Origin of the sequence: Microbacterium martis (assembly GCF_047246685.1) — a bacterium.
Taxonomy (GTDB): Bacteria; Actinomycetota; Actinomycetes; order Actinomycetales; family Microbacteriaceae; genus Microbacterium.
On record NZ_JBFOKT010000002.1, the window covers coordinates 11,528 to 67,408 of the forward strand.

The window sequence follows — 55,881 nt, forward strand, 5'->3', positions numbered from 1 at the left end:
TTCGACAGGCTCAGGGACCCAAGGGGTCAGGGCCCTTCGACAGGCTCAGGGACCCAAGGGGTCAGGGCCCTTCGACAGGCTCAGGGACCCAAGGGGTCAGGGCCCTTCGACACGCTCAGGGACCCAAGGGGCGGGGGGCATTGCAGGATATTTCGGCTCGGGCTATCGTTAGAGAAATTCTTTCGAAGGAGCTGCGATGACGCCCGCCCGACTTCCCCTCGACCCCCGGTTCCCCAACCCGCCGGGCTCTGACGACGACGTCGCGCTCTGGTGGCTCGGACAGGCCGGCTTCGCGGTGCGGTTCAGAGACACTCTGCTGTTCATAGACCCGTACCTCAGCGACGTCCTGGCCGACAAGTATCGCGGACGCATCTTCCCGCACCGTCGTCTGCACCCGAGTCCCGTCAACCCGTCGGACGTCACGGGCCTCGACCTCGTGCTCTGCACCCACGGGCACACCGACCACATGGATCTCGGGTCCATCCCCTACCTCCAGACCTCCAGCGACCCGCTCTTCGTCGTGCCTCGAGCCGAGGCGGTCAAGGGCGTCGCACGCGGCATCCCGGCGCCCCGCCTGCTCGGACTGGATGCCGGTGAGTCGTTCGCGCGGCAGGGCGTGACGATCACGGCGGTCCCTGCCGCCCACGAAGAGCTCACCGTCGACGCGCACGGGCAGAACCTCTTCCTCGGGTACGTGATCGAGATCGGCGGCCTGCGCATCTACCACTCCGGCGACTGCGCGCCCTACCCGGGGCAGGCCGGCATCGTCCGCGACCTCTCCGTCGATCTCGCGCTCCTGCCCGTGAACGGACGCGACGCGCATCGCCGCGACCACGGCGTTCCCGGCAACTTCACGCTCGACGAGGCCGTCACCCTGTGCCGCGACGCCGGCATCCCGTCGCTCGTGTGCCACCACTGGGGACTCTTCGAGTTCAACTCGGCCGACCCCGCCGACCTCGCCCAGCGGCTCACCTCGGTCGACGACATCGCTTGGCGCATCCCCGAACTCGGCGTTCCGTTCACCGTCTCGGGAGCCTCGGCATGACCTCGACGTTCTGGTTCTTCGGGGTGTCGACGGCGCAGTCCGCCATGCAGCGCATCTACCCGCTCTGGATGGCCGAACTCGGCATCGACTCGCGCCTCGTCGGCGTCGACTTCCCGATCGATGCCCCGCGCGACGACTATCGCGCCGCGGTCGAGCGCGTCCTCAGCACTCCCGGCTCGATCGGCGGACTGATCACCACGCACAAGCTCAATGTGCTGGCCGCCGCCCGCGACCTCTTCGCCGAGCTCGACGACTCGGCGCGGCTGCTCCACGAGGTCAGCTGCCTGATCGTGCGCGACGGCACCCTGCGCGGCGCCGCGCTCGACGACCGCACCAGCCGTCTCGCGCTCGAGGCGCTCATCCCCGATGGCCACTGGGCGCGCGGCGGCGAGCTGCTGCTGCTCGGCGCGGGCGGCGCGTCGATCGCCACGACCCTGGGACTACACCGCGCGGCCACCGACGGGCGCGAGGTACCGACGCGCATCCACGTGACGGCGCGGTCGCCGCGGCGCCTGGAGGAGATGCGGGCACTGCACGACAGCATCGGATTCGCGATTCCGGTGGTCACGCACGTCACAGCGGATGCCGCGGAGGCTGACGCCGTCGTCGCGGCCCTGCCGCCGGCATCCGTCCTGGTCAACGCGACCGGCATGGGCAAGGATCGGCCGGGCTCTCCGCTCACCGACGACGTCGTGATGCCGCAGGGATCGATCGTGTGGGACATGAACTATCGCGGGCCCCGGCCGTTCCTCGTGCAGGCCGCCGCGCAGCAGGCAGAGCGCGACCTCGTCGTCGAAGACGGCTGGGACTACTTCGTCTACTCCTGGACCTCGGTGGTCGCCGAGGTGCACGGCATCGACATCCCCGCTCGCGGCGCACTCTTCGACCGGCTGTCGGAGATCGCCCGCTCGACGATGGCCTGACGCCCGACGAGGAGGGGCGCAGCGGATTCCCGCTGCGCCCCTCCTCCGTGAGACGCTAGACGCCGCCGTCGTAGCGCGAACTGCTGTCGTAGTAGCCGCTGGGGAAGTAGACGCTCGGGATGCCGAACTCGGCGTACATGTCGACGATCTTGCGGTTGTCGTCGATGCCGACGATCGGCTCGATGCCCCACTCGAGCATGCGGGCGATCTCGATGCGCTTGTAGTCGACCGCGACCGTGGCGTCGTCGTCTTCTCGCGGCGGGCGGCAGACCAGCAGGTCGAAGCGCAGGCCCTGCGCGATCAGCCACTCGCGCGTCACGACGGCCACCTCGTCGACCCGTGCCGTGAGGATGATCACCGTGATGTCGTCGCGCATGCACGACAGCAGGGCACGGCCCGCCTCGATCACGGCATCGGCGTGCACGTCGCGATAGAACGACACCCAGTCGGGCGTCTCCCGGTGCAGGAAGTGCTGCCGATGCATCGCGTCGGCCAGCACCCCGTCGAGGTCGAAGATGGCCGCAGGGCCCGGGCGCACCTCGGTGGCCGCGTGCCAATGGGCGTGCGGGAGCACCGTGGTGCGCGCCGCCTGGTCGGTCGTGGTCATGCGAGCGCCTCCCGCGCCACCGCGGTGATGCCGGGGGCGTCGAGCCGGTAGTGGCGGTAGAGATGGGTCGGCGGTGCGATGAGGCTGTACTCGTCACGGATGCCGTGGCGCACGAGCCGGGAGCCCGACGGCGTCTCGGCCATGACCTCGGCGACCGCGGCGCCCAGGCCCCCGAGGACGTTGTGCTCCTCGACCGTGAGCACCACGGCGCTGCGGGCGGCCGCCGCGCGTACGAGCTCGTCGTCGAGCGGCTTGATCGTCGGCATGTCGATGACGCCGACCGAGAGGCCGTCCGCCCGCAGCGTCTCCGCGGCCTCGAGCGCCGGATGCACCTGCGTGCCGCACGCGATGATGGTCAGATCGGTTCCCGTGGCGTGCTCGACGCCCTTCCCGAACACGAACTCGACGTCGTCGTCATACACCTGCGGGTCGCGCCCGCGGCTGGTGCGGAAGTAGATCGGCTCGGGCCAGTCGACCGACGCGCGGATCGCGGCGCGCAGCTGAGGGCCGTCGGCAGGCGACACCACGGTGAGCCCGGCGATGGCCCGCATGGTCGAGATGTCCTCCGTGGCGTGGTGGCTGGTGCCGTAGAACCCGAGCGCGATGCCGGTGTGATGCCCGATGAGGCGGACCGGCAGCTTCGTGTAGGCGACATCCATCCTGATCTGCTCGCAGCACAGCAGGCCGAGGAACGAGGCGAATGTCGCGACGAACGGCACGGCACCGGTCGTGGCGAGCCCCGCGGCGGCGGAGACCATGTTCTGCTCCGAGATCCCGAACTGCACGAACCGATCCGGATGCCGCTTCGCGAAGGTCACCAGGCCGTTCGAGTACTGCAAGTCGGCCGTGCCGGCGACGACCGGCACGCCGGCCTCGACGAGGTCGAGCAGCCCATCGGACAGGTAGTCGAGGCCGGGGTTCTGCGCGTTCAGACCGCGGTACTGCCACGATCCTTCGCTGAGCGTCTGCGTGGTCATGCGGCTCCTCCCTCGCGGATCTCGGCGACCGCGCGTTCCGCGTCGGCCGGAACGAGGTATCCGAGGTGCCATCCGGGCTCCTCCTCCATGTAGGCGACGCCCTTGCCCTTCCGGGTGTGTGCGATGACGCAGCTGGGCGCGTCGCCGTCGCCGCGCTCGGCGAGCGACAGCAGCAGGTCGCGCACGGCGCCGGCATCGTGCCCGTCGACCTCGTGGACCTGCCACCCGAAGGCGCGCCACTTGTCGGTCAGCGGCTCGATGCCGATGACGTCGTCGACGCTGCCGTCGAGCTGGAACCCGTTGCGGTCGACGATGGCGATGAGCTTGCCGAGGCGGTGGTGAGCGGCGCCGAGGGCCGCCTCCCAGACCTGGCCCTCCTGCATCTCGCCGTCGCCGAGCATCACGAACACGCTGAAGTCGCGTCGCGCCATCCGGCCACCGAGCGCCATTCCGAGGCCGTTCGACAGCGCATGGCCGATCGAACCCGAGCTGAAGTCGATGCCGGGAACCTTCGTCATGTCGGGGTGATCGCCGAGCGGACTGCCGAGCCGCGTGTAGCCGTCGAGCACCTCGGCGGGGAAGTAACCGAGGTCGGCGAGGACCGGGAACAGACCGACGGCGGCGTGGCCCTTGCCCATGAGGAACCGGTCGCGGTCGGGCCAGTCCGGCCGCGCGGCATCCGTTCGCATCACGCCGTAGTACAGGGCGGCGAAGATCTCGGCGGCGGAGAAGACCGAGCTGTAATGGCCGACCTTCGCGAGCTCGATGAGGCGGATCGCCTCGGTGCGCACGAAGGCGGCTCGGTCGGCCAGGAAGGCGGCATCGGAGGTCGGTCGGGCGGGTGTCAGCGTCGTCGGTGAGGGCACGAGAGACATGCTCATTGAAATTTCACCCGCTGTCAAGCTACGGTCGAAGAAATTTCGACACGTCAGGAGTCCGCATGTCCCCCACTTCTCTCTCCGCCCCGCTCGCCGTGATCACCGGCGGAGGCACCGGGATCGGCCGCGCCGTCGCCACGATGCTCGTCGACCGCGGTTGGACCGTCGTCGCCGTGGGACTCGACGCCGACGCCGACCTGCCCGAGGAGATCTCGTTCCGTCGATGCGACGTCAGCGACGCGGCCGCGCTGGAGGCCTCGCTCGCCGACGTCGGCCCGGTCAGCGCACTGGTCACCGGTGCCGCCGTCCTGCGCGACGACGAGTGGCAGCCGGAGCGGTTCGACGCCGTGCTGGGGATCAACGTCACCGGCGTGCTCGCCGTCGCCGAGCTGCTGCGCGACCGACTCGCGGCGGCAGGAGGGTCGATCGTGAACTTCGCCTCGATGTGGAGCTTCTTCGGGTCGGCGAACTCCCCGGCCTACGCCGCATCGAAGGGCGCGATCGTGGCGCTGACGCGGTCGCAGGCGGTCGCGTACGCCGCCGACGGCATCCGCGCGAACGCCGTGGCGCCGGGGTGGATCGCGACGCCGATGTCACGGCGTGCGCGCGACGACGCCGAGCGCTTCGCGCGCATCACCGCGCGCATCCCTCTCGCCCGATGGGGAGAGGCCGACGACGTCGCCAAGGCGATCGGCTTCCTCGTCTCGGCGGATGCCGCCTACATCACCGGCACCGTCCTCACCGTCGACGGCGGCTACTCGATCGGCTGAAAGACCACCAGCGTGCGGGCGCCGACCCCGGCCTCGAGGTCGGCGATCCCGTCGTTGATGTCGTCCAGCGCGATCCGTCGTCCCGCGAGGGCGTCGAGCTCGAGCCGTCCGGCCAGATACTCCTCGACGAGCAGCGGCAGGTCGGCCTGCGGCTCGAGCGACCCCGCGCGCACTCCGTGCACACCCTTGCCGGCGTGCAGGTGACCGGCCGAGAAGTCGATCCGCGCCTCGTCGCCGAACACGCCGACCGCCCACACCGATCCGCCCCGGGCGGTCGCATCGAGCGCCGTCCCCACCAGACCGGGGATGCCGACCGCCTCGAACACGTGGTCGGCTCCCCCGTCGGTGAGCGCGCGCACCTCGGCGGCGGCATCCGTCACCCGCGACGCGTCGATGCCGTGCGTCGCCCCGAATCTCTCCTTCGCCAGCTGCAGGCGCTCGGCGCTGCGGTCGATCGCGATGACGGTCGCCGCGCCGGCGAGCGCGGCACCCTGGCAGACGTTGAGCCCGACCCCGCCGGCGCCGATCACGACGACATGGTCGCCCGGGGCGACCCGGGCGACCTTGCGCGCCGATCCGACTCCGGTCGCGACCGCGCAGCCGAGCATGGCCGCCAGGTCGAGCGGCATCCGGCGATCGATCACGGTGACGGCGTTGCGGTGCAGCACCATTTCCTCGGCGAAACCGGCGATGTTCGTCCACTGGTGGATCTCGGCGCCGTCCCGCGACAGGCGCGGCGGAGCGTCGGCCGCCCGCATCGTGGCCTCCCGGTCCTGACACATCGCCGGACGCCCGGCACGGCACATGCGGCAGTCGCCGCAGAAGACGACGAAGCACGCGATCACGTGATCGCCGACCGCGACGTCGGCGACCGCAGTGCCGACCTGGGTGACGATGCCGGACGCCTCGTGGCCGAGCACGACGGGCATCGGCCGGGCCACGCGGCCGTCGATCACGTGCAGGTCGGAGTGGCACAGACCGACCGCAGCGGTCGCCACGCGGACCTCGTGCGGCTCGAGGGTCGCCGGCGTCTCCACCTCTTCGATCCGCAGCGGTTCGTGCGGGCTGTACAGGACGGCGGCGCGCATCCGGACTCCATTCGGTAAATATTTCTCTGCTGGACTTGCTTTCAGAATAAACTTCGGACACTCTAGTCACGGGCAGGAAGCCCGGTCAACACACGACGAAGTGGAACCGGTTCGAGGATGAACAAGACACACGTGATGGCGCTCGACGCCGGCACCGGAAGCGTCCGCGCCATCCTGTTCGGCGAGGACGGCTCGATCGACGGGATCGCGCAGGAGGAGTTCGAGCAGCACTACCCCGCCCCCGGCTGGGCCGAGCACGATGCCGAGGTCATCTGGGAATCGCAGCTGCGCGTGGCGCACCGGGTGCTCGCCGAATCCGGCGTGTCCGCCGAGGCCATCGCCGCCATCGGCATCACCAACCAGCGGGAGACCTGCGTCATCTGGGATCGCGTGACCGGAGAACCCGTGCACAACGCGCTGGTGTGGCAGGACGGCCGCACCGCGGAGTTCTGCGACACCCTGCGCGCCGACGGTCACACCGACCTCATCCGCCAGGCCACCGGCCTGCCCATCGACACGTACTTCTCGGGGACGAAGATCCGCTGGCTCCTCGAGAACGTGCCCGGCGTCCGCCGACGCGCGGAAGCCGGAGAGCTGCTGTGCGGGACCATCGACTCCTGGCTCATCTGGAAGCTCACCGACGGCGCCGCGCACGTCACCGACTATTCCAACGCCTCCCGCACAATGTGCTTCAACATCCGCGATCTCACCTGGGACGACGAGATCCTCGGCCTCCTCGGCATCCCCCGCAGCATCCTCCCCGACGTCCGCCCCTCGAGCGAGGTGTACGGCACGACCGGCACCGCGGCGGGCTTCTCCGCCGCCATCCCCGTCGCCTCGGCGACCGGCGATCAGCAGGGCGCCCTCTTCGGCCAGGCCTGCTTCGCGCCCGGCTCGGTCAAGGCGACCTACGGCACCGGCGGCTCGGTGATGATGAACACCGGGACGACCCCCGTCCACTCCGAGGCCGGCCTCATCACGACGATCGCCTGGGGGCTCGACGGCCGCGTCGAATACGCGCTGGAAGGGGTGTTCTTCGGCGTGGGCGTGACCATCAAATGGCTGCGCGACGAGATGCGCATCATCGACGGGGTCGAGGAGACCGCGGCGCTCGCGGCATCCGTTCCCGACACCGGCGGGGTCTATCTGGTTCCGGCGTTCACCGGACTGGCCTCGCCGTACTGGGACCAGTACGCCCGCGCGGCGGTGTTCGGCATCACACCCGGCACCGGTCGCGCGCAGCTGGTGCGGGCGGCACTCGAGTCGATGAGCTACTCGTACCGCGACGTGATCGACGCCATGACCGCCGAGTCGGGCACGCCGCTTCCCGAGCTGCGCGTCGACGGCGGCGCGGTCGCCAACGACTTCCACCTGCAGTTCCAGGCCGATCAGCTGGGCGTGCCGGTGCATCGCCCGCTGGTCACCGAGTCGACCGCCCGCGGTGCCGCGTTCCTCGCCGGACTCGCGGTCGGCTTCTGGTCGTCGCAGGACCAGCTGCGCGCCACGATCGACATCGAGCGGACGTTCGAGCCGCAGATGGATGCCGCCACGCGCGACCGCCTCTACGCCGGGTGGACCAAGGCCGTCGCGCGCTCCCTCGACTGGGCCGACCACTGAGACGCGCGCGGGGCCGGCCGCCCGCGCCACCCCTGCGCCGGCTCAGTCCCGGCCGCCGCCGCGGGTCGGCTTGATCGCCGAGAGGTAGCTCTCCTGCAGGTAGTCGGCGGTCTCCTCGAAGAAGCGCGTCGCATAGGTGGCGTACAGCACGTCGATCGCGAGGAGCTGCCCCCACTTCGCCGTCACCGACTCGCCGTACACGTCGGAGCTCGCGACGGTGCCCGCGGTGAGCAGCACGTCGTCGACCACCGAGGCGAGCGCCGAATCGACGTTCGAGGTGACCCCGAGCACGTATGCGCCGTGGAACTTCGCGATCTGAGCCGATGCGACCACCGAGGTCGAGTCGCCCGAGTCGCTGATCGCGATCATCACGTCGCCCTCGCGCAGCGTCGCGCTGCCCATCGACTGCACGCTCTGATCACGGAAGAAGTGGCACCGTTTGCCGGCGCGCACGAAGCGCATCATGGCGCTCTCGGCGGCCGTCGACGACGACCCCATCGCGGCGAAGTACACCGCCGACGCATCGTGGATGCGCTCGACGACGGCGCTCATCACCTCGGGGTCGAGCCGCTCTGCCGTGCGGTTGAGCGACTCGAAGCTGCCGTGCAGCACCTTCTCGACGATCTGCTCGCTCGTGTCGCCCTTGAGCACGCCCTCGTACACCCAGTTGGTCCGCTGCTCGGTCGACACCGGACGCGAGTAGATGGCCTGCGCGATACCGAGGCGCAGCTGGTTGTAGCCGTCGAGCTGCAGCTCGCGAAGGAACCGCGAGACGGTCGAGTCCGCCACACCGGCGCGGCCGGCCAGCTCGGTGATCGACAGGGCCTGCGCCTCCTCCGGATCCGACAGGATCACATCGGCGACCCCGCGCAGCGCCGGGCTGAGCGACCCCGCACGACGCGAGATCTGGTGGAGCAGGTTCGCACCCATGTCCTGGTCAGTCACGTGTGGAGTCTAGACGGATCACCGATTTCATGCCGACCCCGGAGCGCGAGTGCTCCATCGCCTCCTCGATCTGATCGAGCGAGAAGCGGGCGGTGACGATCGGCGTCAGGTCGACGTCGCTCTCGGCCACGATGTCGAGGACGTCGCCGTAGTCGGTGACGCTCGAGCCGGTGGTCCCGGTGAGGGTCTGCTCCTTGTAGTGCAGGGAGTTGACGTCGATCGCCGGCCGCGCCTGGTCGCCGAGGCCGGAGAACACATTGATGCGTCCGAGTCGGCCGACCAGATCGGTCGTCGACGCGATGACCTCGGGCTTCGACACGCACGTGATCACGACGTCGGCGCCCTCGCCGGCGGTGAGCGCCATGACCTCCTCGCGCAGGTCCTGCTCCGAGACGTTGATCAGGTGGTCGGCGCCCAGCCTGCCGGCGATGTCGAGCCGCGGCTGGCGGGTGTTCGCGACGATCACCTGACGGGCGCCCGCGCGCTTGGCGAGCACCGTGTGGAAGCAGCCGATCGGGCCGGCGCCGATGATGAGCACCGAGTCGTCGGGCGTGACACCGACCTTGCGCTGGCCGTGCAGGCAGCACGACATGGGCTCCATGATCGCGGCGATCTCGTCGCTCACGGCATCCGGAACGTGGAAGAGGTTGCCCCGCTCGATCGCGACGGCCGGCACGAGCATGAACTCCTCGAAGCCGCCGTTCATCGTGATGCCGAAGGCCTCGTACGTCGGGCACAGCTGGTTGAGCCCGCGGCGGCACATGGCGCAGACACCGCAGCCCACGTTCGGCGCGACGCTGACCCGGTCGCCCTCTGCGAAGCCCTGCACATCGCGGCCGGCGCGCACGATGCGTCCGGTGAGCTCGTGCCCGAGCACGCGCCGCGTGCCCTCGGGGATGCGGAAGTGGCCGTGCTTCATGATGCGCAGGTCGGTGCCGCAGATGCTGGCCGCCCCCACCTCGACGAGCACATCGCCCGGACCCACCTCGGGGACCGGGATGTCGGTGACCTCGATACGGCCGGGACCGAGGAAGACCGCGGCCTTCATCGCCGGGCCGATCGGGCGGAGAGTGATCCCGCCAGGACGGAATCCGCCTCGGCGAGGGCCTCGTCGGACACCGCGAAGATCGTCTTGTTCGACCAGCCGTCGCGGTCGGCGAGCCGGGTGAAGACCTCGTGCGCGTCGTCGATGCGCTCCACGTGGCTGACGAGTCCGTCGACCACCAGCGAGGTGCCCAGGCAGGCGACGACCATCTCCCAGTCGTTGGTGACGCGCGGGGTGATGACCGCGTTCCAGGTGCCGCGCAGCACGAGCTCTCGGCGCAACACGCGCGACACGAGCTCCTTCGGCAGGGTCAGGTCGTCGGCGAGGTCGCCGAGCAGAACGACCTGCCCCCGGTGCGCGGCGGAACGGATCGCCTGGACCAGAGTCACCGACAGGCCGCTCGCTTCGACGGCGATGTCGACGCCCCGGCCGCCCGTCGCCGCGGCCGCCAGCTCGTCGGACGGTCCCGCCGACGCGTCGAGCGTCTCGAAGCCGAGGCTCTCGGCGACCTCGCGCTTGCGGGCATCGATGTCGGCCACGAGCACCCGGACGACGCCGAGGATGCGCAGCCACTGCGCCGCGAGGATGCCGATGGGGCCGGCGCCGATCACGAGGGCGGTGGCGTTCGGCGGGATCTCGGCCTTGCGAACCGCGTGCAGGGCCACGCCCGCCGGCTCGACCATCGCACCGGCGATCAGGGAGGTGCCCGGGCGCAGGGGGACCAGGTTGCGCTCGGGCACCCGCAGATACTCCTCCAGACCGCCGTCGCGGCGGGATCCGAAGTAGTCGTACCGGTCGGCGAGCGCGTACTGCCCGATCTCGGTCATCGGGTCGGACGGCTCGGGGATGCACGGGAAGATCGCGACCCGGTCTCCCGCCTTCAGCGCACCCGAGGGCGAGTCCTCGGCTAGGGTGCCCGACATCTCGTGGCCGAGCACGAGCGGGAACCCGTAGCCCTTGCCGATCCCGAACCGGAGCACATCCGATCCGCACACGCCGACCGCCCCGATGCGCACGAGCACCGAGTCGACGCCGACGGGTTCGGGCATCGGCACGTCGACGACGTCGATGTCGCGGATGCCGCGCAGCACTGCAGCCTTCACGTCGTCAGACCTCCATGCCGTACCGCAGCACCTTGTGCGTCGGGTACAGCGAGAACGTGGGGATGGTGACGTCAGGCGTGCGGGTGCCGATGTAGAGCGCGGCCTCGGCGACGTTCGAGACGTCGATGCAGCTGGCCGAGAGGCCCTCCTCGATCTCCTTCTCGTCGAGCCACCCGTCGGTGTACGCCGGCAGGTCGCCGTCGTAGAGGCCCTTGTCGATGATCTCGGTCATCGGGGTGCGCACGTGCGACGGGTTGAGCACCGTGACGCCGATGTTCTTGTGCATGCCCTCGATGAGGATGTTCTTCGAGAAGCCCAGCATGCCGTGCTTCGAGGCGCGGTACGGGCTGTGACCGGGACCGGAGGCCACCTTGGTCGACGACGACCCCATGTTGATGATGCGCCCGCCCGACTCCTGCTTCTCCATCTGCAGGAACGCCTCGCGGCAGCAGAGGAAGACCCCGGTGAGGTTCGGGCCGATCGTCTTGTTCCACTCCTCCAGCGTCACCTCGGTCACCGGCGGGGCGAGCGAGTCGCGACCCGCGCTGTTCACGACCAGGTCGAGGCGGCCCCAGCGGGCGACCGTCTCGGCGAAGAACGCCCGAACCGCGTCTTCTTCGACCACGTTCGCGACGATGGGCAGGACCTCTCCCCCGCGCTCGGCGATGTCGGCGGCGACCTCGTCGAGGCGGGCCTCGTCGATGTCGACGAGCGCGACGCGGCATCCGTTGGCGGCATAGATCCGGGCGACGGCTTCGCCGATGCCGGATGCGGCTCCGGTGATGAGCGCCACCTTGCCGTCGAGGGCCGTGCCGGGGGTGGGGAGGTAGTTCGGCACCATGTCGGTGCTCCTTTCGTGAGGGAAGGGCGAGGGCGCGGCCGACGACGTCATGACGGCAGCCCGAGCTGCTCGGGCGTCTTGGCGCCGACCATCAGCGCCACGGCATCCGCCATGTCGATCTGCGAGGTCTCGACCAGCGCGATGCGCTTGCCGAGTCGCTGGATGTGGATGCGGTCGGCGACCTCGAAGATCTGCGGCATGTTGTGGCTGATCAGGATGACCGGGATGCCGCGGGCGTTGATGTCCTTGATGAGCTTGACCACGCGCCCGGACTCCTTGACGCCGAGGGCGGCGGTCGGCTCGTCGAGGATGACGACCTTCGACCCGAACGCGGCGGCGCGGGCCACGGCGACGCCCTGGCGCTGGCCACCCGAGAGCGTCTCCACTGACTGACCGATGTTCTGCAGGGTCTGCAGTCCCAGCTGCGACATCACTTCGAGCGACTCGGCGCGCATGCGCTTCTTGTCGAGCATCCGGAACACCGAACCGGCGATGCCGGGCCGGCGCAGCTCGCGCCCGAGGAAGATGTTGCTGGCGATGTCGAGCGCCGGCGACACCGCCAGGCTCTGGAACACGGTCTCGATGCCGAGCCGGCGGGCGTCGACCGGAGTCTTCAGCTCGGTCGGCTCGCCGCTGACCAGCAGCTCTCCCTCGTCGGGCTGGACCGCGCCGGAGAGCGTCTGGATGAGCGACGACTTGCCCGCACCGTTGTCGCCGATGACGGCGAGCACCTCGCCGGCGCGGATCTCGAAGTCGGTGTGGTCGAGTGCGACGACCCGGCCGTAGCGCTTCACGATGCCGCGCGCTTCGAGCACCAGATCGGTGGAGCGCGGGGTCTGCGTTTCGGTGGTCATGGTCAGCGTCCGATCTTCCGCAGGCGCTGGTCGACGGCGACCGCGCCGATGATGAGCAGGCCGATGGTGAACTCCTGCCAGAGGCTGTCGAAGCCCGCGAGCGAGAGGCCGCTCGAGAAGACTCCGACGATGAGCGAGCCGAGCAGGGTGCCCATGATGCGCCCCCGGCCGCCGAAGAGGCTGGTTCCGCCGATCACCACGGCGGTGATCGAGGCGAGGTTGTAGGCGGCGCCCGCGGTGGGCGAGATCGAGCCGATCCGGCCGATCAGCAGCCAGGCGGTGATGCCGATGATGAGTCCGGCCACCACGTAGACCGACATGAGAACCCGGTTGACGCGGATGCCGCTGAGCCGAGCCGCCTCCATGTTGTCGCCGACCGCGTAGATGTGGGTGCCCCAGGCGGTGTTGCGCAGGATGTAGGCGAACAGGACGAACATGAGGATCGTCAGCACCTGCCCGAAGGTGAAGGTGGTGCCGAAGACCCGGAATCCGGTGCCGAGCCAGTTGAACAGCGCCGGCACCTCGGCGTACGGCACGCTCTCGCCGTCGGAGAGGAAGATGTTCAGCGCGTAGAAGATGCTCAGCGTTCCAAGGGTCGCGATGAACGGCGGGATGTTGAGCTTCGTGACGATGAAGCCGTTGATCGCGCCGCACGCGATGCCGACGATGATGCCCAGCACCAGCGAGAGCTCGACGGGAAGACCCATCGCCACAGCGAAGCGGCCCATCGCGACCTGCGAGAGCAGCATGACGGCGGCGACCGACAGGTCGATCCCGGCGGTGAGGATGATGAGGGTCTGAGCGATGCCGAGCATCGCGATGACCTGCACCTGCTGGAGGATCAGCGAGAAGTTCTGCAGGGTGCCGAAGTTGGGCGACACGATCGAGAAGACGATCAGCGCGATGATGAGGACCGCGACCGGTCCGATGAGCGGTCGCGACAGCATCCGTCGTTCGATCCACTGGAGGGGGCTGAGACGGGTCCGCTGGTCGATTTCGACCAGTCCCATCGAGAATCCGGCGGTGACGGTGCTGGGCCGCTCGTCATCCGGGATGTCTGTGGCACTGCGGTTCATGATCGACTTCCTACGTCGTTGTATGGGGGAAGGTGTGCGGGGTGAGGGCCGGTCGGCAAGAGCCGGCCCTCACCCGGTCGTGGTGCGGCGGGGGCTCAGCCCCAGCACTGCTCCAGTCCGAAGGTCGTGTCCTCCGACTCGACGCCCTCCTGGGGCTGATCGGTCACGAGGGTGACGCCGGTGTTGGTGAAGTCGAGCCCTTCGCTGTTCTTCGGCTTGGTGCCGTCGGCGATGTAGGCGTCGACCGCCTGCAGGGCCTGCTTCGCCATCTCGAGCGGGAACTGCATCGAGGTGGCCGCGATGATGCCCTTCTGCACGTTGGTGACGCCGGGGCAGCCGCCGTCGACCGACACGATGGTGATCTGGTCTTCGAGCCCCGCGGCCACCACGGCCTGATAGGCGCCGGCGGCGGTGGGCTCGTTGATCGTGTAGACGAGGTTGATCGACGGGTCCTTCTGGAGCAGCTTCTCCATGCCGGTGCGTCCACCCGCCTCGTTGGCGTCGGTGACCTCGTGGCCCACGAGCCGCGGGTCGGTCTCGTCCCACATCTTCGCCGGGTCGCCCAGCTCGATGCCGAAGCCCTCGAGGAAGCCCTGGTTGCGGGCGACGTCGACGGGGATCTGGTCGGTGCTCAGGTCGAGGGTCGCGATGCGCGGCTCCTCGTCGGCGAGCGCCGCCTTGGCCCATTCGCCCACGAGCACGCCGGCGAGGTGGTTGTCGGTGGCGAAGGTGCCGTCGATGCCGGAGTCGGCGCCGAGCGGGGAGTCCATCGCGAAGACGACGATTCCCGCCTCCTGCGCCTTCTTGATGGCGGGGATGACGCCGTCGCCGGCGGGGGTCACCAGGATCGCCTTGGCGCCCTGAGCGGTGAAGTTCTCGATCGCCTTGATCTGGGAGTCGACGTCGCTCTGACCGTCGCCGCTGGCGACCTGCAGGTTGAGCCCGAGCTCCTTCGCCTCGTCTTTGGCGCCTTCGGTCATCTTGACGTAGAAGGGGTTGTCCTGGGTCTTGATGACGAGGCCGACGAGCGGCTCGCCTGATCCGGCGGATGCTGCGGCGCAGCCGCTGAGGCCGACGAGCGCCATCGCTCCGGCCGCCACCGCAGCGACGATGCTGCGAGTACGTGCGTGCATGATTTCCTCTCGACAGGGAAGTGAGAAATGATTACCGACAGAGCGATAGTACCGGAAATTTCTACTTTGTCGAGAGACATGTGGGAAAGTTTTCGAGGCGGGCGCGCGGTGCGCGAGGAGTCAAGACACGCCGCATGCCCGCGGGCTCACGCGGCGTGTTGTGACTTCTCAGGCCTGAGCACCGGATGACTCGGGGGAAGGCTGAACCACGGCCACACCGTGCGGCCCCAGCTCGACATGCTCGACGTCCAGGCCGCTCAGCACGTCGTGACCCGCCAGCGCCAGTCGCACCGGCGCCGTGCCGTGGTTGATCGCGAAGACGAGCCCGCCGCGCCGCACCAGCTCGACGGCGGGCGGGGTCGACGCCGCGGCGACGTCGGCGCGCTCGAGGACGATCCGGAGCAGTGCCTCCCGGCCCGGGCGGTCGAGCTCGGCACTGACATACCAGCCGAGGCCCCGCCCGTGCTCGTGGCGGGTGACGGCGGGGTGCCCGGCCAGATCGCCGGGCCCGTATCGGGCGACGACCGTCGCGCCGATCGCGTGAAGCACCTCCGCCCACACACCGACCCGTCCCGTGACCTTGCCGCGGACATCGGTCGAAAGACCGAGACGCTCGCGAAGGGCGTCGCCTTCGGCGCGCGGGGCGATCTCCTCGATGCGGATGCCGAGCGTCGCGGCCAGCGGACCGAGCGGCCCGCCCGGGAGAAGACGCGCCGTGGGATCGACGAGCCCGGTGAGGTAGGTCGCGACGAGGTGGCCGCCCTGCTGCACGTAGCGGTCGAGCGCCTCGGCGGCGGCATCCGACAGCACCGTCGTGGCGGCGGCGACGACGACCCGGTAGCGGGACAGGTCGTCATCCGGACGTGCGAAGTCGACGAGCACGCCGAGCTCGTACAGGCCGGTGTACCACTCGGTGATGGTCGCGAGGTAGTCGGTCCGGGCCGGCATCGCCCCCTGCTCGCACGCCCACCACGACTCCCAGTCGAAGACGATCGCCACGGGCGCCTGCTCGACCGGCGCACCGGCGAGATCGCTCAGCGCCGCGAGCTCCTCCCCCAGCTGCACGACCTCGCGCCAGATGCGGCTGTCGGTGCCGACGGCGGGAAGCATCGCCGAGTGGAACTTCTCGGCCCCGCGTGCCGCCTGACGCCACTGGAAGTACATGATGCCGTCGGCTCCGCGGGCGATCGCCTGGTGCGACAGCGCCCGCATCTGCCCGGGGCGCTTGGCGCCGTTGACCGGACGCCAGTTCACCGCGCTCGTGGCCTGCTCCATGAGCACCCACGGCTTGCCACCGGCGAGCGAGCGCATGAGATCGCGACGCAGCGCGGCATAGACGTGCCCCTCGGGGTCGAGCGGGTCGGGATAGCAGTCGTCGCTGACGAAGTCGACCTCTTCCGCCCACGCCCAGTAGTCGGCCGGCTTGAAAGGTCCCATGAAGTTGGTGGTGAGCGGGATCGCGGGATTCGCCCGGCGCAGGATGGCGACCTCGGCTCGGTACGCCGCGAGGAGCATGTCGGATCCGAACCTCTCGTAGTCGAGGGCCTGCGACGGATTCGGGAAGGTCGGGGTGGCGCGCGCAGGGTGGACCTCGTCGAACGACGCGTACTGCTGCGACCAGAAGGCTGTTCCCCACGCGGCGTTCAGCTGCTCGATCGTGCCGTAGCGCGAGCGCAGCCAGGTGCGGAACGCATCGGCCGACTCGTCGCCGTAGTCGCGCGGCACCTCGTTGCCGAACTCGTTGCCGACGTGCCAGGCGAGGAGGGCCGGATGGTGCGCGTAGCGCTCGGCGAGCTTCGTCACGAGTCGGTCGGCGTAGTGCCGGAAGATCGGCGAGGTGGGGTTGTGGTGGGCTCGGCTGCCGATCGACCATCGATGCCCCGACGCGTCGACCGCCAGCACCTCGGGATGCGCCGCCGTGAGCCACGGCGGCGGCGAGGCCGTCGCGGTCGCGAGGTCGACGCCGATGCCGGCGGCATGCAGCCCGTCGATCACGTCGTCGAGCCACTCGAACCGGAAGTCGCCGTCGGCGGGCTCGAGCTTCGCCCAGGAGAACACGCCGACGGTGGCCACCGTCACCCCGGCCCGCTGCATGAGCTCGACGTCTTCCGCCCACACCTCGCGCGGCCACTGCTCAGGGTTGTAGTCGCCGCCGTACCAGAGCATCCGCATTCTCCCTTGCAAATTCTTTGCATTGTCTGCAGCGCTACCCTACAGTAGAGATATTGTTTTGCAAGCGTTTGAGGAGCGAAGATGCAACACCTGCCGGTGCACGCCGACGTCACCGTGATCGGGGGCGGACTCGCCGGAACGGCGGCGGCGATCGGCGCGGCGCGCGAGGGTGCGACCGTCGCCCTCATCAACAACCGCCCGGTGCTCGGCGGCAATGCCAGCAGCGAGATCCGCGTCTGGGTGTGCGGCGCGACCGCGCACGGCGCCCAGAAGTACGCCCGCGAGACCGGCATCATGGGCGAGCTCTTCCGCGAGAACCAGTACCGCAACCCCGAGGGCAATCCCTACCTGTGGGATCAGGTCGTGCTCGACGCCGTCCGCGCCGAGCCCAACATCCGCCTGTTCCTCAACACCGACGTGCGCGAGGTCGACGCCACCGGCGACGCCGAGGCGCGCAGCATCCGATCGGTGACCGGCTGGCAGATGGACACCGAACGCGTTCTCACGTTCACCTCGCCCTTCTTCATCGACGCCACCGGCGACGGGCTCGTCGGCCACCTCGCCGGCGCGCACTATCGCACCGGACGCGAGTCGCACGCCGAGTTCGGCGAGGCCTGGGCGCCCGAGATCCCCGACGACGACATGCTCGGCAGCACGATGTTCTTCTACACGAAGGATGCCGGTGAGCCGGTGCGGTTCATCCCTCCCTCGATCACGACCGACATCGCCGCGACGAGCATCGTGCGCAACCGACCCATCAGCACGACCGCGAACGGCTGCGACTACTGGTGGATCGAGTACGGCGGCGAACTCGATTCGGTGCAGGATGCCGAGCACATCCGCGACGAGCTGTGGGGCGTCATCTACGGCGTCTGGGACCACATCAAGAACTCCGGCGAGTTCGACGCCGACACCCTCACCCTCGAGTGGGTCGGCTCGGTGCCGGGCAAGCGCGAGTACCGCCGGTTCGAAGGCGACGTCATGCTCACCCAGCACGACATCATGGCGCAGACCCGCTTCCCCGACGCGATCGGCTTCGGCGGGTGGAGCATCGACCTGCACCCGCCCGGCGGCATGTACTCCGACGACCACGGGTCGAAGCACCTGTTCACGGCCGGGCTCTATCACATCCCGTTCCGCAGCCTCTACTCGCGCAATGTGTCGAACCTGCTCGTCGCGGGGCGCGACATCTCGGCGAGCCACGTGGCCTTCGGCACGACGCGCGTCATGGCGACGTGCGCCGTCACGGGCGAGGCCGCGGGGATCGCCGCGGCGATCTGCGAGCGCGAGGGCATCACGCCCCGAACCCTCGCCGAGGAGCGCATCGACGAGCTGCAGCAGACCCTGCTGCGCCACGACGCGTCGCTGCTGGGCGTCGAGTGGCACGACCCCGCCGACCTGGCCCTGCGAGCCACCGCCACCGCGTCGTCGACGCTCACCCGCCTCACGACCGATCGGCCCGGCGACGCGGCCGAGCGTCACCGGTTCCGCTTCGACGACCACGACCTGGCCGTGCTGTTCCCGGTGCAGCCGTCGTTCGACGGCGTCGAGGTGCTGCTGCACCTGACGCAGCCCACCCGGCTCGAAGCCGAGCTCTGGTCGACCGCCGGAGGCGAGAACCACATCCCGGTCGAGCGTCTGGCGTCGACCCGTCTGCCGCTTCGCGCCGGCGAGCAGTGGGTGGAACTGCCCTTCTCGCATGCGGCACCCGCGGGCGAGAACGTCGTCGTGCTGCTGCGTCGGGCCGCGGGCGCGAGCATCCTTTACGAAGACCGTCCCGCGCCCTACGGCATCATCGGCCTCGTCAGTCGCACGCCGCGCACCTCGAGCGAGCAGGCCCAGAGCAACTCGTGGTCGGCGGAGGAGCTGCGCCGACGCTCGCCGATGATCCGCGTGCACGGCGCGACGACGGCGCTCTCGCCCGCTCAGGCGATCGGCGGCCTGCAGCGCCCCTACGACGGACCCCGGCTGTGGTCGTCCGAACGGCTCGCCGACGACCGGTCGCCGTGGCTCGCGCTCGACTGGCCCGAGCCCGTCGAGGTGGCGCAGGTCGACGTCGTCTTCAACGACGACGTCGACATCGACCTCGTCAACCTGCACCACCATCGCACCCCGTGGCCGGTGATCCCGGAGCTCGTCCGGGACTACCGGATCGAGGCCCTCATCGGTGGTGAATGGATGCCGGTGGCCGCGGCCGCGCACAACAGGGAGCGACTGCGCCGTCACCGTCTCGACGCGAGCGTGACGACGACCGGCATCCGTCTCGTGATCCAGGCGACCAACGGGTCGGAGTGGGCCAGCGTCGTCTCCCTGCGCGCCTTCGGGCCCGAGCAGGTCCGCTGAGCGCCGACGGGCCGACGCTCTAGCGGCGCTTCTTCCGCGGCACTGCTCCCGGCGCTCCGGAGCCGGGTGCGGCGGCCGGGTCGTCGGCCTCCAGCCGATCGAAGACGAGGTCGGGCATGCGCTGCACGACGAGCGCCCACAGCGCCGCGCAGATCAGGGTGTCGCTCGATCGTCCGGCGAAGTAGTCGGTCCACGACGTCACACCGATGGTCGCCGTGCCGGTCGCGACGGCGATGTCGACCTTGCGGGAGATCGCCGCCGACGGGTCGCCGGTGATGACGGCGGTCGTGGCACCGTGTGCGCGGGCCACGTCGACGAAGCGCTCCGCGATGGCGCTCTCGCCGGAACGCGACATCACGAGCGCGAGATCGCGTTCGCCGAGCCGGCCCGCGCCGACCTCCGAGAAGTACGCGCCCTCATGGAACCAGATCGGGAGCCCGACGCGGAACAGGCGCAGATAGAGCTCGTAGGCGACGGGTGCGTCGCCCCACTCACCGAACAGGTGCACGCGCCCGGCTCCGACGATGGCTTCGGCCAGCCGCTCCAGAGCGACGAGATCGACCGAGGCCATGGCGTTGCGGGCGGCCTGGAACTGGTTCCCGGCCAGCGTGCTGAGCACCTTGTCGGCGGGGTCGTCGGGCAGGATCGCCGAGCCGATATCGCGTTCCCAGCCTGCCTGCGCGCCGCGCCCGTTCTCGAGGGCGATCGCGGCGCGCAGAGCCGGGAAGCCCGAGAAGCCCAGGCCGGCCGCGAGCCGCGTGATCGTGGCGGGTGACGTCTCGGCCTCGGCCGCGAGCCAGGTGATGGAGTTCTCCCCCGCCACCAGAGGATCGCGGAGGATCAGCTCCGCGACGCGCAGCTTCGCCCCCGAGAGCTTGGGGAGCGCCGCACGCAGCACCTCGAGCGGGCTGATGTTCGTCTCGTCTGGCACCGTTTCCTCCTGATGGCGGCGCTGCCGCCGATCGTTCGAACATACCGTGGGGCGTCGCGGACCGACGTGCGGCGCGACGTCGCGGCCGGCCCCCGGAGGGACCGGCCGCGACGGAGGGCGGGCTACTTCCCGGTGACGGTGAAGCCCTGCTCGTTGCCGTACTCGACCAGGTCGTCCTGCCAGGCGAGCAGGCCCTTCTCGAGGGTGGTCTCGCCGATGAAGGCCGGGCCGACGGTGTCGCCGAACTTCGTGCCCGCGTAGACCTCGTAGGGCAGGAACTGCCATCCCTCGCCGACAGCGTCGAGCGAGTCGACGAAGATCCGGTTGACCTCCTGGCCGCCGAAGTAGTCGTCCTTCGCGCCGAGGAACGCGTCGTCCTCGAGCACGCTGGAACGTGCCGGAAACGATCCGGAGGCGAGGGTCATGTCAGCACCCTCCTCCAGGCTCACGAACCGCTGGAACGCCGCGGCGACGAGCTGGTTCTTGCTCTGCTTCATCATCGCGAGGCTGCCGCCGCCGTTCATCGAGCTGCCCGTCTCCCCCTCGAAGGTGGGAAGCGGGGCGACGCGCCAGCTGCCCGCTCCGTCGGGGGCACCCGACTTGAGGGTGCCCGACATCCACGCGCCGGAGAGCAGCGTCGCGATGCTGCCGTTGGCGAGACCGGCGTACCACTCCGGGCTCCAGCCCGCAGTGGGGGCCAGCAGCTTCTCGTCGATCAGCTTCTGGTAGAACTCGGCGAACGTCACGGTTCCCTCGTCGGCGAGGTCGATCGTGATGTCCTCGCCGTCGACCTGGAACGGCCGCCCGCCCGCGGCCCAGATCAGACTCTCGGCCAGACCGGCGTTTCCGTTGTCCGCCGCGATGTAGGCATTGGGGTCGGCGGCATGGATCTTGCGCGCCGCCTCGAGGTACTCGTCCCACGTCTCGGGAACGGCGACGCCGAACTTGTCGAAGGTGGCCTTGTTGTAGAACATCGCCATGGGCCCGGCGTTCAGCGGCAGCTCGTAGAGCGTGTCGGAGACGTTGACGCTCTCCCAGGTGGCCGGAGTGAACTCGTCTTCGAGACCGTCGAAGCCGAACTTCTTCAGGTCGACGAGAGCCCCCGAGAGCGCGAACTGGGGCAGGGTCGCGTACTCGATCGTCGCGAGGTCCGGGGCGCCCTTGCCCGCCTTCACGGCATTGAGCAGCTTGTTGTAGTGGTCGCCGCCCGTGCCCACGTTCTCGACGTTGACCGTGATCTCGGGGTACTTCTCCTCGAAGGCCTCGGCGATGTCGGGAAGGCTCCCCGACCAGGTCCAGACGGTGATCTCCGTCTTCTCCTGCAGGGCCGCCTCGATGTCGGCGTCGGTGTACTGGTCGGCGCCGGGACCGGCTCCGTTCCCGGTCGCGCATCCTGCGAGGAGGGCGAGGGTGACGGTGGCCGAGGCCACCAGGGAAGCGCGCCGAAGCATTCGGCCGCGATGACGAGACTGCACGGTGTTCCTTTCGATGGGGGGGAGGAGGGAGGCCGACGACGCGCGTCAGCCCTTCACGCTTCCTGCGGCGAGTCCTGACTGCCAGAACCGCTGCAGGGCGAGGAAGACGATGACGATGGGGATGATCGCGAGCAGCGATCCGGTGATGACGAGGTTGAAGATCACGTCGCCGTCTGCCGTGGAGGCTTGCGCGTTCCACTGGTTGAGCCCGACGGTGAGCGGATACCACTGCGGGTCGTTCAGCATGATCAAGGGCAGGAAGTAGTTGTTCCAGCTGCCCACGATCTCGAGGAGGAACACCGCGAGGAGACCCGGCACCATGAGGCGCAGCCCGATCGTGAAGAAGGTGCGCAGCTCGCCGGAGCCGTCGACGCGGGCCGCTTCGAGGAGCTCGTTCGGGATCGAGTCGGCGGCGTACACCCACAGCAGGTAGAGGCCGAACGGGGTCACCAGCGACGGGATGATGATGGCCCACGGAGTGTTGGTCAGCCCCATCTGGCTGAAAAGCAGGAAGGTCGGGACGGCGAGGGCCGAGCCGGGCACCGCGATGGCGCCGAGGATCACCGCGAAGACCGCCCGCCGCCCCGGGAAGCGGAACTTCGCCAGGCCGTATCCGGCCAGCGCGGCGAGCAGGGTCGATCCGCCGGCGCCGATCAGCGTGTACATCACGGTGTTGCGGAACCAGATCAGGAAGGCGCCGTCGTCGTAGGTGAAGACTCCGACGACGTTGTCGATGAAGGCGTTCGAATCGGCGAACCAGAGCCCGAAAGAGGTGAACAGGTCGTCGACCGATTTCGTGGAGTTCACCACCAGCCAGAAGAGGGGGAAGAGGGCGTAGATCAGGACCAGGGTCATCGCCGCGGTCAGCAGCCAGGACCGTCGGGGCGTCCGGCTGGCGGCGGGGGCGAAGCGCACGGGCTTGTACCGCTTGCGCGCGCCGCTGCGCCGGTCTGCGGGAACGGCGGGCGTCGCGGGCGCGGCGGCATCGATCATCGTGGCCATCAGATGTCCCTCCGGAATCCGCGGCGCTGCACCAGGAACGCGACGACGCCGGTGATGACGCCCATGATCAGGGCGACGGCGGCGGCGGCGTTGTACTGGCCGCCCGCGAACGACAGGGTGTAGGCGTACATGTTGGGGGTGAAGTCGGTGCTGATCACGTTGGGCGCGAGCGAGCGGAGGATGTTCGGCTCGTTGAACAGCTGGAACCCGCCGATGACCGAGAAGGTGGCGGCGACGATGACGGCGGGCCAGATCGCGGGCAGCTTGATCGAGAAGATGATCCGCCAGGCGCCGGCGCCGTCGAGGGTCGCCGCCTCGTACAGGTCGGAGGGGATGACGCGCAGGGCGGCGTAGAAGACGAGCATGTTGTAGCCCATGTAGAGCCAGAGCCCGATGTTGCTGATGGCGGGCAGGATCAGAGCGCCGGAGAGAGGATCGGGCAGAGACCAGCCGAGCAGGTCGTTGAGATTGCCCACGAGCCCGAACTTGGGTCCGTAGATGTAGCCCCACAGGAGCGTCGCCACGACACCCGGGACGGCGTACGGGAGGAAGATGCCGAGCCGGAACAGGGCCGGGGCGTGCAGCCGGGCGCTGTCGAGCGCGAGCGCGGCCAGCAGGGCGAGACCCATCATGACGGGCATCTGGATGGCCACGAACAGCGTCACGCGGCCGACGGCCTCCCAGAATGAGGGATCGGCCAGCTGGCGGGCGTAGTTGTCCAGGCCCACGAACGTGACCCCGCCGATCATCCGCTCCTGGAAGAGGCTCAGACCGAGCGAGTAGACCAGGGGCAGGACGGTGGCGAAGAGGAACACCGACAGGAAGGGGGCGATGAAGAACAGGCCGACGAGTGCGCCTCGTCTGCGCGGCCTGCGCTTCTTCGCAACTGACATCGACGTCATGGGGTGCTCCGTGCTGTAAATCGGTTGACACAAGGATGACAAGCGGTGACCACCTTGTCAAATCCTTTTCAGATTGCGCGGAGGGTTCTTCGGGTGCTGTGAATTAGTTTCAGGGGCTGAGAGCGCGCGGACGGTTGGAGCGAGGGTAGGCCACGTCGGCTGGGAGACGGGTGACGACGAGGCGGCGATGCGAGTACCGTGGGCACATGCCGCAGCCTTCGCAGAGCACGTCGACAGGTGCGTCGAGCGCGCGACTCAACCGCGAGCTGATCATCACGACGGCTCTCGCGCAGATCGACCGCGGCGGTCCGCAGGGCCTGTCGATGCGATCGTTGGCGCAGGAGCTGGGCGTCGAGGCCATGTCGCTCTACCGGTACGTCAACGGCAAGGAGGATCTGCTCGAGGGGGTCGTCGACCTGCTCCTGGGTGGCCTTCCCGCGAGACTCGACGCCGAGCTCTCGGAGCACTGGCAGGGCTACCTGCAGTCCGTCGCGCATGAGGTGCGCCGCATCGCGATGGACCACCCGAAAGCGTTCCCGCTGATCGCGACACGCCATCCTGCGGCACCCTGGCTGCGTCCACCGCTGCGGAGCGTGGAGGTGGTCGACGCGTTCCTCGCGGCTCTCATCGGGCACGGCTTCTCCGACGCGCAGGCGGTGGGCGCCTACCGGTCGTTCACGAGCTTCCTGCTCGGCCAGCTGCTCCTCGAGGCGGCGGTGCGCGGAGCCGCGACCGGGCCGGTGTCGGAGCCCCTCGACGAGGGAGACGCCGAGATCCCCGAGGGCGACGGCAGGCGCCCACTGGACGACGCGCCCGAGGTCGTCCGCTTGCGCGATCTGCTCAGCGAGGACCGGAGCGACGAGGAGTTCGAGGTCTCACTCGAAGCACTGCTCGATCGCCTGGAGGATCGGCTCAGCCGGTAGGGTCCTGCCGGATCCGGCGACCCTCGTCGACGTCTTTCTGCTCCTTCTCGGCGGCCTTGTCGCTCTTGCGCGTGTCGCGGGGCGGAAGCTGAATGTCCTCCTCGGCGGCGATGCCGGCCTGCAGCTGGCGTCCGCGTTCGAGCTCGGCGTCGAACTCCGCCCCGAACAGCAGAGCGAGATTGGCGATCCACAGCCAGAGCAGGAAGATGATGATGCCCGCCAGCGACCCGTACGTGCGGTCGTAGTTGGAGAAGTTCGAGACGTAGAAGCCGAAGGCCAGCGTGGCGAGGCCGAGCACCACGATCGCCAGCAGGGCGCCCATGCTGATCCACCGGAACTTCGGCTGCTTCGCGTTCGGGGTGGCGTAGTAGAGGATCGCCACGATCAGCACGACGACGAAGGCGAGCACCGGCCACTTCGCGATCGACCAGATGGTCCGAGGCACGTCGCCGAGCCCGAGCGCGTCGCCGATCGCGGTCGTCACGGGACCCGAGACCACGAGGATGATGGCCGCGATGACGAACAGCACGATGGTGATGACGGTGACGAGCAGCTGGGTCGGCTTGAGCTTCCAGAACGGCCGGCCCTCCTCGATCTCGTAGACGCGGTTCATCGCCCTGCTGAAGGCGCCGACGTAGCCGGACGCCGACCAGATGGCCAGCAGGATGCCGGTCACGAGCGCGAATCCGGCGGCGGGCGAGTCGGCGATCTGCTCGATCGGACCGCGGATCGCGTCGGCAGCCTCGCCCGGAGCGACCTGCTCGACGATCTCGAGCACGGCATCGCTCGCGGCCTTGCCCTGTCCGACGACGCCGAGGAGCGAGAAGATCGCGATGAGACCCGGGAAGATCGACAGCACGGCGAAGTATGTCAGCGCCGCCGCGATGTCGGTGCACTGATCCGACGAGAACTCGCGGATGGTCTTCTGCAGGACGTACTTCCAGGACCGCTTGTGCAGGTCGTCGGGCGAGTCGGGCTTCGCCTGCGCCTCCGGGTCGGGAGCACGGCGATCAGTGGAGGGGGAGCTGCTGGCCATGGGGTGCCCTTCGATGTGGGGGCGGACCCACCGCACGGTGGATCCGCCCGTCGGAACCGATCGGCGATCGATCCGTGATCGGTCAGTGATCCGTGATGTTCTCGCGGGCCTGCTGAGCCTGGTCCTTCACCTCGCCGGCGGCGGTCTGCGCCTCGTCCTTGACGGCGGCCATCGACTCCTGCGTCTGGTCCTTGACCGAGGCGACGGACGCCTGGGCGGGCTCCTTCAGATGCTCGCCGACCTCCTTCGCCACGCCGGTGACCTCGTCGACCAGCGGCTGCGCCTGATCCTTGACCGTCGCCGCGACGTCCTTCTCCTTCGTCGAGGCGGGGATCAAGGACGCGACCAGGAGTCCGGCGCCGAAGGCGATGAGCCCGACGGCCAGGGGGTTCCCCTCCGCCTTCGCCATCGCCCGGTCCTTCACGTCGCCGACATGGGAACCGGCGTCCGACAGCGACGAGCCTGCGTCGTCGGCGGCGCCCATGACGCGATCGCGCACCGATCCGAACGCGCCCCGGACCTTCCCTATCTGCCGGTCGACGATCTTCGATGGAGAGACCTTGTCAGCCAGCGCATCGACGTCCTGACCGAGCCCTCGGCGCGTGCGCTCGATGTCAGCGCGGATCTCATCGGGTGAATCGCTCATCGGTTCTCCTCATTCCTCTTCAGCGTTTCCGGTATCTCCTTGAGGGTCTCCACAGTCTGCGGAGCCCCTTCGACCTGCGTGATCTGGCCACGTCCGACCAGGAACAGGATCAGGGCGATGACCGCCCAGATCACGGCGACGACGACCGCCGACCATCCCCCACCCATGAGGGTGCCGAGCGCCCACCACAGGGCGACGGAGAGGAAGAAGATCGCCATCAGCGCGCCGTAGCCGGCGGCACCCATGAGGCCCGCCCCCTTGGCGGACCTGGTCGCGGATTCCTTCAGCTCGGCCTTGGCGAGTGCGACCTCCTGGCGCATCAGCGTCGAGATGTCGCGCGACACCTCGCTGAGCAGGTCGCCGAGCGAGGTGGAGGCCGCCTTGGCCTCAGACGGTGTGGGGTCGGTCATAGTCGCCCTCCCCGAGGATGTCCGGTCGGGTCGACGCGGTGTGGTCGTAGAGCGGTGTTCCCGCCGCGGCATCCGTCGTGCTTCCGACGGCGACCGGCACGGAGGGGTCCGGATGCACCGGAACGGGCGCAGGCGCCGGTGGCGTCGTCGGCGACGACGCAGCATCCTTCTCGTCCGAGGCGTTCGCGGCGAGCGCGCGCGTCAACCGTCCGACGGCCACGCCGACGACGGCGGCGGCCAGGATGAAGGTGCCGGGCTTGCGCCGCGCGTACCGCTTGACCTCGCCCAGGACGGAACCCGGGTCGCGCTCGCCCAACCAGTTCGCCGCCGACGACAGACGGCCGGAGACCTGCTGGACCAGGTCGCCCGCGATGCCGCCACCGGTCGAGTTCGACGCCATCGAACCGAGTTCGTCGCTGACCGAGCGCAGCCCACCGGCGATGCGCTGCTGCTGCGTGTTGGCCTGCTCCTTCAGCTCGCGCTGAGTCTGCGCGAACAGATCCTTGGCCTGCGACTTCGCCTCGCCGACCACGGTCGCCGCCTCGTCCTTGGCGGTGCCGATGACGTCTTTCGCCTGGGACGCGGCCGTGTCCTTCAGATCCGCCGCCTCGTGCTTGGCGGCGTCGACCTTGCCTGACGAATCGGGGGATTGCACGTCCGGGCCGCTCGGGCCGGTCGTCTCGTAATTGTCCGACATTAGTGCTCCTTTTCGCGGACCGATCGTTCGGATCGGTGACCCCTGTCTAACGGTCGGACGAGTGCGCGCCAGGACCCTTGCACGGATTCGCCTTACGGTGTAAACGTCGGGCGCGGGTTTACGGTGTACCCCGCGCGGACGAGAACGCACCTTAGTCCGTAAGGCTGGGCAGGGTACGCGCAATCCGGCGTCGGGACAACCGCCTTCGGCGACCCGCCGCCCGCGCCTACGGTCAGCGCATGAGCACTCACGATCGCACCCCCGAGCCTCGCGAGGCGCGCGAGTCCGCCCGCCCCGACGACGCCGCCCTCCCGAAGGCACCTCACCCCACGGGATCGACACCGGTCGACGACGCCCGCAGCCTTCGCGACGACGTGCACGCGCGGGAGAAGGCCGAGTTCGGCGGCTTCAAGTTCGGCTCGGCATTCTTCGGCTGGCTCACCGCGATGGGCACGACCGTGCTGCTGACCGCCCTCGTCTCGGCGATCGGCGCCGCCGTCGGAGCCGGCAACGGCACCACCCCCGAGGAGGCCGCGGACTCGGCGATGGGACCGCTGGGCATCCTGGCCGTCGTGGTCATCGGCCTGGTGCTCCTGGTCTCGTACTTCGCCGGTGGCTACGTGGCGGGTCGGATGGCCCGGTTCAGCGGCGCCAAGCAGGGCATCGCGGTCTGGATCTGGGCCATCGTCGTCGCGATCGTCCTCGCGGTGGTCACGGCGATCGCCGGATCCCAGTGGGACATCCTGAGCACCCTCCAGGGTTTCCCGCGCATCCCGGTCACGCCCGAGACGGCGACCGTCACCGGCATCCTCGCCGCGGTGGGAGCAGCGGTCGTCACGCTGGTCGGCGCCGTCCTCGGGGGTCTCGCCGGGATGCGGTACCACCGCAAGGTCGACCGCGTCGGTCTCGGCCGCTGACTCAGGTCTCGGGAACGTCGAGCATCTCGTCGACGAGCATGATGCCGCCGGTCGAGTTGGCGGAGTGCATCAGCTCCTCGATCCACTTGACGTTGAGCTGCGGCACCTCCGGCTCGCCGAACGTGAAACGGAGAGGGATCGACGGATGCAGCCAGATGGTGGAACGGCCGCCCGGCTCGTCGTCCGGGTGCCGCCACGACAGAGTGAAGCTCTCGTTGCGACGCAGCTTCGTGGCGATGACCACCTTGAGATGGGCGAGAGCCCGATCTTCGATGTGCAGCGGCTCGGACGCGCCGCCGTAATGAATCACTCCCATGCCGCAACTTTACCGATTCGTAGCGCGACGAACGAAATACCGACCGGAGCAAAAACGTGCGATGATGAAAGCACCCACTCAGTGATCGATTCGGTCGCGCCGCCTGGCACGCGTTCGGTGGCGACATAAGGACAACGGGTGGGCAAATTCATCTATGAGGGCGGCGTCAAGACCGAGATCGAGGACCGCGCCCTCACGCACCTGCAGCTCGTGATGACGGCGAAGCTCCGGCGCGGCGAGCCGTTCGGGTTCACCTGGCGTGAGGACATGAGCGTCGGCGGCGGGCGCACCACCGTCTGGGTGCATGCCGGCAGCTCACTCGTCTTCAAGTACCACGGCAGCCGTCAGCCCTCGATCAACCGGGAGTGGATCGAAGCCCTCGCGATGACCGCGAGCGCGCCGAGCGGCCTGTACCTCGTGCCCGAGCCGGCCGAGACCTCTCCTCAGGAGCGGGTCGGCGTCCCGACGGCATAGCGGAGCCGTGGTCCGCTCCTCAGCGCAGGTCTACACTGACGCTGGACTGCTGCGACGAGGACGGAGGCCGCCACGTCATGGACATCGCGTGGGAGATCATGGAGATCGCCGCCTCCCCCGACCCCCTGGCCCGCCGCCGGGAGGAGCTCGGGCAGCGTCTCCTCCGCACGTTCGGCGCCGCCTCGTTCATCTCCTATCGGAGCGACCCGTCGGGTCCCTATGCCGATCCGGTGGCGATCAATCTGGGCGACGACCGCCTTCGCGCCTACGACACCCATTATCGGCACATCGACACGCTGACTCCGCGCCTGCAGCGACGGGGTCGCGCCTCGGCCGTGACCCTGAACCCGATCGCGCACGACGAGTTCGCGCACGACTTCCTCTTCCGCGCCGGCATGCACCACGGCATGAACTACTTCGCACCGAACGCCGCCGTGGGCTCCGTGGATCTTCGCGTCTGGCGCCCCCGGGCCGCCGGGGGCTTCTCCGCTGAGGACGTGCGGATGCTGCAGGCGATCGGCGACCTCGTGCACCGGCTGTGGGACACCGAACCCTCGGCAGCCGTGCTCTCGCCGCGTGAGCAGGACGTCGCCAGACTCGTGGCCGAGGGGCTGAGCGACCGAGGGATCTGCGAGACCCTCGGGATCTCGCATCCGACCCTGCGGACGCACCTCGCGCACGCGTTCGCCAAGACCGGCGCGCGGAACCGCGCCGCCCTCGCCACCTACACGGTCACGCATCGTCAGAAATGACGATGGCGCGGTCCGTCCGCTCCGACGAGGCTCGATCCGACAGCGATGTCACGAGCACGAAGGAGTCTCCATGTCACCCGTCGCCACCCGAACCGCCCGCCCGTCGCTGGCGTTGCTGCAGCGCATAGACCGATTCCCGCGCTGGGGCCTCAGCACCCTCTCCGTCCTCACGATCGGATTGGGGATGCTGTTCGTCCAGTACGACATCTTCAACATCAACGTGTCGTTCGTGCAGACGTGCGTCCAGATCATCGGCGGCTGCACGGCCGCGACGTCGGACCAGTTCATCGGGCTGCCCATCTTCCTGAGCCTCCTCGGCTACGGAGTGGGCGCCCTCGTGCTCGGTCCGCTCTCCGACCGGTTCGGCCGCCACCGGCTGCTCATCATCGCGATGGTGGTCACGGGGCTCGGCTCGCTGTACTCCACGTTCGCGGTCGACGAGACGCACTTCGCTCTGTCGCGGCTCATCACGGGCATCGGCATCGGCGCCGATCTCGCCATCATCAACGTGTACGTCAGCGAGGTCGCCCCCCGGCGGATGCGCGGACGCTACACCAGCGTGCTGTTCTTCATGGCTGCTCTCGGATCGGCGCTCGGCATCTGGCTCGGACTGTTCCTCACCACACCGATGACTCCCTGGCCGGAGGGGCTGCCCTTCGCCGTGGCATCCGATTCGTTCACCTCCGGTTGGCGCTGGGTCTATGGGGTCGGGGCGATCCTCGCCGCGGTCTCGCTGGTCCTGCGCATCGCGCTCCCCGAGTCGCCCCGCTGGCTCATCAGCCGCGGCCACCACGACCAGGCCGCGGGCGTCATCGCCCGCATGGAGCAGCTCGCCACCCGGCGATCGCCGCTGCTGCCCGAAGACGAGCAGGCGAAGGTTCCCGTTCCGGCGCAGGAGATGAGCACGCTGCGCGCGATCCGGGAGCTCCTGACGTCTCCGCTGTACCTGCGCCGGCTGGTCGTCCTCGGACTCGCATGGCTGCTCGGCTACATCACCATCTATTCCTTCGCAGGCGCGTTCACGTCGGTGCTCGTGCGCCAGGGCTTCTCGCCGGCCGAGGCCGGCATCGTCTCGGCTGTCGGCCTCGGCGGGTTCCTCATCGCCGCGCTCGTCGCACGCTCGGTGGTCGACCGGCTGGAGCGGAAGTGGTGGATGCTGGTCGGCGCGCTCATCACGGTCGCCGGCGCGCTCGTCGTCGCCGTCGGAGGGGGCTCTCCTGCGATCGTGTTCGCGGGTGCCGTGATCCTGTTCTTCGGTCAGAACCTCTGGGTGCCAGCGCAGTACGCGCTCACCGCCGAGAGCTTCCCGACACGGTTCCGCACCACGGCCTACGCGCTCGCCGACAGCATCGGTCATGTCGGCGGCGGCCTGGGGGTGTTCCTCCTGGTCGGCGTGCTCTCGCAGCTGCCGCTGCTGGGCACGCTGCTCGGCCTCGTGGCCTTCCTCGTCGTCGGCGCGCTGCTCAACCTGCTCGCGCCGCGCACGCGCGACCAGATGCTGGAGGAGATCTCGTCGTGAGCATCTCAGCCCCCGCCATCGGCCTCGACACCGGCATCTGGACCGAGCTCGCCGACGCGGCGGCCCTCGCGCGCGACTCGACGCACTCCCCCGTCGCGTTCCCGCTGGCGGTCAAGGCGAACATCGGTGTTCGAGGATTCGCGCGGTCGGCGGGATGCCGCCTGCTCGACACCGGTCCGGAAGAGGCCGACGCGCCGGTGGTCGCCGCCTTCCGCGCCGCCGGCGCCGTGGTCGTCGGCACGACCAACATGCACGAGCTCGCGCTGGGTGTGACGTCGGACAACGCGTCGTACGGTCCGGTGCTGCTGCCGCTCGACGGCGCGTTCGCGGCGGGCGGCTCTTCGGGTGGGAGCGCGGCCGCCGTCGCCGCCGGGGCCGTGCCCTTCGCGCTGGGGACCGACACGGGCGGGTCGGTGTCGATCCCGGCGAGCCACTGCGGCGTCGTGGGCTTCCGTCCGAGCACCGGGCGATGGCCCACCGCGGGCCTGGTCGGTCTGTCGTGGACGCGTGACACCCCGGGGGTGTTCACGCGAGACGTGGGCGACGCCATCCGCGCGGATTCATGGGTGACGGGCTCGGTCGCCGGTGTCGTCCGCGCGCGACCACGCCTCGGGGTGCCGCGCGAACTCGTCGCCGACCTCGACCCGCGAACCGCGCACGCCTTCGCGTCGGGGCTCGCCGGGCTGGCCGGGATCGTCGAGCTCGTCGAGGTCTCCCTCGCCCCGATCCTGCGGCGCACCCGCGCCGCCGAACCGGCGATCGTGGGGTGGGAGTCGGTCCGGGAGCTCGGCCTCGCCGCCGCGCGCGCACTCGGCCTCGCGCCCGACCGTGCTCTCGAGGCGCTGTCCCGAGGGGTCGAGAGCACCGACGTCGCCGCCTACCTCGCCGCCGCGATCGCTCGACCCGTCAGCGCCGATCAGTATGCCGCCGCGCAGTCGGATACGGTCGCCGCACGCGGTCTGGCCGACGCACTCTTCGCCGCGCACGACCTCGACGCGCTGGTGTTCCCGACGACCCCGGCCCCGGCACCCCGCGTCGACGGCCGAGCCGAGGGCGAGCACCTCGGCCGGGCGACGTCGCTCTTCGACCTCTACACGCGCAACACCGGCCAGGGCACCGTGCTCGGCTGCCCGATGGTGACCGTCCCGCTGCCCGTCGACGAGGGGGCACTTCCGATCGGGCTCACCCTTCAGGGCCGCCGGCACGACGACGCGCGCGTGCTGGCCCTCGCGGAGGTGGTCTCAAGGCGCCTGGCCCCCGCCTCGACCCCGACCTCCTGACCCTGCCCGACCCGCCCACCCGGCCCCGACCTGCTCACCCGGCCCCGACCCGCCACCCTGTCCCGATCTGCTCACCCGGCCCCGATCCGCTCACTGATCGGTCGAGTCCGTGAGCAGATCGGGGCGCGGTGAGCAGATCGGGACGAATGCCGGGGCCGGGGACGGATGCCGAGGCGGGACGGATGCCGAGGCGGGACGGATGCCGAGGCGGGACGGATGCCGGGGCGGGACGGATGCCGAGGCCGGGACGGACGCCCGTGGGGATGTCGGCGGCCCGTGCCACGATCGCCTCGAGGAGGCGCGATGCGAGACGAGGCGACGGTGCTGCACGCCGATCTCGACGCCTTCTTCGCGTCGGTCGAGCAGCGCGACGCCCCGGCTCTGCGGGGGCGCCCCGTGATCGTCGGCGGGGGCGTGGTGCTGGCGGCCAGTTACGAGGCGAAGGCCCGCGGGGTGCGCACCGCGATGGGCGGCCGCCAGGCCCTGCAGCTCTGCCCCGATGCCGTGGTCGTTCCTCCTCGCATGGAGGCGTACTCGGCCGCCAGCCGCGACGTGTTCGTCATCTTCCGCGACACCACGCCCCTCGTCGAAGGGCTCTCGATCGACGAGGCCTTCCTCGAGGTGGGCGGGCTCCGGCGCATCGCCGGCACTCCCGAGCAGGTCGCGGTGCGGCTGCGCGAGCGCGTGCGCACCGAGGTCGGTCTCGCCATCTCGGTCGGGGTGGCGCGCACGAAGTTCCTCGCCAAGGTCGCCAGCGCCGTCAGCAAGCCCGACGGACTGCTGGTCGTCGAGCCCGACCGCGAAGAGGCGTTCCTCCTGCCGCTGCCGGTCGAGCGGCTGTGGGGTGTCGGCGCGGCGACGGCCGAGAAGCTGCACCGCCTCGGCATCCGTACCGTCGGGCAGCTCGCCGAGCTCGAAGCGGCGACCGCCGAGCGTCTGCTGGGCAAGGCGACGGGCGCGCACCTGCACGCTCTGGCCCGGTTGCGCGACCCGCGACCCGTCGACACCACGAGACGCCGCCGATCGATCGGGTCGCAGCGCGCCCTCGGCAGCCGTCCGCGCTCCCCGGAGGAGCTCGACGTGATCCTGACCCAGATCGTCGATCGACTCGCGCGCCGCCTGCGCGACGGCGACCGGGTCTGTCGAACGGTCGTGCTCCGGCTGCGCTTCGGCGACTTCGCGAAGGCGACGCGCTCCCGCTCGCTCACCGCCCCGACCGATCGCACGGCGATCCTCCTCACCATGGCGCGGACGCTGCTCGCGGCCGCCCGACCCGAGATCGCCGACCGCGGCATCACCCTCATCGGCCTCTCGCTCTCGCAGCTCGACCGCGCCGACGGCGTGCAGCCCGAGCTGCCGATCGACTGGGGCGACGAGGAGCGCATCGACACCGTGCTCGATGCCGTACGCGACCGCTTCGGCACGACATCGGTCGCCCGGGCGGCGCAGCTCGGCCACGCGCCCGGCTGGTCTGCTCCTCTGCTGCCCGAGCACGAGTGACGACGACGGATGGCGGGTGGCGCACGGACTCCGGCGGCGCGATTGTCTCAGTTGCCGCCCGCGATGAGAAGGCCCTCGGCACGCAGCGCTCTGCCGCGTGGGATGGACGTCTCGGGCGGAGGTGCCGCACGGGGAAGGAGCCCAGCATGAGCGAGCGACCGAACGATGCGGCCACGACCGCACCGCGCACACCGGGCCGACTCCGGCCGCTGCGCGACCAGGTGGTCGTCGTCACCGGCGGATCGAGCGGGATCGGTCGCGAGACCGCCGTGAGGATGGCCCGGTCGGGCGCCACGGTGGTGGTCATCGCCCGAGACGAGGAGCGACTGGCGGCGACGGTGGCCGCGATCACGGCGGACGGCGGAGAGGCCCGCTACATCCTCTGCGACGTGTCGGATGCCGCGGCGGTGGCCGCCGCGGCCGACACGGTCGAGGGCTGGTTCGGGAGGATCGACACCTGGGTGAACAACGCCGGCGTGCTGGTCTACGGCCGCTTCGAGGAGACGAGCCCTGCGGAGTTCCAGCGCCTCATGGAGGTCAACTTCCTCGGACAGATCCACGGCGCTCAGGCCGCGCTGCCCGCTCTGCGGCGGGCCGGTGGCGGCGCGCTCATCGCGGTGTCGTCCGTCGAGGCGTCGACGGCGCTGCCGCTGCACAGCGCGTATGCCGCCACGAAACGCGCCGTCGAGGGAGCCATGCAGGTGCTGCGGCGGGAGCTGCGCGACCAGCGCGACCCGATCTCGCTGACGATCATCCGGCCGGCGGTGATCGACACGCCCATCTACGCGAACGCCCGCTCGCATCTGCAGCGCCGGCCGTCGGGTCCGCCGCCGTACTATGACGCGTCGGTGGTCGCCGATGCGATCCTGTACGCCGCCGCGCATCCGGTCGCGGAGGTCTACGCGGGAGGCGGCGGACGGATGCTCGCCCTCCTGCAGGCGGCGGCTCCCGGAGCGATCGACGCGGTGTTCGGCCGCTGGGGCGTGCGGATGATGCATACAGCCGAACGGCTCGCCCCCCACCCCGGCAATCTGGCCGCCCCGCAGCAGGGAGAGCTCCCGCTCATGCTGCCGCGCCGCGGTCGCCGGTGGAGCGTCTACACCGGCCTCGCCGTGCGCCCCGGCGTCCGGCGCGTCGTCGTGCTGGCGACCGCCGCGCTCGCCGCCGGAGCCGTCGCGCGCGCCGCCCGGTCAGGCCGCTGACGCCGACCAGGTGTGGCGCCGGGCGGCTCGGCGGCGGGCCCGCAGCGCGACGACGACGCCGGCGAGGAGCAGAATCGCTCCGGCGGCGTTCCACGCGATGTCGTAGGGAAGCAGCTCGACGTCGTACCTCACCTGATGCACACGCAGCACCTTGTGGTCGATCAGCCCATCCCACAGCTGGAACAGCCCGAGTCCGACGAGGTAGCCGGCGAGCGCGATCAGGCGGGAGAACTCACCCCGTCGGCGCACGTCGAGCAGGAGGAAGAACCCGGCACCGAGCGCGAGCAGCTCGCCGGCGTGCAGCAGTCCGTCGGAGATCAGGCCCAGGTCGCCCGTTCCCCGGTCGAAGAAATGGTGCCATCGGAGCAGCTGATGGAAGACGATCTCGTCGATCGCCGCCATCGTTCCGGCCCCCAGCAGGAACGCGCCCCAGAAGGAGCGGGTGCGGATGATGCGGGGACGAGCCGCCGCGGTCGGCCTGGTCATGTCGCCCCTTCCGGCAGTGCGGTCGCCGTGAGCACTCGTGCCGGTTGCTGCTCGGGCCGGACGCGGCGGCGGGCGGTGACCGCGCGCCGCCCCGACGCGCGGTACCAGCCCCAGAGCACCAGCGCGATCAGGACCAGGTCGACGAGATCACCGCCGTAGAACATGATCTGCGCTCCCGTCTGCAGGTCGAGCCGCGAGACGTCGTCGACCCGCATGAGGTCGGCCAGCACGCCGGTGCCGCCGGATGCCGAGGCGTAGAGAGCCTTCATCAACACGCCGTGCGCGGCGAGCGCCAGGGCCAGGACGACCAGGCGCACGATCAACGGCGCCCGATGCGGTGAGGGGTCGACCGGTGCGATCACCGCGGTGAACAGGAAGCCGGCGGCCAGGAAGTGCAGGAGGACCACGCGGTGCAGGAACGGCTCCGCGGTGACGCTGTGGAGCGGCGTCGTGTACAGCAGCCAGAGGCTGCCCACGCTCAGCACCCCGGCAGTGGCAGGGTGACCGAGCAGCCGAGCGGGGGCGCTGCGGAGGACGCGACTGAGCCGACGGGCCGGCAGCCGAGCGAAGCTGCGCAGGGCGAGCGTGACCGGCGCCGCCTGGACGAGCAGCAGCGGCGCCACCATCCCGATGAGCAGATGCCCCACCGCGTGATCGGTGAAAGGACGGTCGGGTGCGACTGACGTCGTCCCCGTCATCACGAGCGCCGCGACGGCGAGCCCGAGCATCCAGCACAGGGTGCGCCACCACGGCCACGGCCGGCCTTTGCCGCTCTCGGCGACGGCCGCGGCGACATAGATGATCGCGGCCGCGGCGAAGGGAAGCAGCACGATCGCCTGGCCGAGGGACAGGTCGGTACCGTGACCGTGATCATGCACGAGACACCGCCGTTCGTCGGGAAGTAGTCGAAGGTACGGTGCCGACGGCCCCACGTCAATCCCCTCTTCTCGCGGACATCGACCCCGCTAGCGTCAGGACCTCCACCGGCTCGGTCTGCATCCGATCCGCGCTCTCACAGCCAAGGAGAATCACATGAGCACCGCCGCAGAAACAGAATCCGGATTCGCCAGGACGGCGATCCAGAAGACCGCCCTCATCGTCGGTGTCGTCTTCCTGCTCGTCGGCATCGCCGGGTTCATCCCCGGCCTCACCCACGGCGGGCACCTGCACGGGGCGGGCGCCGAATCCGAGGCGCAGCTGCTCGGAGTCTTCCAGGTCTCGGTCCTGCACAACTTCGTGCACCTGCTGTTCGGCGTCGCCGGCATCGCTGCGGCCGCCCGCATCCGCGCCTCGCGCCTGTACCTCGTGCTCGGCGGTCTGGTGTACCTGGTGGTGTGGATCTACGGACTCATCGCCGTGAACAACCCGCAGATCAACTTCCTGCCCGTGAACGACGCCGACAACTGGCTGCACCTCGCCCTGGCCGCCGGCATGATCCTGCTCGGCATCTTCGTGACGCGTCCGACCCGCGTCGACCGGTCCGGCACCGCCACCGCACGGTGACGACGCACTCCTCGGTGACGACATGAGAGCCATGGCCTACCGCGGCCCGTACAAGATCCGTGTCGAGGAGAAGCCGGAACCGAAGATCCAGCACCCCAACGACGCGATCGTGCGGGTCACGCGGGCGGCCGTGTGCGGGTCCGACCTCCACCTCTTCCACGGCATGATGCCCGACACCCGGATCGGTCACACGTTCGGGCACGAGATCGTCGGCATCGTCGAGGAGGTCGGCCCGTCGGTGCAGAACCTGCAGCGCGGCGACCGGGTGATGGTCCCCTTCAACATCTCCTGCGGAAGCTGCTACTTCTGCAGCCGCGGACTGTTCTCCAGCTGCCACAACGTCAACCCGAACGCCACGGCGGTGGGCGGCATCTACGGCTACTCGCACTCGACCGGAGGTTACGACGGCGGTCAGGCCGAGTACGTGCGGGTGCCGTTCGCCGACGTCGGTCCCTCGGTGATCCCCGAGTGGCTCAGCTCGGAAGACGCCCTCATGCTCACCGATGCGTTCTCGACCGGATACTTCGGCGCACAGCTCGGCGACATCGCCGAGCGCGACACGGTCGTCGTCTTCGGTGCCGGGCCCGTGGGCCTGGCCGCGGCTCGGTCGGCGTGGTTCCTCGGCGCAGGGCGGGTCATCGTGGTCGACCACATCGACTACCGGCTCGAGAAGGCCCGCGCGTTCGCATACGCGGAGACCATGCACCTGTCGGAGGTCGACGACATCGTGCTCGCGGTGAAGAGGGCGACCGGTCACCTCGGCGCGGATGTCGTCATCGACGCCGTGGGCGCCGAGGCCGACGGGAGCGTGCTGCAGCACCTCACCGGTGCGAAACTGAAGCTGCAGGGCGGGTCTCCCGTGGCCGTGAACTGGGCGGTCGACTCGGCTCGCAAAGGCGGGACGGTGTCGATCATCGGCGCCTACGGTCCGCTCGTGTCGTCGGTGCGGCTCGGCGACATCGTCAACAAGGGCCTGACGGTCCGGGCGAATCAGGCGCCCGTCAAACGGCAGTGGCCGCGGCTGCTGGACCACATCCGCGAAGGACATGTGAGCCCGAGCGAGCTGCTCACGCACCGGTTCCCACTGGAGCACATCGCCGACGCCTACCACGTGTTCTCGGCCAAGCTCGACGACTGCATCAAGCCCGTCATCGTCGTCGGAGAGGAGTGACCGTGCCGTACGAAGCAGCGAAGCCCGACCTCGCCCCGAGCCCCGAGGAGCTCGCCGCCCGCGTCCCCGGGTGGGGCACCGACCGGGCGCCGGAGCATCGGCGCACCTGGCAGCAGCGTGACGACCTGGAGCCCACGGGTGCGCACTGGTCGTTCCCCGACCGGCAGCTCGACGACCCGAAGCGCGAGCGGTCGATCGAGCACGCCATGCTGACTCCCGTGTACGGGACGGCGCAGCCGCTGCACGGCCTCTCAGGTCGGGTGCGGCGCTTCGCCTACGACCATCTCAGCGAGACGAAGAACACCCGGTGGCTCCTGCTCGTGCTGGGCGATCGCATCGAGGCGGTGGGCGCGCATCTGCGTTCGCTGGTCACGGCGAGACCCGACGATCCGGTCACGCAGACCGGCGTCCTGGCCGAGCCGGCGCACCGCGCGATCGCCTCGCGCTTCGGCCGCGGACGCCTCGACCTCCGGCATGCCTGGCTCGACCCGATCGTCGTTGCAGGCCCGTGGGTCGCCGCGCTGCTGCTCACCGTCTCCGTGTTCCGGCGCGTGTCTGGGAGACGGCGCTGACGCGCCGGAACACGGTTCAGAAGTCGTACAGACCACCGAACGGGTGGTTCTCGTCACCGGTGTCGCGCGGGTCGAACTGAACCGTGGCGACCGAGATCACGACGCGCGTGCGCCGTGTCACGAGAACGCTGACCCGCCGGTTGCCGACGACGACGAAGTCGACAAACGCGCCCGCGGTCGCTGCAGCGGCTTCGATGCGCCGCTTGAGAACGTCCACGTCCTGATCCTGAGCGAGCACCGACGGGATCCCGTCGATCATCAGCTCGGTCTGGACCATCGTCTGGATGTCGCTCATCAGAGAACTTTACTGCTCCTGTCCTTCTCAGCCGAACGCGGTTGCGCCGACGACGGCGTGTGTACTATGACCCTGCGGGCCGACCGCTCAGTGCCTTCTCGAGGGCGCCGGGCAGCTCCCGCCAGAGGTGCGCGATGGATGCGGCGCCCTGGCGCAGCATCCGGATGTCGATGCTCTCGTCGTCGGCATGCCAGTTGTCTTCGGGAACTCCGGTGCCGAGGAAGTAGACGGGTGCCCCGCAGACGCGGGTGAGGAGGTCGGCCGGTCCGCCGCCCGCGTTGCCCATGCGGCCCTGCGCCGGCGCACCGTAGCCGCGCTCCAGCGCCCGTTCCAGGGCGTCGAGCACCGGTCCGGCGGGCGACTCGTACGGCTCCTGCGCGAGATCCTCGTCGACGGTGAGCTCGTACGCGGCATCCTCGGGCATCTCGCGCGCGACGAAAGCGCGCAGCTGGTCGGCCACATCCGGGATGTGCTGGTCAGGGACGAGGCGGAGGCTGAGAGTCACGCTGGCCTCGGAGGGGATCACCGATCGGGCCAGGTCCGTGTCTCCGGAGGCGAGCGAGATGACCTCGATCGCCGGCCGCACCCACAGTCGCTCCTTCGCCGTGTACCCCTCCTCGCCCACCACGACGCGGGTTCCGGTGCGCGCCAGCCACTCCTCCTCGTCATAGGGAACAGCCGCCAGCTCCTCCCGGCGCTGCTCCGACAGCGGGGACACGCCGTCGTAGAATCCGGGGAGGGTGAGGCGGCCGGAGGAGTCCTGGATCCGGCCGAGCACCGTGGCGAGCGCGATCGCCGGGTTCACCGTGGTGCCGGATGCCACGCCGCTGTGCACGTCCCTCGCGGGGCCGGTGACCGTCAGCGTCGCGGTGACGATGCCGCGCATCGAGGTCACGGCGACCGGAACGTCGACCGACCACTGCACGGTGTCGGAGAACACGATCACGTCGCAGGCGAACTCCTCGGTGTGCGTCTCCAGCAGCTCCTCCAGGTTCGGGGAACCGATCTCCTCCTCGCCGTCGACGAGCAGCTTGATGTTGAGCGGCCGCGTCTCGTCGACGGCGGTGGCGAGGTGCGCGCGCGCACCCCACACGTGCGCGAGGACCTGTCCCTTGGCGTCGGAGGCGCCCCGTCCGTAGAGCCGGCCGTCGCGAACGACCGGGGTGAACGGCTCGGTCTCCTTCCACAGCTCCGTCTTGGCATGGCGCACGTCGTGGTGGCTGTAGACCAGCACCGTCGGAGCGGCGGGATCGACGATCAGCTCGCCGTACACGGCGCGCGAATCACCGGTCTCGATGATCGTGGTCGTGAAACCGGCATCCCTCATCTCCCCCGCGAGCCAGTGCGCCGAGCGCACGACGTCGGCCCGCCGGTCGGGGTCCGACGCGACGGACGGGATGGCCACCCAGGTGGCGAGACGCTCGACCACGTCCGACTCGTGCTCGACGAGGTAGGCGCCGATCGCGTCGGCGGCTTCGGGGGTCATTCGGACTCCACAGCCGATTGGTGATGCGGGGTTCCCACCGGCTTCGACTCGGCCGAGCCGCGCTGCCGGAGGTAGATCGCGAACGCCACCATCGTGCCGACCGCGAGGAACTCGGACTGCCAGTTCTGCAGCGTGCGATCCCAGAAATCGGCGGATGCCACGTAGCCGAGCCACGTGACCGGCGGCGCGCCGTGCATCGCGTTCTCCTCGTTCATGACGACCAGTCCGGTCAGGGACTGCGCGAGCCACGACAGCACGAAGATCGCGCCCATGACGATGAGCAGCGAGTTGCCGTAGAGAACGGTGCGCCATCCGCCCGCCCGCGCCCAGGCGGGCGAGTCGGGTCGCGCATGACGGCCGAGCAGCTGGTCCTCATCGCTCCCCGGACCCTCGTCGCCCGGCTTCTTCGACTCGGGCGACCCGCGTTGGATGAACCAGATCGTCGCGGCGATGAAGAGGAAGAACTGCAGGAACTCCGACTGCCAGTTCTCGGCGACGTCGACGAGGAAGTCCGACGACGAGATGAACGTGCCGAAGTCGACCGGCGGGCGGCCATGATCGGTCAGTTCGGAGTTGTTGCGGATGAATCCCGCGACCGACTGGCCCGCCAGGGCGAGCACGAAGAGGGCGAGGAAGAACAGGCTGAGCCCGTTGTCCCGGATGCGGCGTCGCATGCTCACCTCCCCGTCAGGGGGATCACGATCATCACGGCGAGCCCTCCCGCGATGAGGGTCGCCCAGGCCCAGAACATCGCCCGCATCCCTCCGACTCCGCGCCTCTGATCCGACATGGCCTGCTCCCTCCCGCCGAGCTCGAACATCCTCGGCAGCTGCGAGGCACATCCTCTCGGACCGGACCGGGGTCCGCCAGGGGCTTGACTCCGTGTGCTGAGCGGAAAGCGGGCGGGGTGCGGCGAAGCGACCGGAGCCCGCCCACCTCGCGGTGGACGGGCTCCGGTTCCTGCCGAGCAGCTCTCACTTGTCGCTGAGCTTGTCCTTGATCACACCCTCGGCCTTGTCGATCAGGTTCGGCTTGGCGTCGGTGCCGAAGAAGCGCGGGTCGGGCTGGGTCGGCGGCGGCATCGGAACCGATGTCTGCGGACCGTCGAGGTAGGTGAACTCGCCCTTCCCGTCGGGTGTCGGGCCCGACGCCCACGAGCCCTCGGCCGCGGCCGCGCCGTCGGAGAAGTTGATGTACTGGTAGCTCACGTCGCGGGCCTCCTGGGAGAGCGGGAAGTTCATCGGCACCGGGATGTCCTCGACACCGTCTTCACGAAGTTCCTGCGCGGCGCGGATCCACTGGTTCTGGTGCATCGTGTCGCGGGCGAGCAGGAACGACAGCAGGTCGCGCACCCCGTGGTCGTCGGTCATGTTGTAGATGCGGGCGACCTGGATGCGGCCCTGCATCTCGGCATTCGCGTTGGCGGTGAAGTCGGCCAGCATGTTACCGCTCGCCGTGACGTACGACCCCTGCCACGGGTTGCCGTTGCTGTCGACCGGGCGCACGCCGGCGCCGGCGACGATCGCGGCCTGCACGTCCATGCCGCCCATCACCGCTCCCAGCACCGGGTCGGATGCCGCGGCCGCCTCGGACTGCTCGACCGGGGCCTTCTCCAGCAGCTGAGCGATCATGACCGCCAGCATCTCGACGTGGCCGAACTCCTCGGCGCCGATGCCGTAGAGCAGGTCGCGGTACTTGCCGGGGATGTGCGCGTTCCACGCCTGGAATCCGTACTGCATCGCGACGGTGATCTCGCCGTACTGACCGCCGAGCACCTCCTGCATCCGTCGCGCGAAGATCGCGTCGGGCTTGCTGGGGCTGGCCTTGAACTGCATTTCCTGCTTGTGGAAGAACATCGAGCATCTCCTTCATCTGACACCGTCGGGACTGGCGGGGATGGCCAACGTACGTGCGGACGGAGATCCTGGCGAGAGGGCTACCGATATTCCGCCAAGGCGCGTAACCTCTGCCCGCGATCAGTGCGGCCCACGCTGCCGGGCCTTCGTCGCCGCGGATCGAGAGCCGTCCCGCCACGGCGTCCCGTGCCCGGGGAGGAGCAGCGGGACGGAGGTCTGCTCGATGACGTCGAGCGAGCGCATCGACTCCGCGTTGTCGGCGGTGGCCGCGCTCGCGACGATCTGCGGCCCCTCCTCGCCGGTGTAGGGGTCGAGCGTCACCAGCGCGTCACCCGTGATCAGCACCCCGCGGTCTTCGAAGAGATAGGCGCAGTGGCCGTCGGTGTGCCCCGGCGTCCACAGGGCGATCGGCGCGCCAGGTGCGTCGACCGGGTGTCCGTGCACGATCGCCCCCACCGCGTCGACCCCTCGCACGGCGAGCGCGCCGGCGAGCGCCATGCGCCCGATCACCGGAATGCCTCCCGGGTGCGACAGCACGTAGGGCAGGCGCGGGCTCGCGGGGCGATAGCGATACGGATGCCGCGCCAGACGCGCGTCACGGGGATGAACGAGCACCCGAGCCCCGAGTCCGTGCACATGACGCGCGATTCCCACGTGGTCGAAGTGCCCGTGTGTGAGGACCACCGCGTCGATGTCGGTCTCGGCGGCGCCGAGGCGGGCAAGGGCGGAGCGCAGCACACCTCGGGTCCGTGGCAATCCGGCGTCGAAGAGCGTGAGTCCGTCGTCGCTCTTCACGAGGTAGCAGTTCGCGTCTGCGACCGCGAGCCGGAAGAATCCGGGGGCGGGCTCGGTCCAGCCTGTGCGGAGAGATGACATGCGCCGAGAGTAGGAACCCCTCACGGCGCAGGAGAGGGCGTTGACAAACCGGGTCGGCGGGCCGCTCAGCCGCCGAACTCGGCGAGCAGGTCGGCGAAGTGGTCGAGGTCTTCGGTCGACCACTTGCGCAGGCGCTCGCCCAGACGCTCTTCATAGCGGGAGCGTGCCAGCGCCACGCGCTGCTGGGCGAGCGGTGTGGCCACGAGCACGCGCGCGCGACGGTCGTCGGGGGCCGGGATGCTCTCGACGAGCCCGAGCTGTTCGAGCTGGCGCACCTGACGGCTGACCGCCGACTTATCGGTCTGCAGGCGCTCGATGATCTCGCCGGCCGAGGTCGCCTTCCCGGTCGCGATCGAGGTGAGCACCTGGTAGCCGAGGGGCTGCAGGTCGGGATGCACGGTCAGGGCCGCTTCGCGCCAGCTCACGCGGATCCGGGCGAAGAGGCGCCCCAGTTCGTGCTCGACCCGGTGCACGGCGTCGTCGAGTGCGGTCTCGTCGGCGTCGCTCATGCTCGCCAGCTTACGGCGAAGCCCCGTCGTCGTCGTGACGGCGGGGCTTCGCTCAGACCTCCGCGAGCAGCCGGAACACCTTGGATGCCGCCTGGATCTCGTCGGACGTCAGCTCGGCCACGACGGCGCGCAGGCGCACTCCGTGGTCGCGCCGCAGGTCGGCCAGCGCGCCCCGGGCGGCCGGGGTGGCGGTGAGCACCCGCAGCCGCCCGTCGCGCTCGTCGGGTCGCGATTCGAGCAGACCGAGCTCCTCCAGCATCCGCACCTGTCGGCTGATGACCGACTTGTCCATCTCGAAGCGGTCGGCGAGCTCGTGGGCGTTCGCCGAGCCTGCGCGATCGATGAACGTCAGCAGTTTGTATCCGCCCACCTGCAGCTCGGGATCGATGCGCGCCGCCGACTCCTTCCAGAGCGTGCGCGTGCGGGCGAAGATGAGGTTGAGATGCGACTGCAGGTCACCGAGCGCGTCGTCCACGTGCGTCGACGCCACGGCTTCGGGAGTGCTCACCTCAGTCCCTCCGCTCCCGGTCCCCGCGCTCGAGCACGGTCACCGATCCGGTGGTCGGCGACGCGGGGTCGGAGCCCGCGAGGCGGATCGTGCCGGTCGACAGGCCGGCACCGACCTCGGCCTCCGAGACCTCGATCACCGAATCCTCGACCTTCTCGCGCAGCTGCTCGGCGGCGTTCTTCGTCGACAGCGGCTTGTTCTTGATGAACGCGATCGCGACGATCGAGATCACCGCCAGCGGGATCGCGATGATGAAGGCGTCGGCGATGCCGTGGCCGTAGGCGCCTTCGACGATCGCACGGATGGTGTCGGGAAGCTGCGTGACCTTCGGCACGTCTCCCGAGGCGAGGTGCTTCAACGCGTCGACCTCGTCGGGCGTCTTCGGGACGAATCCGTCGAGGGCGTCGGTCATGTAGTTCGCGACGCTGGTCGACAGGATCGAGCCCATGACCGTCACACCGATGGTGCCGGCGATGGTGCGGAAGAAGTTCACGTTCGACGAGGCCGCACCCAGCTGCCTCGGGTCGGTGTCGTTCTGCACGATCAGGGTGAGGTTCTGCATGACCATGCCGAGCCCCGCACCGAGGACCACCATGTAGGCGGCCACCTGCACGAACGGGGTGTCGTAGCGGAGCGTGGCCATCAGGCTCACACCGACCGTCGTCAGCGCCGAACCCGCCAGCATCCAGCCCTTCCACTTGCCGAACCGGCTCACCAGCTGGCCGATGATGATCGAGGCGCCCATCTGACCGACGATCATCGGGATCGTCATCAGACCCGACTCGGTCGGCGTCGCGCCGCGGGCGAGCTGGAAGTACTGGGCGAGGAACACCGAAGTGGCGAACATCGAGACGCCGATCGCGATCGACGCGATGACCGAGAGGGTGAAGGTGCGATTGCGGAACAGCGACATCGGCACGATCGGTTCCTTGACGAAGAACTCGACGGTGACGAATCCGGCGATCGCGACGCCGGCGATGACGCCGAGCGCGATGCTCGTGCCCGAATCCCAGTCGAACTCGCTGCCGCCCATCGAGACCCAGATGAGCAGGGTCGAGACGCCGACGGCGAGCAGCACGATGCCGAAGTAGTCGATCGACACCTTGGTGTCGCGCTGCGGCTTGGGCAGGTGCAGCGTGAACTGCAGCAGCACGAGGGCGACGATCGCGAACGGCACGCCGACGAAGAAGTTGGAGCGCCAGCCCCACACGTCGGTGAGGAGTCCGCCCAGCAGCGGGCCGCCGATGGTGCCGAGGGCCATGATGCCGCCGACGACGCCCATGTACTTGCCGCGCTCACGCGGCGAGATGATCAGCGCGACGGCGATCATGACGAGCGACATGAGCCCGCCGACGCCGATGCCCTGCACGACGCGGACGGCGATGAGCATGTTCGTGTCGGTCGAGAAGCCGGCGATGACGGTGCCGACCGTGAAGAGGATCAGCGAGATCTGGACGAGCACCTTGCGGTCGACGAGGTCGGCGAGCTTTCCCCAGATCGGGGTGCTGACGGCGGTCGCGAGGAGGCTGGCGGTGATGACCCAGGTGTACTGGGACTGGGTTCCGCCGAGGTCGGCGATGATGACCGGCATCGAGGTCGACACCACGGTGCCCGAGAGCACGGCGACGAACATGCCGACGACGAGGCCGGAGATCGCGGTGAAGACCTCGCGGGCCGAGCGCGTCGCCTCGGGTGCGGAGGATGGGGTGTGGGTCACGGAGAACTCCTGCGTAGAAAGTTGATACTACGCAACTATACGCGAATGGTTGCGAAAGAGCAACAGTCGACGTGGATCAACCATCTTTCCGGCCGTCGAGCGGCACGAACGCCGCGAGCGCGAGGAAGGCGATCGCTCCGAGCCCGGCGATCCCGGCCGGGATCCAGAAGAGGTGCGGCATTCCGAGCCAGGCCGAGCCGACGCTGCCCAGGAACCCGCCCACGGCCGCGTTGATCGCGTAGGCGCTGAGGAAGATGCTCGACGCCACGCCCACCCGCGAGGGGACCAGCCGCTGCGCCACCGTGATGCCCAGCACGCCGAAGGTCGCGATCACACCCGACATGAAGAGCTGGCCGGCGATGAGGAAGGCGAGGGGCGGATCGCCCAGGTCGGCCACGGCGTAGGAGACATGCGCCAGCACGGCCATCACCGCGCCGACGAAGAGCACGCGCGTCATGCCGAACCGGCTCGCCAGCATCGCCGCCACCGGCATCAGGAGCAGCTCGACGAGCGGCTGCAGACCGATGACCGCGCCGCGGGTCCCGGCGTCGAGGTCGAGGCCGCCGTCCATGTAGAGCGGCAGATACGCGAGCTTCACCGTCTCGCCGCACATGATCAGCACGTACACGCCGGTGAAGACGAGCAACGGAAGGAGCGAGTGCGTGCGGGGCGCGGCTGTCGGCTCCGGAGCGTCCAGGGCCGGAGATGCGGCGGGTGCCGGAGCGGAGGAATCGGATGCTGCGCCGAGCGATTCGTCGGGTCGGCGCAGCGGCGTCGGCGCCGCCTCGCGCACGAGGGGCGAGCTTGTCTTCACCCCGATCAGCGGCACCATCGACAGCAGCACGCTCAGCCCGGTCACGAGCAGGAGCGGTCGCAATCCGATCAGCGCGCCCAGCACCGCTCCGATCACCGGACCGAGGATCCAGCCGAGGGCCATCGCCATCCGGATGACGGCGACCACCTCGTTGTCGGCCGCGGTGGGCGAGCGATTCAGCTCGTCTCGCACGGCCGCCTGCAGCTGGGCGGCGCCGGCACCGGCCACGCTGAGCAGCACGGCGTTGATCGCGAACGGCATCCAGGCCTGCATGGCGACGGCCATGAGCGCCCACCCGACGAAGCCGGCGAGCGCTGCGAGGCGGAAGACCAGCAATCGCGATCCCGCACGGTCGGAGAAGGAGCCGACGATGTATCCCGCGATCGGCGCGGTGAGGTTGGTGAGGAAGAACAGTCCCGCCTCGGCATCCGACAGGTGGAGCTCGTCGACCAGGAACAGGGTGATCTGCGGCATCGTGATCGAGATCCCGATGCCCGAGATCACGAGGCTGACGAACGCACCGCGCAGCAGGCGGGAGCGGAGGATGTAGCGCGTCGCAGAGATCCCCGACGTGCGAGCAGTCGCGCGGGTGGGCTGCTGATCCGACACGGACGACCGACTCTCGACGAAAAGGAAGGACGAAAAAGGAAGGAGAGGTTACAAACCTCGGAGGGCTCATCGTATCGCGCGGCGGAACACCCTCCGCCCACCCGCGCAACCCCCTGTCGTCGATCCGACGCCGCGACGGATGCTGGTCGCATGAGCCATCCCGATGACATCAAGCAGCCGCTCGACCATCTGCCCCCGCTCGAGGAGCGCGACAAGGCGATCGAGATCGACGAGCCGAGCTACCCGACCTCCGAAGCGCCGTCGGGGTCGCCGCACGCCACGCCTGAGACGGCCGCCGAGCCCGGCAAGCCGAACCGCCACGGCGTCGACAAGCTCCCGCCGACCTCGCGCTGAGGCGCGGGGAAGAGCAGGTCCGGTCACTCCCCCGACGCAGCGGGCGACGCCGCGGATGCCCCTCGCGACCGGAGGAATCGCGTCAGGGGCGCGTCCGCCAGGAACAGCACGAACGCGATGGACCCGATCCAGGGCGACGCGGCGACGACTGCGGCCGAGATGATGAGCGCACTGAGCGAACCGCGGCCGAGGGAGCGCGCGTCCTCCGGCGCCAGATCGGGGAGCATCACGGGGGCGTGCCGCAGCGCCCACATCCACTGCAGGGTGCCGAACAGGATCGCCATGAAGAAGGTCACCGGCATGGCCAGGCGGCTGGCGAGGAATTCGGAGTGCTCCGTCGTGAGGTTCGTGGCGAAGGGCACGAGCACGATGAACAGCAGCCGGCCGCAGTTGAGCCAGGCCATCGTCCCGTCGATCCGCGCGATGAACTCGAACTGCTGCACGTGGGTGAGCCAGAGCAGCCCGAGGAGCACGAAACTCAGGACGAAGTTGACCAGGAGATCCCACATGCCGCCCAGCGCGGCCCACATCTCAGCGTCGGTGGTGACCGTTCCGAGGGAATGCGACGTGAGGTCGAGCACGAGCAGGGTCGCCGCGATCGCGAAGACGCCGTCGGTGAAGGCCTCGAGCCGCCGCGTGTTCTGGGTGCCGTCGGGGTGGTGACGTCGTCTGATCACGTAGCGATGCTAGTCGGTCGACGCCCGCACGACTCCCACCCAGTTGTCCGCGACGGTCGACCAGGCGGCGCGCAGCTGCGGCTCGTCGCGTCGCATCGGCTCGATCACCTCCTGAGCGGTCATGCCGACGGCGCGAAGGTCTGCGCTGTCCTCCCTCGCCCACTCCTCTGCGGTCGCGGCGAGCGCTTCGAGATGGAACTGTGCGCCCCACGCCGCGGGGCCGACCCGGAACGCCTGGTTCGGGCAGCGGTCGCTCGTGCACAGGGAGACCGACCCGGCCGGCAGCTCGTGCACCTCGAGGAAGTGCCACTGCATCGCCCGCAACTCGGGCGCGAGCGATCGGAGCAGGGGGTCGTCCGCGGCGGCGTCCGTCAGAGCCAGCGGGGTGAGACCGACCTCGGCGCCGGCGCGCGCCGGACCGACCGTCCCGCCGGCGACGACCGCGAGCAGCTGGGCGCCGAGGCAGATGCCGAGGTACGGGGTCTCCCGCTCGAGGCACGCGGCGATCAGGGCGCGCACGCGCGGCAGCCAGGCGGCGTCGGCGTCGTCGGTCGGTCCCGGCGTCCCCCCGAGCACGACGACGCCGTCGAACCCCTCCGGCGACTCCGGCACCACGCTCCCCGCCTCAGGACCCACGATCGTCATCTCGACACCGGCCGCCCGCATCCGCTCCCCCACCAGGCCGATTCCGGCGTTGGCCTCGTGTTCGACGACGAGCACGCGCGCCATCACAGCCTCCCCGCCGCGACGATCTTGCGCAGGAAGGCCTGGGTGCGCTCCTCCCGCGGCTCGCCGAAGATCGCCTCCGGCGGCCCCTCCTCGAGGATGAGTCCCTCGTGGAGGAACACGACCCGGTCGGCCACCTCGCGCGCGAACGACATCTCATGCGTCGCCATGAGGATGGTCAGGCCGTCGGCCGCGAGATCGCGCACGATCGCCAGCACCTCGGCGACGAGCTCGGGATCGAGCGCCGAGGTGATCTCGTCGAGCAGCAGCACCTCGGGATTCATCGCGAGCGCCCGCACGATCGCCACCCGCTGCTGCTGGCCGCCCGAGAGCTGATCCGGGTATGCGGCCGCCTTGGCATCGAGGCCGACGCGCGCGAGCAGCGTGAGCGCCTGCGCCTCGGCATCCGCTCGGTCGATCCCGAGCACCCGCACCGGAGCGAGGGTGATGTTCTGCAGCACGGTCATGTGGGGGAACAGGTTGAAGCTCTGGAAGACGATGCCCACCCGGCGGCGCAGGGCGTCGAGATCGACGCCCTGCCCCGACACGACGTCGGCCTCGAGACGGATGTCGCCGCCCTGGATCGTCTCCAGCCCGTTCACGCAGCGCAGCATCGTGGACTTGCCGCATCCCGAGGCGCCGATGAGGCAGATCACCTGATGCTTCTCGACGTGCAGCGTGATTCCGCGCAGGACTGTGTTGTCGCCGTACGACTTGACGACGTCGTTGAGTTCGAGGAAAGCCATGACTACCCCTTGTTGCGCTGACGGCGCGCATCGCGCTCGAGCAGCCGGTCGACGAACCGCGTCTGCGGGATCGTGATGATGATGAAGAGGATCGCCACGACGGTCACCGACGAGAGGTTGAAGTAGTTGCTCGCGTAGATCTTCGCCTGCGTGAACGCGTCGACCGTGCCGATCACGGTCACGAGCGCGGTGTCCTTCTGCAGCCCGATGAAGTCGTTGAGGAGCGGGGGCGTCACCCGCCGCACCGCCTGCGGCACGACCACGAAGCGCATCGTCTTGCCGTACGACAGCCCGAGCGATCGCGCCGCCGACACCTGCGACCAGTGGATGCCCTCGATGCCGGCGCGGTACACCTCGGCGACGTAGGCCCCGTAGGTGAGGGTGAGGGCGAGCACGGCCGCCCACATCGGGCTCATCTCACTGAGCACGGGGACCCCGGCGAGCGGAAGGCCGAAGCCGACGAGGTAGATGACGATGATCGACGGCACGGCGCGGAAGATGTCGACGTAGGCGGTCGCCAGCCACCGGATGGGGCGTCCGGCGACTCCCGGAAGGAGGCGCGCCATGGCGATGAGCAGGCCCCACACGAGCACCAGGATCTCGGCGAGGATGGCGATCTGCACGTTCTGGCCGAACGCGATCGCGACGTCGCCGAAGCTCTGGGCCATGAAGTCGACGTCGAAGAACGTCGTCTGCACCGCATGGTCGTTCGCGAGCAGGAACAGCGTGAAGATCGCGACGAACACGAGCGGCAGGCACGCGCCCATCGCGATCCACCCGGCCTGCGCCGCGCGGTGGCGGAAGGTTCGAGCGTCGACGATGTCGCCGGCGGCGAGAGCCGACGTGCCCGCCCTCTGCGCCCGCACCCCGCGCGCCAGCGGCCGCGTGATCACGAGGGCGAGCACGACGACGACGAGCGTCGCACCGCCGAGGACGACCTTCCAGATGCCCGTGTCGGCGACCATGATCGTCAGGTAGGCCGCGAAGGCCGTGAGGGCGACCGTCAGCGCGGTGAGCAGAGTCGCGGCGAGGATGATCGGCGTGGCCGAGCGGACCGGCGCCGCGCCATCGGTGCGCGGAGCCCGCCGCGCGGCATCCGCCGCGACGGGAGCACCGCCGCGGAGTTCATCGGTCGACACCGGTCACTTCCAGACCGGGATGCTGGCCGGGTCGACGCCGTACGCCTCGGTGAGGTACTCGGCGCTGAGGGTGGCGAGCGTGCCGTCGGCGGCGAGGTCGGCGAGGATCCGGTTGATCGTCTCGGTGTTCTTCGACCCCTTGGGCAGCATCACGCCGTAGGCCTCGTCGGTCTCGATCTGGCCCACGACGGCGAGCTTGCCGTTCGACTTCGTCGCGGCTCCGAGCACGATGCTGAGGTCCTGGATCCCGGCGTCGATGGTGCCGGCGGCGACGGCGGCCTGCATCTCGGGGTCGCCGGGGAAGACCGACGGCGTCGTCGCCGGAGAGATCACGTCGTCGACGAGGATCTGGCCGACGGTGCCCTGCTTGACACCGAGGTGCGCGTCGGGAAGGTCGTCTTCCGTGACGTCGGCGCCCTTCTTGACGAGGACTCCCGCGGTCGACTGGAAGTAGGGGTCGGAGAAGTCCATGACCTTCTTCCGCTCCTCGGTGATGGTGATCTGGTTGAGCGAGAGATCCATGTCGCCCGCCTTGCCGGCGACGAGACCGTCGAACGACGAGTTCTGCAGCGTGATGTCGTCGATGCCCGCGCGGTGAGCGATGTTCACGAGCAGGCAGAAGTCGAAGCCGCTCCTGATGTCTTTCACGGTGTCGCCGTTGTACCAGCCGGGGCTCGGCAGATCGGCCTTCACGAGGAGCGTGTTCTCGGTGAGGGTGTCGAGCGAGTACTCGCCCTTCTTCCCCGTGACGTCGCAGTCGCCGTACGACGCCGGGTTCCCGGTGGGTCCGTCGGCGGCGTCGCTCGCCGGGGTGCTGCATCCGCTCAGCACGAGCATCGTCGCCAGTGCAGCGGGGATCAGCGCCAGTGCTGTGTTCCGCATCTCGTCATCCTCTCGAAGAACCCAAATCGTTTTAGGTTTCACGGTATTGTGCTGTTGTCGACGCGCTGCGGTCAAGTCCGAATCGCGGATCGGCATCCGGCGACGGCGTGGGAGGCACCGGGAGATGGTCGAGGCCAGACGCAAGGCGGTCGGCATCCGCGACGTCGCGACCGCTGCGGGCGTATCCACCGCCACGGTTTCGCAGGTCTACAACCGCAAGGGCGAGGTCGCCGAGGCCACCAAGGCTCGCGTGCTGGCCGCCGGCGAGCGGCTCGGCTATCGTCCGAATCCGCTCGGGCAGGCGCTGCGCTCCGGCCGCTCGCGCATCATCGGCGTCGTGGTGAGCTATCGCGACTCCGCCGTGTGGGAGCAGACGTACATGCCGTACTACCGGTCGATCATCGCGGGCGCCGCGATCGAGGCGGTCGAGCACGGCTATGCGATCGCCGCCACTCCGTCGACTCCCGACGGCAGGCTCGCGGCGAACGTCGCCCTCGACGGCATGATCGTCGTCGACCCCATTCCGGGCGATCCGGTGGTGGAGCACGGTCTCGCCGACGGGCTGACGGTCGTGACCGACGGCGGCTATCCGCACGCCGCCGACGAGACGCGGCTCGTCAGCGTCCGATCCGACATGGACAGCGGCATCACCGCGATCCTCGACCACGTGCGCGAGTCGGCGACGGGCGACTTCCGGCCCGCCCTGTTCGTGGGCCCCCGCATCGACTCGTACACCGGCGACACGATCGCGGCCTTCGAGGGCTGGTGCGACAGGAACGGCTGCACGCCCGCCCTGACGGCGCTCACCCTCGGACAGGCGCCGCTCGACGCCGCTCGCGCCCTGCTCTCCGCTCCCGAGCGGCCGACCAGCGTGCACTGCCTCAACGAGACGTACAGCAGCGCGGTTCTCGAGGCTGCCGTCGAGCGCGGCCTTCTGGTTCCCACCGATCTCCAGGTCTCGACCGTGGGGAACGCGCGGGCCGTCGGCGCGCAGCCGGGCGTCGCCTACCTCGACATCGATCCCGTGGAGACCGGTGCCGTCTGCGCCCGGGCGCTGATCGCCCTGCTCGAGGGCGAGGCCGCGGCCGACGTCGTCCAGCCGATCACCGTCGTGCCAGCGCGCTGGGCGTGATGCCGAGGCCGATGCCGGACGCGCGGGGCGACCTGGTCACAACGGACAGTCGCTCGCGATCCCTGCCCCCATAGAGTGACCTGCGACCCCCCGTCCGACCATCCCTGACTTCTCTCGAGGACCGCTGAATGAGATCCCTGACCCGCCGAGCGTCCGCCGGCCGCCCCTTCCGCTCCCGAATGCGGAGCATCGCCGTCGCGCTCGCCGCCGGACTGCTGCTCGCTCCCCTCGCGGGCGCGCCGTCACCGGCCGTCGCGGCGGAGCCCCCCATCCCCGGCGGAACCGTGCAGGTGCTCGACGCCAACGGCACTCCCGTCGTCGGTGCCCTCATCACGATCGAGGCGGCCGGATCGAACGCCGAGCTGTTCGGCGTCACCGGAGCGGGAGGCACGCTCGATCTGACGACGATCGCAGGCTTCACCGCCGCCCAGAACCCGTACTACCTGTGGATCAATGCCGACGGATTCGCGGGCTACTGGGACATGACGCTCGATCAGGACACCTCCGTCCCGATCACCATCACCCCGGGCGGCCCCACCGTGACGGCCACCCTCCCCACGGCCAACAACCCGCCCGACGCCACCTCGGCGGGCATCTCGGGACGGGTCACCGACGCGCTGACCGGTGCTCCCCTGACCGGCATCCTGGTCACGGCCAACGATGACGGAACCGGCGGCGACAACCAGGGCGGCGGACAGACGGCGCTCGACGGCACGTACTACGTGCAGTTCCAGGGCGGCGCCCTTCCGAGCACCGCCTCGGTGATGTTCCAGTCGGCCATGACGAGCCCGGACGCTCCCTTCGGTTACGAGGGGCAGTTCTACAACGGCGTGTTCATGAGTCAGCCCACCGCCGAGAACCCGGTGCCGGTGAGCGCCGGCGCGACGACCGGCGACATCAACGCGGCCCTGCGGCCCAACGGCCAGATCTCCGGTCTCGTCACCGATGCGGGCGCCCCGCTCCTCGGCGCCTCGGTCAGCATCTGGGACCCGCTGAGCCAGACGGTCGTCGCGAGCGCCTCGACGGCCGCGGACGGGACCTATGCGGCGCCGGTCGGCCCGGGATCGTACATCGTGCAGGTCGACAAGATCATCGACGGGAACATCGTGGCGACACTGTACTTCAGCGGCGCCACCACGTATGCCGACGGCCGACTCGTCGAGGTCGCGAGCAAGGTCGACACCCCGTCGATCGATGTCGCCTTCGGAGTCGCACCGCCGCCGGTCACCCCCGGAACGCCGACCCCCGCGCCCGCCGAGGGTGACGGGCTGGCCGAGTCGGGCGCATCCTTCGACACGGTCGCACCGTTCCTCGTCGCCGCGGTGGCGCTGACGGCCCCCGGAGCGATCCTCCTGACGTGGTCGAGGAGGCGCAGTCGTCGGATGCCGTGAGGCCCCGGCACATTGTGCCTGCGTACTTGTTATCGATGCCATGAGCTGCGGTCGCTCTGAAATGAGCTCTTGACTCTGCTCATGGCATCGATAACACTCCTTTGTAGGCCGAGCGCCCCCGCGCCTGCGCCGTGACCGCCGTCACATACTCGAAGGAGAGAAAGATGAAACGACGGATCTGGGCGAGCTCGCTCGCTGTCGCCTCCCTGCTGCTGTCCGCCGGAATCTTCGCCGTGCCGGCGCAAGGGGCCCGGGCGGAAGCCGCTCCCACGGAGGCGGTCTCATCGGTCGCCGCGACCGGTCAGGCTGCGTCGGGTGAGTCGGTGCTCTGGGATCCCGGTCCCTCGAACCGCTGCTGGAGCGTCATCGACGAACGCGAGCACGGGCACGCCCCGCAGGTGCCCCTGAGCCAGGCGTACGAGAATCACGAGTGCGGTCTCGTGGAGGCTGCCGCCGCGTCCGCCGGCGCGTCGCGTCACGACCCCAACGCCTCGTACACCGACCCCAAGACGGGACAGTGGGCATCAGCCTGCTGGCCGAACGCAGGAGCGGTCTGGTTCACGAACGCGAAGCCGTCGTGCCCGAGCTGGCGATTCAACACGTTCGGTTGGCTGCCGTCTCAGCGCGGCACCGTGCCCGGCTTCGACCACTGGGTCGAAGACATGCCCGACGGCGGACTGAAGCTCACTCTGAAGAACAATGCGGCCGCCCTCTCGCCCGCCGGCACTGCGCAATGGTCCGCGGCCGCCGGCGGCGAGCGCTGCTCGCTGAAGGAATCGAGCTTCTCGTACGACTACGCACCCGGAGCGCTCAAGAAGTTCGCGGATCGCGTGCCGCGCATCAGCGACGGCCTCGTCTTCGAGATGACGGCCGAAGTCACCCAGCCGCCCACGGCCTACACGTGCGGCCCGATCACGGTCGACGGCGTGACGCGCGATGGTGAGAAGCGCGGCATCCTGACCACCGATCTGATCTGGACCACGCCGAATCCCCTCTACGTCGAGGGATCGACCACCCCGGGAACGACCGATCC

Annotated in this window: 57 protein-coding genes (1 of these 57 running past the window's edge); 20 read left to right on the forward strand and 37 right to left on the reverse strand. The window is 69.6% G+C overall.

The annotated features are described in order from the left end of the window. Positions 1-196 precede the first annotated feature (196 nt). Entirely contained in the window at positions 197-1,045 is an 849-nt protein-coding gene (locus AB3M90_RS07980; protein ID WP_412951279.1) for an MBL fold metallo-hydrolase, read from the forward strand. Beyond that, positions 1,042-1,968 carry a shikimate dehydrogenase family protein gene (locus AB3M90_RS07985; protein ID WP_412951281.1) on the forward strand — a complete coding sequence of 309 codons (927 nt, stop codon included), beginning with the start codon at positions 1,042-1,044 and terminating at the stop codon, positions 1,966-1,968. Before AB3M90_RS07980 ends, AB3M90_RS07985 begins: the two co-directional genes overlap by 4 nt. A 55-nt stretch (positions 1,969-2,023) precedes the next feature. On the opposite strand, the gene AB3M90_RS07990 is transcribed toward AB3M90_RS07985, so the two are convergent. From AB3M90_RS07990 to AB3M90_RS08000, 3 genes are read right to left on the reverse strand one after another with little or no spacing between them, the layout of a single operon-like run. Continuing rightward, on the reverse strand, positions 2,024-2,575 hold the full coding sequence (locus AB3M90_RS07990; protein WP_412951283.1) for a phosphatase domain-containing protein: 552 nt from the start codon (positions 2,573-2,575) through the stop codon (positions 2,024-2,026). Beyond that, positions 2,572-3,552, reverse strand: coding sequence for a transketolase family protein (locus tag AB3M90_RS07995; RefSeq protein ID WP_412951285.1), 981 nt, complete (start codon positions 3,550-3,552; stop codon positions 2,572-2,574). Before AB3M90_RS07995 ends, AB3M90_RS07990 begins: the two co-directional genes overlap by 4 nt. Further along, complete coding sequence (locus AB3M90_RS08000) at positions 3,549-4,418, reverse strand: transketolase (protein ID WP_412951287.1); 870 nt, start codon at positions 4,416-4,418, stop codon at positions 3,549-3,551. The genes AB3M90_RS07995 and AB3M90_RS08000 overlap by 4 nt, the downstream gene beginning before the upstream one ends. Before the next feature lie 74 nt (positions 4,419-4,492). Here AB3M90_RS08000 and AB3M90_RS08005 point away from each other — a divergent pair, with 74 nt between their 5' ends. Further along, a complete protein-coding gene (locus AB3M90_RS08005) occupies positions 4,493-5,200 on the forward strand; it encodes an SDR family NAD(P)-dependent oxidoreductase (protein WP_412951288.1) in 708 nt (235 codons plus the stop codon). Here the strand turns inward: AB3M90_RS08005 and AB3M90_RS08010 are convergent. After that, a complete protein-coding gene (locus AB3M90_RS08010) occupies positions 5,185-6,288 on the reverse strand; it encodes a zinc-binding dehydrogenase (protein ID WP_412951291.1) in 1,104 nt (367 codons plus the stop codon). The genes AB3M90_RS08005 and AB3M90_RS08010 overlap by 16 nt on opposite strands. A 117-nt stretch (positions 6,289-6,405) precedes the next feature. On the opposite strand from AB3M90_RS08010, the gene glpK reads away from it, so the two are divergent. Next, positions 6,406-7,905 (forward strand): glycerol kinase GlpK, encoded by a 1,500-nt coding sequence (gene glpK, locus AB3M90_RS08015; protein ID WP_412951293.1) that lies wholly within the window; start codon positions 6,406-6,408, stop codon positions 7,903-7,905. A gap of 42 nt (positions 7,906-7,947) precedes the next feature. Here glpK and AB3M90_RS08020 read toward each other — a convergent pair whose 3' ends face one another. The 8 genes from AB3M90_RS08020 to AB3M90_RS08055 all read right to left on the reverse strand — a co-directional run bounded on the left by AB3M90_RS08020 (position 7,948) and on the right by AB3M90_RS08055 (position 17,068). After that, positions 7,948-8,850, reverse strand: a complete 903-nt coding sequence (locus AB3M90_RS08020) for a MurR/RpiR family transcriptional regulator (protein ID WP_412951295.1) — start codon at positions 8,848-8,850, stop codon at positions 7,948-7,950. After that, the gene (locus AB3M90_RS08025) at positions 8,843-9,898 is read right to left on the reverse strand and encodes a zinc-dependent dehydrogenase (protein WP_412951297.1); all 1,056 of its coding nucleotides are present in this window, start codon (positions 9,896-9,898) and stop codon (positions 8,843-8,845) included. Before AB3M90_RS08025 ends, AB3M90_RS08020 begins: the two co-directional genes overlap by 8 nt. After that, positions 9,895-10,998: a galactitol-1-phosphate 5-dehydrogenase gene (locus AB3M90_RS08030; protein WP_412951299.1), complete on the reverse strand. Its 1,104-nt coding sequence runs from the start codon at positions 10,996-10,998 to the stop codon at positions 9,895-9,897. Before AB3M90_RS08030 ends, AB3M90_RS08025 begins: the two co-directional genes overlap by 4 nt. Positions 10,999-11,002: 4 nt before the next feature. Further along, entirely contained in the window at positions 11,003-11,839 is an 837-nt protein-coding gene (locus AB3M90_RS08035; protein ID WP_412951301.1) for an SDR family oxidoreductase, read from the reverse strand. A 47-nt stretch (positions 11,840-11,886) separates the two neighbouring features. After that, on the reverse strand, positions 11,887-12,693 hold the full coding sequence (locus tag AB3M90_RS08040) for an ATP-binding cassette domain-containing protein (RefSeq protein WP_412951303.1): 807 nt from the start codon (positions 12,691-12,693) through the stop codon (positions 11,887-11,889). Between the two features lie 2 nt (positions 12,694-12,695). Further along, a complete protein-coding gene (locus tag AB3M90_RS08045) occupies positions 12,696-13,769 on the reverse strand; it encodes an ABC transporter permease (RefSeq protein ID WP_412951304.1) in 1,074 nt (357 codons plus the stop codon). Between the two features lie 95 nt (positions 13,770-13,864). Next, positions 13,865-14,902, reverse strand: a complete 1,038-nt coding sequence (locus AB3M90_RS08050) for a substrate-binding domain-containing protein (RefSeq protein WP_412951306.1) — start codon at positions 14,900-14,902, stop codon at positions 13,865-13,867. A gap of 168 nt (positions 14,903-15,070) precedes the next feature. Next, positions 15,071-17,068, reverse strand: coding sequence for a beta-galactosidase (locus AB3M90_RS08055; RefSeq protein WP_412951308.1), 1,998 nt, complete (start codon positions 17,066-17,068; stop codon positions 15,071-15,073). Positions 17,069-17,155: 87 nt separating this feature from the next. Here AB3M90_RS08055 and AB3M90_RS08060 point away from each other — a divergent pair, with 87 nt between their 5' ends. Further along, the gene (locus tag AB3M90_RS08060) at positions 17,156-19,417 is read left to right on the forward strand and encodes an FAD-dependent oxidoreductase (protein WP_412951309.1); all 2,262 of its coding nucleotides are present in this window, start codon (positions 17,156-17,158) and stop codon (positions 19,415-19,417) included. Between the two features lie 19 nt (positions 19,418-19,436). Here AB3M90_RS08060 and AB3M90_RS08065 read toward each other — a convergent pair whose 3' ends face one another. From AB3M90_RS08065 to AB3M90_RS08080, 4 genes are all read right to left on the reverse strand, one after another. Further along, positions 19,437-20,348, reverse strand: coding sequence for a MurR/RpiR family transcriptional regulator (locus tag AB3M90_RS08065; protein ID WP_412951310.1), 912 nt, complete (start codon positions 20,346-20,348; stop codon positions 19,437-19,439). Between the two features lie 122 nt (positions 20,349-20,470). Further along, the gene (locus AB3M90_RS08070; RefSeq protein WP_412951312.1) at positions 20,471-21,778 is read right to left on the reverse strand and encodes an ABC transporter substrate-binding protein; all 1,308 of its coding nucleotides are present in this window, start codon (positions 21,776-21,778) and stop codon (positions 20,471-20,473) included. A gap of 90 nt (positions 21,779-21,868) precedes the next feature. Continuing rightward, a complete protein-coding gene (locus AB3M90_RS08075; protein ID WP_412951314.1) occupies positions 21,869-22,825 on the reverse strand; it encodes a carbohydrate ABC transporter permease in 957 nt (318 codons plus the stop codon). After that, positions 22,825-23,727: a carbohydrate ABC transporter permease gene (locus tag AB3M90_RS08080; protein WP_412951316.1), complete on the reverse strand. Its 903-nt coding sequence runs from the start codon at positions 23,725-23,727 to the stop codon at positions 22,825-22,827. Before AB3M90_RS08080 ends, AB3M90_RS08075 begins: the two co-directional genes overlap by 1 nt. A 206-nt stretch (positions 23,728-23,933) precedes the next feature. On the opposite strand from AB3M90_RS08080, the gene AB3M90_RS08085 reads away from it, so the two are divergent. Then, complete coding sequence (locus AB3M90_RS08085; RefSeq protein WP_412951318.1) at positions 23,934-24,650, forward strand: TetR/AcrR family transcriptional regulator C-terminal domain-containing protein; 717 nt, start codon at positions 23,934-23,936, stop codon at positions 24,648-24,650. On the opposite strand, the gene AB3M90_RS08090 is transcribed toward AB3M90_RS08085, so the two are convergent. The 4 genes from AB3M90_RS08090 to AB3M90_RS08105 all read right to left on the reverse strand — a co-directional run bounded on the left by AB3M90_RS08090 (position 24,640) and on the right by AB3M90_RS08105 (position 27,439). Further along, the gene (locus AB3M90_RS08090) at positions 24,640-25,686 is read right to left on the reverse strand and encodes a YihY/virulence factor BrkB family protein (protein WP_412951320.1); all 1,047 of its coding nucleotides are present in this window, start codon (positions 25,684-25,686) and stop codon (positions 24,640-24,642) included. The two genes, AB3M90_RS08085 and AB3M90_RS08090, sit on opposite strands and share 11 nt — an antisense overlap. An 82-nt stretch (positions 25,687-25,768) precedes the next feature. Further along, positions 25,769-26,332 carry a DUF3618 domain-containing protein gene (locus tag AB3M90_RS08095; RefSeq protein WP_412951321.1) on the reverse strand — a complete coding sequence of 188 codons (564 nt, stop codon included), beginning with the start codon at positions 26,330-26,332 and terminating at the stop codon, positions 25,769-25,771. After that, entirely contained in the window at positions 26,329-26,742 is a 414-nt protein-coding gene (locus AB3M90_RS08100) for a phage holin family protein (RefSeq protein WP_412951323.1), read from the reverse strand. The genes AB3M90_RS08095 and AB3M90_RS08100 overlap by 4 nt, the downstream gene beginning before the upstream one ends. Next, positions 26,720-27,439, reverse strand: coding sequence for an ATP synthase subunit B family protein (locus tag AB3M90_RS08105; RefSeq protein ID WP_412951324.1), 720 nt, complete (start codon positions 27,437-27,439; stop codon positions 26,720-26,722). The genes AB3M90_RS08100 and AB3M90_RS08105 overlap by 23 nt, the downstream gene beginning before the upstream one ends. A gap of 239 nt (positions 27,440-27,678) precedes the next feature. On the opposite strand from AB3M90_RS08105, the gene AB3M90_RS08110 reads away from it, so the two are divergent. Further along, on the forward strand, positions 27,679-28,356 hold the full coding sequence (locus AB3M90_RS08110; RefSeq protein ID WP_412951325.1) for a hypothetical protein: 678 nt from the start codon (positions 27,679-27,681) through the stop codon (positions 28,354-28,356). A 1-nt stretch (position 28,357) separates the two neighbouring features. Here the strand turns inward: AB3M90_RS08110 and AB3M90_RS08115 are convergent, their stop codons facing one another. Next, positions 28,358-28,672, reverse strand: a complete 315-nt coding sequence (locus AB3M90_RS08115) for a DUF7882 family protein (protein WP_412951326.1) — start codon at positions 28,670-28,672, stop codon at positions 28,358-28,360. Positions 28,673-28,810: 138 nt separating this feature from the next. Between AB3M90_RS08115 and AB3M90_RS08120 the strand changes: the two genes are divergently transcribed. The 6 genes from AB3M90_RS08120 to AB3M90_RS08145 all read left to right on the forward strand — a co-directional run bounded on the left by AB3M90_RS08120 (position 28,811) and on the right by AB3M90_RS08145 (position 35,399). Then, positions 28,811-29,146, forward strand: coding sequence for a DUF7882 family protein (locus AB3M90_RS08120; RefSeq protein WP_412951328.1), 336 nt, complete (start codon positions 28,811-28,813; stop codon positions 29,144-29,146). Between the two features lie 77 nt (positions 29,147-29,223). Further along, on the forward strand, positions 29,224-29,898 hold the full coding sequence (locus tag AB3M90_RS08125; protein WP_412951330.1) for a helix-turn-helix transcriptional regulator: 675 nt from the start codon (positions 29,224-29,226) through the stop codon (positions 29,896-29,898). 70 nt (positions 29,899-29,968) lie between these two features. After that, the gene (locus AB3M90_RS08130) at positions 29,969-31,417 is read left to right on the forward strand and encodes an MFS transporter (RefSeq protein WP_412951331.1); all 1,449 of its coding nucleotides are present in this window, start codon (positions 29,969-29,971) and stop codon (positions 31,415-31,417) included. Next, positions 31,414-32,697, forward strand: coding sequence for an amidase family protein (locus tag AB3M90_RS08135; RefSeq protein WP_412951332.1), 1,284 nt, complete (start codon positions 31,414-31,416; stop codon positions 32,695-32,697). Before AB3M90_RS08130 ends, AB3M90_RS08135 begins: the two co-directional genes overlap by 4 nt. A gap of 303 nt (positions 32,698-33,000) precedes the next feature. Next, on the forward strand, positions 33,001-34,197 hold the full coding sequence (gene dinB, locus AB3M90_RS08140) for a DNA polymerase IV (RefSeq protein WP_412951335.1): 1,197 nt from the start codon (positions 33,001-33,003) through the stop codon (positions 34,195-34,197). A 146-nt stretch (positions 34,198-34,343) separates the two neighbouring features. Continuing rightward, positions 34,344-35,399 (forward strand): SDR family oxidoreductase, encoded by a 1,056-nt coding sequence (locus tag AB3M90_RS08145; RefSeq protein WP_412951338.1) that lies wholly within the window; start codon positions 34,344-34,346, stop codon positions 35,397-35,399. On the opposite strand, the gene AB3M90_RS08150 is transcribed toward AB3M90_RS08145, so the two are convergent. Together AB3M90_RS08150 and AB3M90_RS08155 are read right to left on the reverse strand one after the other, a co-directional pair. Continuing rightward, complete coding sequence (locus AB3M90_RS08150) at positions 35,388-35,885, reverse strand: DUF2243 domain-containing protein (RefSeq protein ID WP_412951340.1); 498 nt, start codon at positions 35,883-35,885, stop codon at positions 35,388-35,390. The two genes, AB3M90_RS08145 and AB3M90_RS08150, sit on opposite strands and share 12 nt — an antisense overlap. Then, positions 35,882-36,763: a cytochrome c oxidase assembly protein gene (locus AB3M90_RS08155; protein ID WP_412951342.1), complete on the reverse strand. Its 882-nt coding sequence runs from the start codon at positions 36,761-36,763 to the stop codon at positions 35,882-35,884. The genes AB3M90_RS08150 and AB3M90_RS08155 overlap by 4 nt, the downstream gene beginning before the upstream one ends. Before the next feature lie 154 nt (positions 36,764-36,917). On the opposite strand from AB3M90_RS08155, the gene AB3M90_RS08160 reads away from it, so the two are divergent. From AB3M90_RS08160 to AB3M90_RS08170, 3 genes are read left to right on the forward strand one after another with little or no spacing between them, the layout of a single operon-like run. Continuing rightward, positions 36,918-37,388, forward strand: a complete 471-nt coding sequence (locus AB3M90_RS08160; protein ID WP_412951343.1) for a DUF4383 domain-containing protein — start codon at positions 36,918-36,920, stop codon at positions 37,386-37,388. A 22-nt stretch (positions 37,389-37,410) separates the two neighbouring features. Continuing rightward, positions 37,411-38,559 (forward strand): zinc-dependent alcohol dehydrogenase, encoded by a 1,149-nt coding sequence (locus AB3M90_RS08165; RefSeq protein ID WP_412951344.1) that lies wholly within the window; start codon positions 37,411-37,413, stop codon positions 38,557-38,559. 2 nt (positions 38,560-38,561) lie between these two features. Beyond that, positions 38,562-39,131: a hypothetical protein gene (locus AB3M90_RS08170; protein WP_412951345.1), complete on the forward strand. Its 570-nt coding sequence runs from the start codon at positions 38,562-38,564 to the stop codon at positions 39,129-39,131. Positions 39,132-39,147: 16 nt separating this feature from the next. Here AB3M90_RS08170 and AB3M90_RS08175 read toward each other — a convergent pair whose 3' ends face one another. The 9 genes from AB3M90_RS08175 to AB3M90_RS08215 all read right to left on the reverse strand — a co-directional run bounded on the left by AB3M90_RS08175 (position 39,148) and on the right by AB3M90_RS08215 (position 47,801). Continuing rightward, entirely contained in the window at positions 39,148-39,426 is a 279-nt protein-coding gene (locus AB3M90_RS08175; RefSeq protein ID WP_412951347.1) for a hypothetical protein, read from the reverse strand. Positions 39,427-39,490: 64 nt separating this feature from the next. Beyond that, positions 39,491-40,912 (reverse strand): M20/M25/M40 family metallo-hydrolase, encoded by a 1,422-nt coding sequence (locus AB3M90_RS08180; RefSeq protein WP_412951349.1) that lies wholly within the window; start codon positions 40,910-40,912, stop codon positions 39,491-39,493. Further along, a complete protein-coding gene (locus tag AB3M90_RS08185; RefSeq protein WP_412951350.1) occupies positions 40,909-41,586 on the reverse strand; it encodes a DUF6766 family protein in 678 nt (225 codons plus the stop codon). Before AB3M90_RS08185 ends, AB3M90_RS08180 begins: the two co-directional genes overlap by 4 nt. Positions 41,587-41,886: 300 nt before the next feature. Further along, positions 41,887-42,768: a manganese catalase gene (locus tag AB3M90_RS08190; protein ID WP_412951351.1), complete on the reverse strand. Its 882-nt coding sequence runs from the start codon at positions 42,766-42,768 to the stop codon at positions 41,887-41,889. Positions 42,769-42,888: 120 nt separating this feature from the next. Beyond that, positions 42,889-43,644, reverse strand: coding sequence for an MBL fold metallo-hydrolase (locus tag AB3M90_RS08195; RefSeq protein ID WP_412951352.1), 756 nt, complete (start codon positions 43,642-43,644; stop codon positions 42,889-42,891). Positions 43,645-43,709: 65 nt separating this feature from the next. Further along, positions 43,710-44,153: a MarR family winged helix-turn-helix transcriptional regulator gene (locus AB3M90_RS08200; RefSeq protein WP_412951353.1), complete on the reverse strand. Its 444-nt coding sequence runs from the start codon at positions 44,151-44,153 to the stop codon at positions 43,710-43,712. A 52-nt stretch (positions 44,154-44,205) separates the two neighbouring features. After that, positions 44,206-44,661, reverse strand: a complete 456-nt coding sequence (locus AB3M90_RS08205; RefSeq protein ID WP_412951355.1) for a MarR family winged helix-turn-helix transcriptional regulator — start codon at positions 44,659-44,661, stop codon at positions 44,206-44,208. A 1-nt stretch (position 44,662) separates the two neighbouring features. Continuing rightward, positions 44,663-46,378: a DHA2 family efflux MFS transporter permease subunit gene (locus AB3M90_RS08210; protein WP_412951357.1), complete on the reverse strand. Its 1,716-nt coding sequence runs from the start codon at positions 46,376-46,378 to the stop codon at positions 44,663-44,665. Between the two features lie 76 nt (positions 46,379-46,454). Then, complete coding sequence (locus AB3M90_RS08215) at positions 46,455-47,801, reverse strand: MFS transporter (RefSeq protein WP_412951358.1); 1,347 nt, start codon at positions 47,799-47,801, stop codon at positions 46,455-46,457. Between the two features lie 150 nt (positions 47,802-47,951). On the opposite strand from AB3M90_RS08215, the gene AB3M90_RS08220 reads away from it, so the two are divergent. Continuing rightward, positions 47,952-48,155, forward strand: coding sequence for a hypothetical protein (locus tag AB3M90_RS08220; RefSeq protein ID WP_412951359.1), 204 nt, complete (start codon positions 47,952-47,954; stop codon positions 48,153-48,155). 23 nt (positions 48,156-48,178) lie between these two features. Here AB3M90_RS08220 and AB3M90_RS08225 read toward each other — a convergent pair whose 3' ends face one another. From AB3M90_RS08225 to AB3M90_RS08245, 5 genes are read right to left on the reverse strand one after another with little or no spacing between them, the layout of a single operon-like run. Then, complete coding sequence (locus AB3M90_RS08225; protein ID WP_412951360.1) at positions 48,179-48,832, reverse strand: TMEM175 family protein; 654 nt, start codon at positions 48,830-48,832, stop codon at positions 48,179-48,181. A gap of 9 nt (positions 48,833-48,841) precedes the next feature. Continuing rightward, positions 48,842-49,561, reverse strand: a complete 720-nt coding sequence (locus AB3M90_RS08230) for a type 1 glutamine amidotransferase (RefSeq protein WP_412951361.1) — start codon at positions 49,559-49,561, stop codon at positions 48,842-48,844. Beyond that, a complete protein-coding gene (locus tag AB3M90_RS08235) occupies positions 49,561-50,304 on the reverse strand; it encodes an amino acid ABC transporter ATP-binding protein (RefSeq protein ID WP_412951362.1) in 744 nt (247 codons plus the stop codon). The genes AB3M90_RS08230 and AB3M90_RS08235 overlap by 1 nt, the downstream gene beginning before the upstream one ends. Positions 50,305-50,306: 2 nt before the next feature. Further along, positions 50,307-51,443: an amino acid ABC transporter permease gene (locus AB3M90_RS08240; protein ID WP_412951364.1), complete on the reverse strand. Its 1,137-nt coding sequence runs from the start codon at positions 51,441-51,443 to the stop codon at positions 50,307-50,309. Positions 51,444-51,446: 3 nt separating this feature from the next. Next, positions 51,447-52,325, reverse strand: coding sequence for an ABC transporter substrate-binding protein (locus AB3M90_RS08245; RefSeq protein ID WP_412951366.1), 879 nt, complete (start codon positions 52,323-52,325; stop codon positions 51,447-51,449). 124 nt (positions 52,326-52,449) lie between these two features. On the opposite strand from AB3M90_RS08245, the gene AB3M90_RS08250 reads away from it, so the two are divergent. The 3 genes from AB3M90_RS08250 to AB3M90_RS08260 form a co-directional block, all read left to right on the forward strand. Next, entirely contained in the window at positions 52,450-53,457 is a 1,008-nt protein-coding gene (locus AB3M90_RS08250; RefSeq protein ID WP_412951367.1) for a LacI family DNA-binding transcriptional regulator, read from the forward strand. A gap of 128 nt (positions 53,458-53,585) precedes the next feature. Then, the gene (locus AB3M90_RS08255; protein ID WP_412951368.1) at positions 53,586-54,848 is read left to right on the forward strand and encodes a carboxypeptidase-like regulatory domain-containing protein; all 1,263 of its coding nucleotides are present in this window, start codon (positions 53,586-53,588) and stop codon (positions 54,846-54,848) included. A 164-nt stretch (positions 54,849-55,012) separates the two neighbouring features. Beyond that, on the forward strand, positions 55,013-55,881 hold the 5' portion of the coding sequence (locus AB3M90_RS08260) for a hypothetical protein (protein WP_412951369.1). The gene runs 358 nt beyond the window's last position; the window shows 869 of its 1,227 coding nt (coding positions 1-869); it begins with the start codon at positions 55,013-55,015; its stop codon lies beyond the right edge, outside the window.

Coding starts and splice junctions, on each gene's coding strand:
- AB3M90_RS07980 (WP_412951279.1), top strand. CDS start 197: ATGACGCCCGCCCGACTTCCCCTCGACCCCCGGTTCCCCAACCCGCCG.
- AB3M90_RS07985 (WP_412951281.1), top strand. CDS start 1,042: ATGACCTCGACGTTCTGGTTCTTCGGGGTGTCGACGGCGCAGTCCGCC.
- AB3M90_RS07990 (WP_412951283.1), bottom strand. CDS start 2,575: ATGACCACGACCGACCAGGCGGCGCGCACCACGGTGCTCCCGCACGCC.
- AB3M90_RS07995 (WP_412951285.1), bottom strand. CDS start 3,552: ATGACCACGCAGACGCTCAGCGAAGGATCGTGGCAGTACCGCGGTCTG.
- AB3M90_RS08005 (WP_412951288.1), top strand. CDS start 4,493: ATGTCCCCCACTTCTCTCTCCGCCCCGCTCGCCGTGATCACCGGCGGA.
- AB3M90_RS08010 (WP_412951291.1), bottom strand. CDS start 6,288: ATGCGCGCCGCCGTCCTGTACAGCCCGCACGAACCGCTGCGGATCGAA.
- glpK (WP_412951293.1), top strand. CDS start 6,406: ATGAACAAGACACACGTGATGGCGCTCGACGCCGGCACCGGAAGCGTC.
- AB3M90_RS08025 (WP_412951297.1), bottom strand. CDS start 9,898: ATGAAGGCCGCGGTCTTCCTCGGTCCCGGCCGTATCGAGGTCACCGAC.
- AB3M90_RS08035 (WP_412951301.1), bottom strand. CDS start 11,839: ATGGTGCCGAACTACCTCCCCACCCCCGGCACGGCCCTCGACGGCAAG.
- AB3M90_RS08040 (WP_412951303.1), bottom strand. CDS start 12,693: ATGACCACCGAAACGCAGACCCCGCGCTCCACCGATCTGGTGCTCGAA.
- AB3M90_RS08045 (WP_412951304.1), bottom strand. CDS start 13,769: ATGAACCGCAGTGCCACAGACATCCCGGATGACGAGCGGCCCAGCACC.
- AB3M90_RS08050 (WP_412951306.1), bottom strand. CDS start 14,902: ATGCACGCACGTACTCGCAGCATCGTCGCTGCGGTGGCGGCCGGAGCG.
- AB3M90_RS08055 (WP_412951308.1), bottom strand. CDS start 17,068: ATGCTCTGGTACGGCGGCGACTACAACCCTGAGCAGTGGCCGCGCGAG.
- AB3M90_RS08060 (WP_412951309.1), top strand. CDS start 17,156: ATGCAACACCTGCCGGTGCACGCCGACGTCACCGTGATCGGGGGCGGA.
- AB3M90_RS08075 (WP_412951314.1), bottom strand. CDS start 22,825: ATGGCCACGATGATCGATGCCGCCGCGCCCGCGACGCCCGCCGTTCCC.
- AB3M90_RS08080 (WP_412951316.1), bottom strand. CDS start 23,727: ATGACGTCGATGTCAGTTGCGAAGAAGCGCAGGCCGCGCAGACGAGGC.
- AB3M90_RS08085 (WP_412951318.1), top strand. CDS start 23,934: ATGCCGCAGCCTTCGCAGAGCACGTCGACAGGTGCGTCGAGCGCGCGA.
- AB3M90_RS08090 (WP_412951320.1), bottom strand. CDS start 25,686: ATGGCCAGCAGCTCCCCCTCCACTGATCGCCGTGCTCCCGACCCGGAG.
- AB3M90_RS08095 (WP_412951321.1), bottom strand. CDS start 26,332: ATGAGCGATTCACCCGATGAGATCCGCGCTGACATCGAGCGCACGCGC.
- AB3M90_RS08100 (WP_412951323.1), bottom strand. CDS start 26,742: ATGACCGACCCCACACCGTCTGAGGCCAAGGCGGCCTCCACCTCGCTC.
- AB3M90_RS08105 (WP_412951324.1), bottom strand. CDS start 27,439: ATGTCGGACAATTACGAGACGACCGGCCCGAGCGGCCCGGACGTGCAA.
- AB3M90_RS08110 (WP_412951325.1), top strand. CDS start 27,679: ATGAGCACTCACGATCGCACCCCCGAGCCTCGCGAGGCGCGCGAGTCC.
- AB3M90_RS08115 (WP_412951326.1), bottom strand. CDS start 28,672: ATGGGAGTGATTCATTACGGCGGCGCGTCCGAGCCGCTGCACATCGAA.
- AB3M90_RS08125 (WP_412951330.1), top strand. CDS start 29,224: ATGGACATCGCGTGGGAGATCATGGAGATCGCCGCCTCCCCCGACCCC.
- AB3M90_RS08130 (WP_412951331.1), top strand. CDS start 29,969: ATGTCACCCGTCGCCACCCGAACCGCCCGCCCGTCGCTGGCGTTGCTG.
- dinB (WP_412951335.1), top strand. CDS start 33,001: ATGCGAGACGAGGCGACGGTGCTGCACGCCGATCTCGACGCCTTCTTC.
- AB3M90_RS08145 (WP_412951338.1), top strand. CDS start 34,344: ATGAGCGAGCGACCGAACGATGCGGCCACGACCGCACCGCGCACACCG.
- AB3M90_RS08150 (WP_412951340.1), bottom strand. CDS start 35,885: ATGACCAGGCCGACCGCGGCGGCTCGTCCCCGCATCATCCGCACCCGC.
- AB3M90_RS08160 (WP_412951343.1), top strand. CDS start 36,918: ATGAGCACCGCCGCAGAAACAGAATCCGGATTCGCCAGGACGGCGATC.
- AB3M90_RS08165 (WP_412951344.1), top strand. CDS start 37,411: ATGAGAGCCATGGCCTACCGCGGCCCGTACAAGATCCGTGTCGAGGAG.
- AB3M90_RS08175 (WP_412951347.1), bottom strand. CDS start 39,426: ATGAGCGACATCCAGACGATGGTCCAGACCGAGCTGATGATCGACGGG.
- AB3M90_RS08180 (WP_412951349.1), bottom strand. CDS start 40,912: ATGACCCCCGAAGCCGCCGACGCGATCGGCGCCTACCTCGTCGAGCAC.
- AB3M90_RS08185 (WP_412951350.1), bottom strand. CDS start 41,586: ATGCGACGCCGCATCCGGGACAACGGGCTCAGCCTGTTCTTCCTCGCC.
- AB3M90_RS08190 (WP_412951351.1), bottom strand. CDS start 42,768: ATGTTCTTCCACAAGCAGGAAATGCAGTTCAAGGCCAGCCCCAGCAAG.
- AB3M90_RS08195 (WP_412951352.1), bottom strand. CDS start 43,644: ATGTCATCTCTCCGCACAGGCTGGACCGAGCCCGCCCCCGGATTCTTC.
- AB3M90_RS08200 (WP_412951353.1), bottom strand. CDS start 44,153: ATGAGCGACGCCGACGAGACCGCACTCGACGACGCCGTGCACCGGGTC.
- AB3M90_RS08220 (WP_412951359.1), top strand. CDS start 47,952: ATGAGCCATCCCGATGACATCAAGCAGCCGCTCGACCATCTGCCCCCG.
- AB3M90_RS08230 (WP_412951361.1), bottom strand. CDS start 49,561: ATGGCGCGCGTGCTCGTCGTCGAACACGAGGCCAACGCCGGAATCGGC.
- AB3M90_RS08235 (WP_412951362.1), bottom strand. CDS start 50,304: ATGGCTTTCCTCGAACTCAACGACGTCGTCAAGTCGTACGGCGACAAC.
- AB3M90_RS08245 (WP_412951366.1), bottom strand. CDS start 52,325: ATGCGGAACACAGCACTGGCGCTGATCCCCGCTGCACTGGCGACGATG.
- AB3M90_RS08250 (WP_412951367.1), top strand. CDS start 52,450: ATGGTCGAGGCCAGACGCAAGGCGGTCGGCATCCGCGACGTCGCGACC.
- AB3M90_RS08255 (WP_412951368.1), top strand. CDS start 53,586: ATGAGATCCCTGACCCGCCGAGCGTCCGCCGGCCGCCCCTTCCGCTCC.